At 57.8% G+C, this 55,998-nt stretch carries 62 protein-coding genes and 1 pseudogene (2 of these 63 running past the window's edge); 3 read left to right on the forward strand and 60 right to left on the reverse strand.

From position 1 onward, the window contains the following. The 50 genes from DOD19_RS25935 to DOD19_RS26205 form a co-directional block, all read right to left on the reverse strand. Positions 1–85, reverse strand: partial view of a hypothetical protein gene (locus DOD19_RS25935; RefSeq protein WP_024979567.1) — the 5' end (the start) only. Its footprint begins 143 nt before the window's first position; only the first 85 of its 228 coding nucleotides appear in the window; it begins with the start codon at positions 83–85; the stop codon falls past the left edge of the window. A gap of 89 nt (positions 86–174) precedes the next feature. Next, entirely contained in the window at positions 175–462 is a 288-nt protein-coding gene (locus tag DOD19_RS25940; RefSeq protein WP_024979566.1) for a hypothetical protein, read from the reverse strand. 18 nt (positions 463–480) lie between these two features. Beyond that, positions 481–786: a hypothetical protein gene (locus DOD19_RS25945; protein ID WP_024979565.1), complete on the reverse strand. Its 306-nt coding sequence runs from the start codon at positions 784–786 to the stop codon at positions 481–483. Positions 787–847: 61 nt separating this feature from the next. Next, positions 848–2,938, reverse strand: coding sequence for an SPFH domain-containing protein (locus tag DOD19_RS25950; protein WP_024979564.1), 2,091 nt, complete (start codon positions 2,936–2,938; stop codon positions 848–850). A 399-nt stretch (positions 2,939–3,337) separates the two neighbouring features. Next, positions 3,338–3,649, reverse strand: coding sequence for an H-NS histone family protein (locus tag DOD19_RS25955; RefSeq protein WP_024979563.1), 312 nt, complete (start codon positions 3,647–3,649; stop codon positions 3,338–3,340). Between the two features lie 89 nt (positions 3,650–3,738). Then, positions 3,739–4,608 (reverse strand): hypothetical protein, encoded by an 870-nt coding sequence (locus DOD19_RS25960; RefSeq protein WP_024979562.1) that lies wholly within the window; start codon positions 4,606–4,608, stop codon positions 3,739–3,741. A 230-nt stretch (positions 4,609–4,838) separates the two neighbouring features. Beyond that, positions 4,839–6,212: a DNA repair protein RadA gene (gene radA, locus DOD19_RS25965; protein WP_024979561.1), complete on the reverse strand. Its 1,374-nt coding sequence runs from the start codon at positions 6,210–6,212 to the stop codon at positions 4,839–4,841. 200 nt (positions 6,213–6,412) lie between these two features. Next, positions 6,413–6,913, reverse strand: coding sequence for a hypothetical protein (locus DOD19_RS25970; RefSeq protein ID WP_024979560.1), 501 nt, complete (start codon positions 6,911–6,913; stop codon positions 6,413–6,415). Positions 6,914–7,014: 101 nt separating this feature from the next. Beyond that, positions 7,015–7,317 carry a DUF4031 domain-containing protein gene (locus DOD19_RS25975; protein WP_024979559.1) on the reverse strand — a complete coding sequence of 101 codons (303 nt, stop codon included), beginning with the start codon at positions 7,315–7,317 and terminating at the stop codon, positions 7,015–7,017. A 926-nt stretch (positions 7,318–8,243) separates the two neighbouring features. After that, positions 8,244–8,711: a hypothetical protein gene (locus tag DOD19_RS25990; RefSeq protein WP_024979557.1), complete on the reverse strand. Its 468-nt coding sequence runs from the start codon at positions 8,709–8,711 to the stop codon at positions 8,244–8,246. A gap of 10 nt (positions 8,712–8,721) precedes the next feature. Next, complete coding sequence (locus DOD19_RS25995) at positions 8,722–9,186, reverse strand: hypothetical protein (RefSeq protein ID WP_024979556.1); 465 nt, start codon at positions 9,184–9,186, stop codon at positions 8,722–8,724. Positions 9,187–9,335: 149 nt separating this feature from the next. Next, positions 9,336–10,292, reverse strand: coding sequence for a head GIN domain-containing protein (locus DOD19_RS26000; protein WP_027692859.1), 957 nt, complete (start codon positions 10,290–10,292; stop codon positions 9,336–9,338). A gap of 112 nt (positions 10,293–10,404) precedes the next feature. Next, complete coding sequence (locus DOD19_RS26005) at positions 10,405–10,899, reverse strand: hypothetical protein (RefSeq protein ID WP_024979554.1); 495 nt, start codon at positions 10,897–10,899, stop codon at positions 10,405–10,407. A gap of 766 nt (positions 10,900–11,665) precedes the next feature. Then, entirely contained in the window at positions 11,666–12,319 is a 654-nt protein-coding gene (locus DOD19_RS28050) for a hypothetical protein (RefSeq protein WP_231973481.1), read from the reverse strand. Between the two features lie 360 nt (positions 12,320–12,679). Continuing rightward, the gene (locus tag DOD19_RS26015) at positions 12,680–13,096 is read right to left on the reverse strand and encodes a hypothetical protein (protein ID WP_024979552.1); all 417 of its coding nucleotides are present in this window, start codon (positions 13,094–13,096) and stop codon (positions 12,680–12,682) included. After that, a complete protein-coding gene (locus DOD19_RS26020) occupies positions 13,093–14,301 on the reverse strand; it encodes a hypothetical protein (protein ID WP_024979551.1) in 1,209 nt (402 codons plus the stop codon). Before DOD19_RS26020 ends, DOD19_RS26015 begins: the two co-directional genes overlap by 4 nt. A gap of 42 nt (positions 14,302–14,343) precedes the next feature. Next, entirely contained in the window at positions 14,344–14,913 is a 570-nt protein-coding gene (locus DOD19_RS26025) for a hypothetical protein (RefSeq protein ID WP_024979550.1), read from the reverse strand. A gap of 125 nt (positions 14,914–15,038) precedes the next feature. Then, positions 15,039–15,620, reverse strand: coding sequence for a hypothetical protein (locus DOD19_RS26030; RefSeq protein ID WP_231973483.1), 582 nt, complete (start codon positions 15,618–15,620; stop codon positions 15,039–15,041). 683 nt (positions 15,621–16,303) lie between these two features. Further along, positions 16,304–17,062 (reverse strand): ATP-grasp domain-containing protein, encoded by a 759-nt coding sequence (locus DOD19_RS26035; RefSeq protein ID WP_024979548.1) that lies wholly within the window; start codon positions 17,060–17,062, stop codon positions 16,304–16,306. A gap of 28 nt (positions 17,063–17,090) precedes the next feature. Continuing rightward, a complete protein-coding gene (locus DOD19_RS26040) occupies positions 17,091–17,681 on the reverse strand; it encodes a sugar O-acetyltransferase (protein ID WP_024979547.1) in 591 nt (196 codons plus the stop codon). Between the two features lie 125 nt (positions 17,682–17,806). Continuing rightward, a complete protein-coding gene (locus tag DOD19_RS27625; protein WP_156669043.1) occupies positions 17,807–17,977 on the reverse strand; it encodes a hypothetical protein in 171 nt (56 codons plus the stop codon). A gap of 89 nt (positions 17,978–18,066) precedes the next feature. Further along, on the reverse strand, positions 18,067–18,276 hold the full coding sequence (locus DOD19_RS26045; RefSeq protein WP_024979546.1) for a hypothetical protein: 210 nt from the start codon (positions 18,274–18,276) through the stop codon (positions 18,067–18,069). A gap of 440 nt (positions 18,277–18,716) precedes the next feature. Next, a complete protein-coding gene (locus DOD19_RS28055; RefSeq protein ID WP_231973491.1) occupies positions 18,717–19,118 on the reverse strand; it encodes a hypothetical protein in 402 nt (133 codons plus the stop codon). 801 nt (positions 19,119–19,919) lie between these two features. Beyond that, complete coding sequence (locus DOD19_RS26065) at positions 19,920–20,366, reverse strand: hypothetical protein (protein ID WP_024979543.1); 447 nt, start codon at positions 20,364–20,366, stop codon at positions 19,920–19,922. Between the two features lie 374 nt (positions 20,367–20,740). Then, complete coding sequence (locus tag DOD19_RS28225) at positions 20,741–20,869, reverse strand: hypothetical protein (RefSeq protein ID WP_257784479.1); 129 nt, start codon at positions 20,867–20,869, stop codon at positions 20,741–20,743. Positions 20,870–21,022: 153 nt separating this feature from the next. Further along, the gene (locus DOD19_RS26070; protein ID WP_024979542.1) at positions 21,023–21,244 is read right to left on the reverse strand and encodes a hypothetical protein; all 222 of its coding nucleotides are present in this window, start codon (positions 21,242–21,244) and stop codon (positions 21,023–21,025) included. Between the two features lie 722 nt (positions 21,245–21,966). Further along, entirely contained in the window at positions 21,967–22,488 is a 522-nt protein-coding gene (locus DOD19_RS26075) for a site-2 protease family protein (RefSeq protein ID WP_231973493.1), read from the reverse strand. Positions 22,489–22,830: 342 nt separating this feature from the next. Beyond that, positions 22,831–23,421, reverse strand: coding sequence for a transposase (locus DOD19_RS26080; protein ID WP_231973495.1), 591 nt, complete (start codon positions 23,419–23,421; stop codon positions 22,831–22,833). 335 nt (positions 23,422–23,756) lie between these two features. Further along, on the reverse strand, positions 23,757–23,987 hold the full coding sequence (locus DOD19_RS26085; protein WP_024979539.1) for a hypothetical protein: 231 nt from the start codon (positions 23,985–23,987) through the stop codon (positions 23,757–23,759). A 310-nt stretch (positions 23,988–24,297) separates the two neighbouring features. Further along, positions 24,298–25,194, reverse strand: a complete 897-nt coding sequence (locus tag DOD19_RS28060; RefSeq protein WP_024979538.1) for a hypothetical protein — start codon at positions 25,192–25,194, stop codon at positions 24,298–24,300. A 172-nt stretch (positions 25,195–25,366) separates the two neighbouring features. Beyond that, on the reverse strand, positions 25,367–26,524 hold the full coding sequence (locus DOD19_RS28065) for a hypothetical protein (protein ID WP_024979537.1): 1,158 nt from the start codon (positions 26,522–26,524) through the stop codon (positions 25,367–25,369). Between the two features lie 330 nt (positions 26,525–26,854). Beyond that, entirely contained in the window at positions 26,855–27,103 is a 249-nt protein-coding gene (locus DOD19_RS26100; RefSeq protein ID WP_182557884.1) for a hypothetical protein, read from the reverse strand. Positions 27,104–27,530: 427 nt separating this feature from the next. Continuing rightward, entirely contained in the window at positions 27,531–27,893 is a 363-nt protein-coding gene (locus DOD19_RS26110) for a hypothetical protein (RefSeq protein ID WP_024979536.1), read from the reverse strand. Positions 27,894–27,911: 18 nt separating this feature from the next. Then, positions 27,912–28,238 (reverse strand): hypothetical protein, encoded by a 327-nt coding sequence (locus tag DOD19_RS26115; RefSeq protein ID WP_024979535.1) that lies wholly within the window; start codon positions 28,236–28,238, stop codon positions 27,912–27,914. A 323-nt stretch (positions 28,239–28,561) separates the two neighbouring features. Continuing rightward, complete coding sequence (locus DOD19_RS26120) at positions 28,562–29,395, reverse strand: hypothetical protein (protein ID WP_112188991.1); 834 nt, start codon at positions 29,393–29,395, stop codon at positions 28,562–28,564. A 330-nt stretch (positions 29,396–29,725) separates the two neighbouring features. Continuing rightward, entirely contained in the window at positions 29,726–30,781 is a 1,056-nt protein-coding gene (locus DOD19_RS26125) for a hypothetical protein (protein ID WP_024979533.1), read from the reverse strand. Positions 30,782–30,961: 180 nt separating this feature from the next. Further along, entirely contained in the window at positions 30,962–31,201 is a 240-nt protein-coding gene (locus tag DOD19_RS26130; RefSeq protein WP_024979532.1) for a hypothetical protein, read from the reverse strand. Between the two features lie 547 nt (positions 31,202–31,748). Continuing rightward, complete coding sequence (locus DOD19_RS26135) at positions 31,749–32,864, reverse strand: hypothetical protein (protein ID WP_024979531.1); 1,116 nt, start codon at positions 32,862–32,864, stop codon at positions 31,749–31,751. A gap of 157 nt (positions 32,865–33,021) precedes the next feature. Then, positions 33,022–33,270, reverse strand: a complete 249-nt coding sequence (locus tag DOD19_RS26140) for a hypothetical protein (RefSeq protein WP_024979530.1) — start codon at positions 33,268–33,270, stop codon at positions 33,022–33,024. A gap of 330 nt (positions 33,271–33,600) precedes the next feature. Continuing rightward, positions 33,601–34,956, reverse strand: a complete 1,356-nt coding sequence (locus tag DOD19_RS26145; RefSeq protein ID WP_024979529.1) for a hypothetical protein — start codon at positions 34,954–34,956, stop codon at positions 33,601–33,603. Positions 34,957–35,098: 142 nt separating this feature from the next. Further along, positions 35,099–35,443, reverse strand: coding sequence for a hypothetical protein (locus DOD19_RS26150; RefSeq protein ID WP_024979528.1), 345 nt, complete (start codon positions 35,441–35,443; stop codon positions 35,099–35,101). A gap of 725 nt (positions 35,444–36,168) precedes the next feature. Continuing rightward, positions 36,169–36,561 (reverse strand): hypothetical protein, encoded by a 393-nt coding sequence (locus DOD19_RS26155; protein WP_024979527.1) that lies wholly within the window; start codon positions 36,559–36,561, stop codon positions 36,169–36,171. Positions 36,562–36,569: 8 nt separating this feature from the next. Beyond that, positions 36,570–36,806: a hypothetical protein gene (locus DOD19_RS26160; protein ID WP_024979526.1), complete on the reverse strand. Its 237-nt coding sequence runs from the start codon at positions 36,804–36,806 to the stop codon at positions 36,570–36,572. A gap of 379 nt (positions 36,807–37,185) precedes the next feature. Continuing rightward, complete coding sequence (locus DOD19_RS26165; protein ID WP_231973504.1) at positions 37,186–37,362, reverse strand: hypothetical protein; 177 nt, start codon at positions 37,360–37,362, stop codon at positions 37,186–37,188. Between the two features lie 810 nt (positions 37,363–38,172). Next, positions 38,173–38,649: a hypothetical protein gene (locus DOD19_RS26180; protein ID WP_037032544.1), complete on the reverse strand. Its 477-nt coding sequence runs from the start codon at positions 38,647–38,649 to the stop codon at positions 38,173–38,175. Positions 38,650–38,694: 45 nt separating this feature from the next. Further along, the gene (locus DOD19_RS26185; protein WP_024979520.1) at positions 38,695–40,143 is read right to left on the reverse strand and encodes an N-6 DNA methylase; all 1,449 of its coding nucleotides are present in this window, start codon (positions 40,141–40,143) and stop codon (positions 38,695–38,697) included. 228 nt (positions 40,144–40,371) lie between these two features. Next, positions 40,372–41,850, reverse strand: coding sequence for a hypothetical protein (locus tag DOD19_RS26190; protein ID WP_024979519.1), 1,479 nt, complete (start codon positions 41,848–41,850; stop codon positions 40,372–40,374). Positions 41,851–41,877: 27 nt separating this feature from the next. Further along, a complete protein-coding gene (locus DOD19_RS26195) occupies positions 41,878–43,374 on the reverse strand; it encodes a hypothetical protein (protein ID WP_024979518.1) in 1,497 nt (498 codons plus the stop codon). Continuing rightward, positions 43,368–44,213 (reverse strand): hypothetical protein, encoded by an 846-nt coding sequence (locus tag DOD19_RS26200; protein ID WP_024979517.1) that lies wholly within the window; start codon positions 44,211–44,213, stop codon positions 43,368–43,370. The genes DOD19_RS26195 and DOD19_RS26200 overlap by 7 nt, the downstream gene beginning before the upstream one ends. Continuing rightward, entirely contained in the window at positions 44,207–45,196 is a 990-nt protein-coding gene (locus DOD19_RS26205) for a hypothetical protein (RefSeq protein WP_024979516.1), read from the reverse strand. Before DOD19_RS26205 ends, DOD19_RS26200 begins: the two co-directional genes overlap by 7 nt. A 1,425-nt stretch (positions 45,197–46,621) precedes the next feature. Between DOD19_RS26205 and DOD19_RS26210 the strand changes: the two genes are divergently transcribed. Together DOD19_RS26210 and DOD19_RS26215 are read left to right on the forward strand one after the other, a co-directional pair. Next, complete coding sequence (locus tag DOD19_RS26210) at positions 46,622–47,734, forward strand: type IV toxin-antitoxin system AbiEi family antitoxin (RefSeq protein WP_024979515.1); 1,113 nt, start codon at positions 46,622–46,624, stop codon at positions 47,732–47,734. 3 nt (positions 47,735–47,737) lie between these two features. Further along, positions 47,738–48,655 (forward strand): hypothetical protein, encoded by a 918-nt coding sequence (locus DOD19_RS26215; RefSeq protein ID WP_024979514.1) that lies wholly within the window; start codon positions 47,738–47,740, stop codon positions 48,653–48,655. On the opposite strand, the gene DOD19_RS26220 is transcribed toward DOD19_RS26215, so the two are convergent. Together DOD19_RS26220 and DOD19_RS26225 are read right to left on the reverse strand one after the other, a co-directional pair. Beyond that, positions 48,644–49,195, reverse strand: coding sequence for a hypothetical protein (locus tag DOD19_RS26220; RefSeq protein ID WP_231973512.1), 552 nt, complete (start codon positions 49,193–49,195; stop codon positions 48,644–48,646). The genes DOD19_RS26215 and DOD19_RS26220 overlap by 12 nt on opposite strands. Before the next feature lie 153 nt (positions 49,196–49,348). After that, on the reverse strand, positions 49,349–49,714 hold the full coding sequence (locus DOD19_RS26225) for a hypothetical protein (RefSeq protein WP_024979512.1): 366 nt from the start codon (positions 49,712–49,714) through the stop codon (positions 49,349–49,351). A gap of 448 nt (positions 49,715–50,162) precedes the next feature. Between DOD19_RS26225 and DOD19_RS26235 the strand changes: the two are divergent. Then, positions 50,163–50,435, forward strand: a pseudogene (locus tag DOD19_RS26235) (transposase domain-containing protein); the annotation flags it as partial. Positions 50,436–51,546: 1,111 nt separating this feature from the next. Here DOD19_RS26235 and DOD19_RS26245 read toward each other — a convergent pair. From DOD19_RS26245 to DOD19_RS26290, 8 genes are all read right to left on the reverse strand, one after another. Next, positions 51,547–51,990, reverse strand: a complete 444-nt coding sequence (locus DOD19_RS26245; protein WP_024979504.1) for a hypothetical protein — start codon at positions 51,988–51,990, stop codon at positions 51,547–51,549. Beyond that, positions 51,987–52,298, reverse strand: a complete 312-nt coding sequence (locus tag DOD19_RS26250; protein ID WP_024979503.1) for a hypothetical protein — start codon at positions 52,296–52,298, stop codon at positions 51,987–51,989. The genes DOD19_RS26245 and DOD19_RS26250 overlap by 4 nt, the downstream gene beginning before the upstream one ends. A 536-nt stretch (positions 52,299–52,834) precedes the next feature. Continuing rightward, complete coding sequence (locus DOD19_RS26265) at positions 52,835–53,095, reverse strand: hypothetical protein (RefSeq protein ID WP_024979482.1); 261 nt, start codon at positions 53,093–53,095, stop codon at positions 52,835–52,837. 8 nt (positions 53,096–53,103) lie between these two features. Then, the gene (locus DOD19_RS26270) at positions 53,104–53,568 is read right to left on the reverse strand and encodes a hypothetical protein (RefSeq protein WP_064809138.1); all 465 of its coding nucleotides are present in this window, start codon (positions 53,566–53,568) and stop codon (positions 53,104–53,106) included. 275 nt (positions 53,569–53,843) lie between these two features. Continuing rightward, positions 53,844–54,029: a hypothetical protein gene (locus DOD19_RS26275; RefSeq protein ID WP_152543762.1), complete on the reverse strand. Its 186-nt coding sequence runs from the start codon at positions 54,027–54,029 to the stop codon at positions 53,844–53,846. A gap of 25 nt (positions 54,030–54,054) precedes the next feature. Continuing rightward, complete coding sequence (locus DOD19_RS27630; protein ID WP_162634494.1) at positions 54,055–54,738, reverse strand: hypothetical protein; 684 nt, start codon at positions 54,736–54,738, stop codon at positions 54,055–54,057. 249 nt (positions 54,739–54,987) lie between these two features. Then, the gene (locus tag DOD19_RS28070; RefSeq protein ID WP_024979470.1) at positions 54,988–55,569 is read right to left on the reverse strand and encodes a hypothetical protein; all 582 of its coding nucleotides are present in this window, start codon (positions 55,567–55,569) and stop codon (positions 54,988–54,990) included. 215 nt (positions 55,570–55,784) lie between these two features. After that, positions 55,785–55,998: the 3' portion of a hypothetical protein gene (locus DOD19_RS26290; protein ID WP_024979469.1), read on the reverse strand. The gene runs 137 nt beyond the window's last position; the window shows 214 of its 351 coding nt (coding positions 138–351); the start codon falls outside the window, past its right edge — the gene reads right to left on this strand; the stop codon is at positions 55,785–55,787.

Here is a 55,998-nt window from a genome sequence, read left to right on the forward strand (position 1 = left end):
CACCCAGAACCACGCCCACAAACACCACAACGGCTACCACAGCTGGCAGCAGGTGCGCCACAACGTCTTGGGACGAATTACTCATTGCATCTTGTCCTTCGGCTACCGGCCGGTTGCGGGGTGCGCGATCGCATCCAGTCAATTTCTCATCTCCCGGGAATCCTGATTCGCGAGTCATTGGACCCCCATTGGATCGGTGTGGCTGATGTAGGTGTGCCCTTGGTAGTAAGCAAACCCGCAACGCAGAACCCACACATCGTCCTTCTTGTAGATCTCAACCGACTCATCCTTGCACGAAGTGGCCCGCAGCCTGGCGAGCCCCACTTCATCGAGGTTGCCGGTGTCTTCCGCGAGAAAGCTCGGATAACTGCTGCCGTTGACCAGATACAACCGCTCCAAGGTAGCAACAAGACCGACGGCCATTGCGATGACGATCAGGATGTTTATGCCAACTTTGATCATTTCGGATCTAGTCTCTCATCAATGAAAGATGCCATCACACATGCCACCTCCAGGCACGGCGAAGCTACACACTTGTCGCCAGCGCGCCGGCGACTCAATGCGCCCGCACTTTGAACACCGCACGGTCGAAGCATCTGGCAGCATCTGTTCCATCCCCGAATGCAAGATGAATGCTTCCTTGCTTACCTCCTCACCGTTCAAGAGGTACACAGGCGTTTCGCCCCGGAGCTGCGCAAGGAAGAAGGCTGTCTGCTTCTGACTCTTCGCTTCTTCAATCAACTCTTGCCGTTGCTGTTGCAGGTAGGCGATGTCTTCCGATTCCATATTTCCCCCTCAACCCTGACGACTTGGCGATAGCTCACGTGGCGACCAATGCATTAGCGGCTCACGAAGCGCTTGCTCCATTTGGGGCTGGCAAGGCGCCTGCACTGGTATGGTCAACGGGCAGGGCTGTGGGAGTCCCCCGGTGCAGACCGTCGCGAATCACACCGGCAAGGAGGATATCGACCAGCGTTCCCCCGCTGGCCCCACCGCTGCCGTTTGCAACCACATCGGGAACCAGCTTGACGCCGGCACTCGCAAGTGCCTCGGCCACCTGGACCACGGCGTAGTTGTCGCTTTGCATCGAATCAATCTTCTGCTTGATCACAGCGGCCTCGGCCATCCCGATTGCTTCGACCTTTTTCGCCTCCGCTTCACCGACGGTCTGAACGACCTTCGCATCCGCTTCGGCATTGATCGTCTTGGCCTTGGCCTCGCCTTCTGCGCGCTTCACAGCAGCCTGTGCATTGAATTCTGAGATGGAAACCTGGCGCTCGGCATCGACGACATTTGCCTGCGTGTTCGCGAGAGCAGTCGCTTGCTCAAGTTCCTGCCGCACAGCCTGAGCACCCTTCTGTGTCTCGTATGTCACTCGCTCCTGCTCAGCGAGCTTTCGATCCGTCAAAGTTTTCATCAACTGCTCAGGGGGAACGATGTCCCCGATCAGCGTGTCAACGGCACCGACGTTGTACTCACTCAACGCTGCGCCGATCGCCCCGCGCGCTTCATTCTGCCGCTTTGAACGCTCCCGCAAGAAGTCGATGATGTCCGAGTCTTGTGCGCTGTTGCGGAAGTAGTTGCCGATAGTCGGCTCAAGGACCTGCGTCACGAGCGCTGCCATATCGCCAAAACGGGCAATCACCTTCGGCGCATCGTTTCGTGGGATGTGGATGATCTGGCTGACATCGAGATTGAACTTGAATCCGTCAGCAGACCGCACAGTGATCGTGGACAGATTGGCGTCCAGCTCGTGTGCTTCCGACTTGCCGTTGGCCCAGTTGAGGACCACATTGGCAGTTGGAACGTTCTTTATATTGTGGGTGTACGGGTTGATCGGATATTTGCCTGGATCGAGCGGTTCAATCCATACGCCCTTCTCACCTCTCGAGACCAAGTTCGCGTGCTTGAACTCCTCACCGGTGACGTCTTTGCCGTCCTTACCTACGTATGAAATCACGACACCGACATGCGCAATGGGGACCTCTGTCATGTCGACCGTCTCGACGGTTGCAAAGCGCGGGTTGATGAAATAACGGCCTGGAAGTAGGACCTGCTCTTGCATCCCCTTGCAGCCGCCATTCCTAATGAACGCTTCAGGGTTCTGGAACATGTTGTGGTCGGGCACTTCAGGGCCAGCGATCTCTGCTCGCTGCAGTGGCTGGCCCTCGCGAGTCGTTACGATGCCAACCTTGTTGTCCGGAATATCAACCACCGAAGTAACTTCAATGGAAAACAAGATGGGGTTCACCCGATAAGAGCCTGCCGTAATGATGCCGCTTTGGGCGCCACGTTCACCACCGTTCTCGAGAAACGCCGCACCGTCCTGGTACGAGTCGCAGGACACTTGCTTGGCAATAACACGACCCGCCTGTAGCGGAGAACCATCGTGAGCCTCAACTACGCCGATCTTCCCCTGCGGCACCGACGTCATCTGGGCAAGCGTGATCTTGAACAGAAGCGGGTTAATACGGTACGTCCCTGGTGGGATCACGTCGAGCTGAGGACCGCGTTGACCGCCGTTCTGCAGAAACATGCGAGCGTCTTGGTACATGTCGCAATCCACACGTTTTGCCAGGATGCGGCCACTCGGGAGCGGTTGACCATCACAGGCCTCTACGACCCCTATGCTACCCACCGGAACCTCAACGAACTTGACCAGTTCGACAGCGTATTGCCAGGGCCACAAGGCCAAATGCAGACCCGGCGCGAGCGTATCAGCCTGGTAGCCTGCCTCTCCGTTGAGTGCAAGAATCCGTCCATCCGGCAAACTTCGATGCGAGCCAAGCAGGACGAACTTCTTCGTGACGACACCGACGCTATCGTCGGGGACAATGATGACACCGACGAGCCACAACACCTGGCGATAGGCAGCCAAGATGCCGAGAATCGCGACGGCGCCGACGATTTGCCAGACATGATCGAGAATGAAGTCCAAGATGGAGAGCCCCTTGTAGTGAACGTGATTTGAGTGGAGTCGCGTTGCCGCACGAGGCACAAGCCTCAAGCGTCGGACGTGTCGGCGATGTCGATCAACGTCAGGGGTGCTGAGCACACCACCTTTGGCGGATTCGATCCTTCTTGTTTGGTGTGTGCCGCCCGGAAGCCATTTACGCTGCCGTTGAGCACGTCTACGACGACCCCAGCCCTTTCGAACATTTGCTTGTTATGTGTGTTGGCGAGGGCGTTCGGTTCTTACCCGAATGTCGATTGGCTAGATCGACGGCTCGCTAATCGCCACGCTGGTGAGCCGGCGGCCCGACTCCAGCAGTTCCTGCGCGTCACATCCGCGCTGCGCCCTCGAAAGCTGTTGCGTCGGCGGAGTTGGCCAGCCACCTCAAACAGCAATCAGGAAGTCCTCCAGCTTGCGGCCGCTTTTAATGGCCGCATTCAGCCACCCGGGCCGATGTCCGCGGCCGGACCAGGTATTGCCGCTGTCGTCCTTGTAGCGGATGGGCACCTTCTTGCCAGCGAGCGAAGCTTTGCCCTTCAAACCGAGCTCTCCAGCCGTGAACTCGAATACGGCGATCTGCTCTCGGACCTCCTTCAGTACTTTTGACCGTTCTTCGGCCTTGAGCATGTCTGCTTGCTTCTGCAGCTCCTCGATCTGTTTGATGATGTCCTTGTAGCGGGGCTGAGTGCTAGTCATAGCGTGTGATAGTTGTTTGTCGTTGCGCCGAAATCAGATAACCCCGTGTAGGCACGTTTCCACGGGTCAAATTGCAACAGGGTGGCCTGTCACCGCCCTTCAATGGGTTGCTGGGAAACTCTGGATAGCCACACTGGATCAAGAGCCTTGATCGGCCCCACCAAAGGGGCAAGGGCTCTGGCCATTTCGCCATCTGGCAAACGCCCCATAATCCCTGCAGAGAAGCTACCCCACCACCTATCGACATGGCTCTCGAGCTTTCCCAACTCTTCTGAGGCTTTTGACAGCTCGCCCAGTTTCTTTTGGAGCTTCGTAACAGCGTTGTTCAACTCAATCTTGCGATCCTGTAAGCGGATAAGACGATGCAGGTGACCGAGCTTCGCAACCATTTGGAACTGCTTGTCATACTCGCCCCCATCCACGAACCCCGTAAAAAGCGCTTGGTAGCTCTCAACCTCACGGCTCATGTCTTTGGACACGTATTTGATGGTCGACGGATCCCAGTCAAGAAAAGAAGTTGCGGCCGCTCGAAGCTTGGCAAGGTCGAACCTCGACGCAGCAGAATCGAGCGCAGCGATCGTCGGCTTGCCTAACCCCGCACGTGCGTCCCAGAAGCCGGGCTCGATCAATTCTTCTAGAGCGGACAGGGGTTCAAGAATTGCAACAGCTGCGCTTTGCACCTGTTCGCGAGCAGTCCGAACTGCAGAGACCCGATCGGACAGCTTTTCCGATTCAGCTTGCAAACGGCCAATCTCCTCTCGGACAGCCTCAGATGTGACAGTGCGAGCTACGCGGGCCAAGTGGTCAATTTGGAATAGCGCCTGGTCTGAAGCATTCGCCTTAACAACTTGATCTGCGACCGCCAAGATTTCCTTTGCAACCCGAATAGGACCCCGTTCTCGAATGAGATTCACGAGAACTTGTGCGTTCTCCACAGCATCGTTTGCAAACTCTGGCATCGCGTTTCTTTGTATTTTGACCCTTATGTGGCCGCCCAGCACCACGGTGTCAGAAAATTATTAAGTTCCCAGCAGGAAGTAAGCGGACTATACACCATGTCAACCCTGTTCCCTGCCCCTAGGACGCCCCTTTTTAGGGGGGTATTCGCAAACCAGAAGGCTTTCAATAATCAGAAGGCAGCCATCCCCTCCCAAGTAGGGTGGCAACCGATAATCCTCCCGCTGGACAGTTAGTCCAGTGCTCGGACCCTCTCGATAGCCTCTTCAATCCGATCCACGGTAATGACATCCAGTCCATCAATGGGCTGCTTTGGTGCATTCGCGCGGCAGATCATTGCGGTTGAGAATCCTAGTTTCGCTGCCTCCCTAAGACGATCCTGTCCGCGTGGAGACGGACGAATCTCGCCAGCCAGACCCACCTCACCGAATGCAATAAGCCCCTTTGGAAGTGGTTTGTTTCGCATCGACGAGTGGATTGACAGCAAAACCGCCAGATCTGACGCGGGTTCCGTGATCTTCACGCCCCCTACAGCGTTCAGGAACACATCCTGGTCGAAACAGGCGACACCGGCATGGCGATGCAGGACGGCCAGCAGCATGGCGAGCCGATTCTGCTCGAGCCCCACTGCGAGGCGACGGGGGTTAGGGGCATGGGTGGCATCCACGAGCGCCTGAACTTCAACAAGCAGCGGTCGGCTACCTTCTTGCGTGACCATGACGCATGAGCCTGGCACCTGCTGATCATGCTGTGAAAGGAACAAGGCCGAAGGATTGGAAACGCTGCGAAGCCCTCGCTCGGTCATGGCAAACACGCCCAGCTCGTTCACTGCACCAAAGCGGTTCTTGAACGCACGCACGAGTCTGTACGACGAATGTGTGTCGCCCTCGAAGTACAGCACCGTATCCACGATGTGTTCGAGTACCCGCGGTCCGGCCAGACTTCCTTCTTTTGTCACATGGCCCACCATGATGATGGTGGTGCCGGAAGACTTGGCGATTCGAGTGAGTTGAGCTGCGCACTCCCTTACTTGGGCTACCGATCCCGGTGCGGACGTAAGGGCCTGTGAATAGATCGTCTGTATGGAATCGATCACGGCAACTTCTGGCTTTCCTGCCTCTATCGTCGCCTGAATGCGTTCAAGTTCGATTTCTGCAAGAAGCTCCAGGTCGCGCGCACGCGAGTCCGATTCGAGCAGCGAAAGACGCTGCGCTCGCAAGGCAATCTGTGAGTCCGATTCTTCTCCGCTGACGTAGAGAACCTTGCGCTGACTGGCCATCTGGCCAAGCGATTGCAGCAGTAAAGTTGACTTGCCGATCCCTGGATCACCGCCGATTAGTACGACGCCGCCGGCGACGAGCCCGCCACCTAGCACTCGATCGAACTCGCCAATTCCACTCGAGAAGCGAGGTACATCTGCCGCGTCGATATCAGCTAACTTGCGGACCGGCGCGCTTTTGGCAAGTGACTTGAAGCGATGCGCTCCGGTCTCCGCGACAGACTCTACAAGGGTATTCCAGGCGTTGCATCCAGGGCACTGCCCCTGCCACTTCGGCGCCGACGCGCCACACTCGGTGCAACTGAAGATTGTTTTCGCCTTGGCCACGGCTGCCTCCCGCCAGAGCGTGACCCACTGTCAAGTCGATGGATCACCTGGTTCATAGAACGAGAAGCAATGGTTGCAGATAGCAACCCGGATTCAAGCCTCGTCGATGTTTCCAGAGATGGCTTGCAAGACGGACTGAGATTTGAAGCGCCCACGTTCCAGTAGGGAGCGCAGGGCATCCGCGACCTGAATGGCGGCGCTTAAGCTGCGTCGGACGACGCGCCCTTGAACTCGGCAAGTTGGAAGTCTTCAAACCCCTTGCTTCTGGAGTGAATAGGCGCCGCGGTAGACGATGCTTTGCGCCGATCCAGAATGCGGTCAAGATGGCGAATAGACGCTGCCCTTCCGACTTCGTCGATAGTGGCGCGGGACCGACCCGCTTCCAGCAAGCCTGCGATTGCTCGCCCAATTCGAATGGAATTTAGCTTCTTCATGGGAAGTAATATAGCAAAAGTCCCTGCGAAAGGTTGTCCGCTCTCGCCGGCCGGCCCCAGCCGCATCTTGAATGGAGTCTGCTCACCCGAGCCGATGAAGCCTGCGGGGCGGCGCTGTCCGACACCGAATTGCAAATCTCGATCCCTCGAAATGCAAGACACCGGGTGCTCTTGCATCGAAAGGAGCAATGCCTGAGGTGCGTCGGTATAGTGATTGGGCCAGACGACGACAGCCGTTTCTAGAGGGAAAGAGAGTGCATCGGCCATAGCTTTCGTCTGGCCACTCGATCGTTTGCAATCGAGCGAGATATCCAGACGAATCGAGTGACGCAACTTTCTCGGTACCGGAGCCTATGGTGCTTCCAGCGTCACGTCTGTTCACTCTTGACGCTTACGAGCATGGCGCGCCGAGCTTGCCAAATTAGCCCGGCCTCGCGGCGCCCAACTTCTACTGCTCCCAACGATACAGCGTGGAGCCGTCGGCGCTCGGTCAGATCGTAGTGAGGTGCTACGGGCGGATGTTGAAACCAGGCACGCTTCATTCCAAGCAGTGCCGCAAAAGCGTGCAACTCAGAAAGATCCAGGCTTTCGGTAAACAAGTGGCATGATTTGACCTGGTGGCCCCTTAGAATCCATCCCCAGTGCCTAAGCGGGTCCACGTAGATAGTCACCTTCTCATCCCTACAGATATCGTATTCGAACGGCTGACCGCACGATATTCATCGCCAGCCTTTGGAACTCCTTCGCTTAGATCTCCAACGGCAGCTCAGAACACGCCCCGTATCGATCGGATGCCTCGCGCCTCTCTGCTGTGAACCGCCTCTGTAAATCATCGAGAAATGCTTCTCTCTGCTTGTCGGTCTGCTTGTGCGGGTCGATGAGGTACGCGAATCGCCCCGCCCAGTAGACCGCCCAATGCCCGCTTGGCCCTGATACAACTACGGTATAGGCCGGCGTCATAGCCTGTCCACCGAGGCCCCCAAAGCCGAGAGCAGTAGAACTCCACGTTTGCGCAAACATTGCGTATATCTCGCATTGCCGAACATCAGGCCTTCGAACCGCTGCTTTCTCGGGCGCTACGTTTGCCTTCACGGCATCGTAGCTCTCCTGAGACGTCCAGTTCTTCATTGCCTCATAGTCGCGGGTTCGATAGTGGATGTCGGGGAAGGCAGCAAGAGCCGCGTGATGCACCGCACTGGCCACGGCGTCAATTGGTGATGACAGTTGCATAGCTGGTCTTAGGCGTCATTGTGTGAGGGTACAAGCTGAATGCGTCTATTCAGGTGAGGTTTCGTTACATGCCTTCGCAGATTCTGGCCCCGACCCGGACCGCGCAGGTCCACCGGCCAACGCTGGCGCGATCCGGTTTAGATCAGGCGGAATAAACTTGCTCCATCGCCGTGCATTCTCATCACTTGCCCATACGGAATTCCACCCCAACGCATAAGAGCGCTCTGGCTCACAGAGGGCGGACTCATCTCGGGGCAAGATCGGTAGCGTGCCCGCATCCAATGCGGCCTTGGCAGCAATGCGACCAGCCTCATATGCTTCCGTTCGGGCCGGTTCAATCTGTTCCATCACGGGAATCTCTGCCAGCTCAGGGAGCGGTGGGGTCAAGAAGCGCCGATGGCACGTCGAAGAAACCTTGCATTCCTCTGAACGGAGCTGGGGTCGGCAACAGGACCGGGTCAGAGGCTCGCCATGCGAATCGGCCCGGGCTGAAGTCCCCGAAGTTCTTGTGGTTCTCGGCGGCCTGGGTCGGCACGCACTCAGACAAAACCACTGTGCCGAGGATGCACCCCCTCGGTAGATCGGCCAGTGTCGCGAATCCGCAGCCGGAAACTGCGCGCACGTAAGCCTCAATGCTCTCGTCCGCTTCCGATCCTGCTTGCCGTCCCAACAAGTACTTCTCGATCTCTCTCAGGTCGCCATCCGCTTTAGCCGCGTGGATGGCAACGCGAGTCCCAAGGATGGATCGCGGAATCGGCCACCCGCGCGTTTCGAAGGGCTTAAGACCAAGCATCAAGAGCGACGCGTGTGGCTGCCAGATGGAGATGGCTTTCATCGTGTCCTCGTTACCCGTTCTTTGCGGCCTGGCGCAGCCACGTCGCACCTAGCGCGGTCAGTTCAACCTCCCCGACGTGGCGCACAACCAAACCCTTCTTTGCCAGGCCGGATACCGCTCGCCCTTCCATGTGGTCGTACGATACGCTCGATCCGGCAGAAGCCGGCCCAGCTTCCTTAAGCACTGATTGCATGAATGCTTCTTCTCCGACCGACAGTTTGACCGTGCGCGAAGTCGAAGCGGAGTCTGAACCGGCCGGGACCGCCTTAACCCAGCAGTCGGGCTTCTGATCGTCCAAGCGCTTGATCACCCCCTGCCTCTCCAACCCCAAGAGCAGAGTTCGAACTGCAGCGCTATGTACGCGCCTGTTGTGGCCAAACTGGTAGTCGATTCGTTCGGCGACCTGCCCAGTCGTATAGCCACCAGGGCCGTCGAGCACTTTGAGAATTGCTGTTTCAAACTCTGCAAGCGGCATGGTGCTGGGACCTCCTAGGGGGCTATCGGAACGGGTGGCTGCGCGCAATGCGCAGATGTCCACCACATCATTCCGGAGCCGATTGCTATTTCTAGCCCCTTTTTGCTCCTACACCATCACCTCTCGTAGCAGGCACCCAAACTCAACAATCAGTCGAATTCCACCTGCCCGGAGCCAGATCGCTCCACTGACCTCCGCATGGGATTGCCCGCAACGCGGATATCACCTGAACCGGACATCGTCACCCGGGCGGCATCCGAAGCGTATGCCCGCACATTGCCACTACCCGAAATGACGCCGCTGAAGTCCTTGGCCTGCAATGCCCGTACATCCACATCGCCCGATCCCGAAACGGTGACACTCACCGAGTTCGCCTTGCCGGCGGCGACAACTGTCCCTGAACCCAAGATATTCAGATCGAGTGATTTACCTTGGAAGTCGTCCAATTTCATCGCGCCGCTGCCTACGATTCGCACGGCACGCAGGTCTGGTGCGACCACTTGGACTTTGAGCGGTTTTCGCATCGATACAGCACCTTCAATCCCAATCGTCAGCTTCCCGCCTCGAACCTTCGTTTCGATGAGTGGCAAGATGTTCTGCGGCCCTGAAATCGTGATGCTCGGGACTGCCCCTGGTGAATATGTCGCGTCCGCCGGGACAGCCAGCTCCAAAGAATCGAACAATTCAACCTTTCGGACATCGGTGCCGTCCGGGCCGGCCGCTTTAAGCACTTTCCCATCTGTGAGGGCCTGGCCATTCACAATGACGACGTTCGATGAGTTGCGACCACTCGACGACTGGACAACGGCATTTCCGTTTCCGGAAACGATCATGCTTGTGGTTCCTCCAGTGACGACAACATTTGCAGAGCCCGCCCCAGTAGATGACTGAACGATCTCGTCGGCATCGGTTGTCGCGACTGCTGTAGTCGGGCCGCTTGTCGATGAACCAGTTCCGGTCACGATAGTTCCATTGTTGACGGCAATTGCGGTACCGCCATTGGAAGCGGACACAGTCACATTGTCTGGCTCGCCGCTCTTGCTGCAGCCAAACAACGCGACCACCATCGCAACGGCGAAGTATGTTTTCAGGCTTCGTTGCTTCATATTGGATGCTTGTCCCATTTTAAGTTCTACCTGCGAAGGCGGCGAGTCTGCATTCCGCCCTGGAACCCCAAATCTCTGCACTTGAGGGGAGAGGTACCTTACGGCCGAGTTCCTACTTGCTATCTGCCTGCTTTCGTTTCTCGAAAGCAAGCCGGACAAAACGTTCGTACCACTCCTGTACCAGCGGAAGAGCGAGTTGGTTCAGCGGAAGGTCGCGAGCAAAGTACTCAGTGCCTGCTCTGCTGCAGAAGCGGCAGTCCACATCGCCTCCGGCGAACGCCTGGATGATCAGGGTGTACTCGTTCAATGGGCCAAACACCGGATCGTCGTTCAATTTCTCACCCGCACACGGGACGAAAGTGATCGACGCGCTCGCGCGTCCAGCGACGCCCTCAGCAGAGGATCGGCACCAGAAGCTCTCCGCGCGCATTGCTTCGGCTTCCTGGCTCAAGAAACTGTGGATGCCGATGTTCTGGAAATGTGCCTGCGCAGCTAGTACGCGTGATTCCAGTTCAGACGATGTGAGCGCGGCCTGAATGGTCTTTCTGGTTTGCTCGTGAGCATCAGCTTCGCGAACTTCTTGAAGGATTCTGTTGAATGAAGACATGGTTGGTCGTTCGGGTTCTTGATTGGAGTTCGTCGAGCGTCTGACGGCACCCCGTGCGGCGCGATTATTCCCGCGAGGCGATTTCTTCGGTGCCAGTGAATCATGATGTCACCAAGAGCTCATGCTAGAGCGATTTCGAGCCAAATCTAGCCTGTACCGTCTTCGCATGGGAGTGTCGCCCCCTTCGATTGGAGGGGGGGCAGACAAGGCTCACCTTCAACTCCTCTGTAACGGCAGGGCAGCCGAAAAATACAGCATTGTTTGTTCTTGATAGGAATCGAATGTGTGGCCAGCCGGCGGTGGGCAAACATTCGCCCCGGGGTAGCGGACTTGACGCACTTCAGACTGACGCTGGATCGACTACGAGGCCAGACCGTACCCGTTTCTGCGGATCCAGCGCTGTCCCCTGCACCAACGTGTGCAGACATACTGGACACGGATCTGGGCGCGCTTTCCTATGCTTGGCGTAGCAAATGACCCTGGTGGCAGTCCTTGCTGACAACACAGTCCATCTCCCACCCTGCATCCCGTCATCCAGTAGACAGGAAAGCGAACCCATTTCTGCGTAGGTCGCGCGATATTGACGGTTGGTTGGGCAAGACGCTGGGGCACGTTTTCGTGAGTGTCGTCGCCTCAAAAAGCGTAGAGACCGTCGCGCCAGCGTCGCGCGATCTGATACTGAGCCTGAGGCTGCGCTCACGATTGTCTCAATGCCATCCGTGTGGAGGTCATACTCGCGGCGCATTGAGAGGCCGGTGTGCCTCGGCTAGCGAACGGCTTGGGATGGCGCCATTTCAGCAACCAGTCTGTAATACTCGTCGTACGAGTGAGAGGCGGTCGGAGCGGCGTCGATCAGCGATCGGCAAACCCGAATCAGTGCCGCGTAGAGAGACGCTTCATCGCTCGGCACGCCACCTGCATCACGAAGCTTCTGGTACTTGCCAGTTTGTTGAAACCAGTCGAGTTCTGCTGCGTGCCACAAACTTCGCACAAACACGTCAATTGGTTCTGGATGCGAAGACTCGGTCTGCGCCAAAACTGCCGCTTGAGCAAAGGCCTCGAACTCCTTCGTCGGCCGGAGCATGATCATTTGGTCCATGTTTTTTCGTTCTGCAGTGTTGCCTTGGGTCGGGAACCTCATGCGAACGATACCCGCCAAGTGATGCCACGATTCCGACACTCCCGCCTGGTTACACCCTGGCGGGGCCGCAGTCCCAACCGCGACGAAGTCCGTAATACCTGCTTGCCTAATCCGGCGCTCCGCCTTTTTTCCGAGCGCCGCGACAATGGCCCCTGTAAAGAGACTGATCTGCGGAACCAGGAATCGATTCGCACACGCGCGCTCAACCTTTACTGGAATTCGTCCGCCCTCCTTCTTCGCAGAACACAGCACCGAATCGGTAATCCAGGTCCAGCGCATCTGCGTCTCGAAGTCGGCGCCCGGCCAGCACAGGTCGAGAATCGTTCGCAGATTCCGGTGAAATCGGTCGTTGCCATTTCGGACGCATTCCCATGCATAGCGAACGACAGAATCCAGTCTTCCCGCCGGCGTACCATCACTTGCATGGTTCTCCGATGGATGGGGGTCGCCTGGCTCAGCGCAGACCAGAACCAGCCGGATCTCGTTGGCTCCGGCGGTTGCCCCGCAGAATCCTCGAGGTACGTGCCCGGCATGTGGATCCCAGCTGTTTTGAGCGCAGGCTCCCTCCCGGAAGCCGACACAGGGCTCGAATGCGGGCTGTAGGAGGCGAAGAACGTCGCTAGTCGGAATCATAGCGAATCAGGGGCCTACAACTCGCCCGGCGGGCCTGCACGTGTAATTCCCATCGAACCGCTTCCCCATGTCGAACCTTCTAAGCTTCAGGTCGCCCGTGACCTTTTGCAGCGCGCCGATGCGCGATGGCTTTCCAGACCCGCAGATCTTCTCAACACCGTATTCGAATTCGATTTCGTCTCGGCTTTCCGAGCACACCCCGTACGCAACGCCATCAAAGGTGTAGGTGCTTCCGGGGCGTCCCTTGATCTCAATGGACCCATCCTCGATTCTCAGGAAAAACCGATCAGCAAAGGACACTTCCCCGTATTCGACATGGCCGGAACAGATCAACTCCCGTGCTTCTTTGCCGTGAGCACTAGCGAATGAGACTAGCAATCCGATCACCACAGCAGTCAATCTCCCAAGCCTTTGACGTTTCATTGCTCTCCCGCTTGCAGTTCGATGCCCCCAAGTTCGACTGGCCATACTGCTGTTGGCAAGCCTGCTGTCCGCTTCACTCCCTTTAGTAGGTGCGCGAGCTGCTCGAAATCAAGATATTCCGCCTCTTCCAGCCTGTCGGCTATCCTCATTACGGCGGCCCAGTTGACGCGCAGGAAGCGGGTGACCGCGACCAGCATTTGCTTTTTCAGGGTAACGAGCTCGCGCTTGTTGGATTCCATCTCAAGGTCGCTCTTGGGTTCCTCGAAGAAAGTGATGTCCGTACGCAAGAGCAAGTAAGGAATTGCCAAGTCCTGCCATACGCGCATATCGCCGCCGGCGCCGAACCCGTGCGTTCCTGAGTCGATCTTCTCTGCCACTAAACCCGCTAGGCAGGTAAACAACTTCCACTCGAGCAAGTCATAGGAGAAGTCACCGTTCCTTCCTCCCGGGAATGAGACTTGGCCGACCGAGGGAGAAAGCGTGTCGGTATCGATGAACGCCGAGGCGTCCTCCGGGATTCTCGCTCCGAGGGCGTACATCAGCGCATGGCCGGCCTCGTGGACAGCGGTCTGACGGAAACCGCCAGTTCGTGGCCGAACGGCAAGTATCTGGTGGTACGGCGTCTCGAAAGCATAGTGGTTTGCTGTCGCCCGCATAACCAGGAAACGAGCAAAAAGCGAGAGGGGATGTCCAAACGCCACCATCACCACGACCGACAAAAGAATGAAGGTTGTGAGCGATCGTGGATCGCGCGCAGCGAGGTCCACGGCATGCCGCCACCCAAACCAGCACAGCGCGACGCAAAGGAACCCGTAGCAGACCGATGCAACGACCTCGCCCAGCAGGACAGATCGTTGAAACGCGGGCATGAGGAACCATGTTGCGGCCACAAAGAGGAGCGCAAACCCGGTGATCGCTCCCCCAAGCCGGGCGGCGATTGACGTCGCCGTGGTACCTCCATCCATTCCGAATACGAGTGCCAAAAGGGCCACCCCTGCTACACCGAGCATGCCGTGGAAGGCAATGACCAGCGTCCGTGTGTTGTCGTCGTAAGTGGATCGTAGACGGTACCGCAACATCACGTAGATGAGCCGGAAAAGTTCAACCGGGCCGCGGTGCCTCAGGGTGTCCCACAAGGTCTTGGCGACAATAAAGCGGCCGTAAGGCTTCGAATTTGTGACGCGTTCGGGTTGGGTCTCGCTCATCCTGCATACTTAGGCGCCTTGGGCGCCGCACCAGCAATCAACTTATCGATCGTCGTGTGCACCGACTGCCGACGTTCCAAAGGGCGGCAGCAGCTCACCGAAGAGGCGCTGGAGAACGGCGTCGAGGGACGCAAGCCGCTCAAAATCTCCGCGGCGCAAGATTCTATGTCCTGAGCGGTCCGCCTTCACTCCGTCCTTGTTTGCTCTGGTCTGCCGAGCCTGCCTTTTGCCACCAATGTCAGGCAGAGCCTGTCCAGGCTGCCCACCAAACCATCGGTACCCGCGAAAGTCCAGTTGATCGTCCACAATGATCCAAAGGACGCATCCCGAGGGCTTCTCTGCAAGCTTCAGACTGACGCTAACCTCATTTGTCTTGCCGCCCTCGATCGCGGACTTCAACTGAACGTGGCGAACAACGTCTTTGTAGCTGAACACCACGTCATATCCGCCGGCGTCGAACTCGGAACGGAGCACTTCGACCTCAGCGACACCGAGCTGCCAAAGTCTCCGAAGGGCCTCGCCCACGAAGACATGCTCAATGATTCTTTCACGGAGCACCGATTGAAAGGAGTGCTGCTCTTTCGATCCGGTCCCGTTTCCTGTTTCGCGCATATCAGCTTCCCTACCTTGCCAGATCCCCCATTTCGCGGGAACGTCGCTGACAATCCTAATCGAATGCGGGAATGGCGGGCAGCTTCCGATCGTTGCGTCACTACGTGCCTTTGCGGCACCGTCCCCTACTTGCTCGTCCACGTCGCCCGAATTGAATCTGGCGCAGCGGCCCGAGCTTCTTTGAGTTGCCTCGAAAGTTCGCTCGACACGACAGGAAGCACGGCGACGATAAAATCCTGGGCAGCATCGAAAGAGACTCGATCCTGGTTGGCGGCCACTTCGATCGCCAGACCTTGAGGATTATTCTTGGCCTTGAAGAGGAATCCGGTACCGGCCAACAATGGAAGATCGAACTGATAGGAGTACAGGTTGCGAGGTTCCTGCTCGCCCAGCCGGTCAAAAGGATTGGAGGCAGGGCCGCCGATGGGGATATTCCAGCCAATGACTTTTCGCCCAACGTCTTTGGGCGCCTGCCCCCTCAAACTGGCGTTGCAGAGGACGCGATCCTGGAGGACTAGCGGCTTTTCAGCCCAGCATTGAAGTTGCTCAACATCGGCCGACAGACTCGAAAGTGGGCGGACTGCGTCTGTCAGTTTCTGGTTGAACTCAGTTGCCGGTGGCCAGTTTTCCTGCTTGCCGACGCACGCAGCAAGTGCCGCGCTGAACGTGACCACAGACAAAACCCGAATGGCTTGGTGGCTGATCATGGGCATCTTTCCCTTGAATTTCGAATGGGGGGCGCCGGCCATTGTTCAGCCGGCGGCAGGCCCGAACGCGCGGCCCAAGTAGGTGCCGCTCTAACCTCTACTTTGCGGGTGGCTTTTCACCTGCGGCGGCCGAGCGAAGGATGTAGCACTCACCCTCGACAGTTGTGATCTGACCTGAATCACTCAACGTCCAGCACGAAGGCCCCGCGCTCTTTACGCCACCGTCGACAATCTGAATCGGAGGCCGCCGTGGTTCGCGGTCTTGGGCAAGGGAGCCCGGAGCGGGAGTCGACTCACTGTAGAGAGTGACGACGGTCACATTCCGGCTGTCTTTGGAAGGAGCCTCTTGTCCTTCGGCTCCCCCCGCATACGCGAGACCGGAACAGAGATACAGGGCGGCAAGTGCTGGCAGATGAACTCGTTTCATGGCGTCGATAGAATTGTCGGGCGGTCCAGCCCACCATCCATATCGGCATGAGGGGAACGAACCTGTAGACACACTATCAACGTGGAGCCGTATTTCTACCCGCTGTATCCAACGCGCAAACTCACCATGGGTGTGGTGCGAGACCGAGTCCGGAAGATTTCTCACCAGGAAATCCACTTGGGAAACAGCCACGGTTACACCAAGAAGTAACCGCCCTGCACCGCCCTGTTCGGTGAGAAGTGAACATAGCCCATAGTCAGGTCGTAAGTTCCTGCCAGCGGCGGACAACAACTTTCCAATAAGTTTCTGGTGACACGCCGTCGTAGGCTCCAAACGAGAATCCGTCATTCATCTCGATGAGGGCCGTTTTGCCCGTGTCCAGGACGCCAAAATCGATCACGTACCCGGCCGGCGCGTGCCCGCCCTCCGTCAGGATGTTGATGGCTTCGCCGACCACGACCACTTCCGGATTGACCCCTCTGTCCCCACCACGATCCGCAAACCTCATCTCCAACAGCTCACCGTCGGCGACATAAACGCGCCATTCGCTGACGAAGTGGACCGGGTCGGAAATCCAGACCGGTCTGGCTTTCGACTGGCCATTGAACCGAGGGTCGTCGACAAATTCAGCGACGAATCCAGTAAAACGCTTCCATCCGTCTGCGGGCTTGATGAATAGGCTTCTGCCCGACGCCACAATATTCAAGGCGTCGCGAAGCGTGGAAAGTCGCCTCACTTGGCGATGCAGCATGTGCTCCAGGCATGATGGGTAAGGCGTATGGTTGGGTAAGTCCACACCGAGCTGCCGCAGCGCATACTTGACAAAGCGTACCGATCCTACAGCGACATACCCTTCGCCTAATCTAACTCGGCAGCGCTCAACCTGCCCGGTAGAGGCCCGCTCCACCGGAAGCCCATGCTTCATAGCTAGATCGGCCATCAGCTGTTCTTCCCGGTCTAGGGTTCCATCACCCTTTACTTGAACCAGCAGCCCTTTTGGTTCACTCACCTGCATTGCTCACCACCTTTGATTTGCTCTCCGGCTAAGCCCCTGCGGCACTTTTCATCTTCGATTCCGATACGGAACCGGCGGGGATTGGCTCCGCCTTTTTGAAAGACTTCTTGACTACCGCCGGGCAGCCAGCGACGACGGTTCTCGATTCGACGTCGCGCGTGACGACGCTTCCTGCCGCGATTACGGCATCGTCCTCGATACGGACGCCTGGCATAAGGATGGCGCCCGCACCGATCCAGACGTTCCTACCCACAACGATAGGCTTGGCCATTGCGGAGGGGTCGCGTGCGCGATCGTCGGGATCGACGTGGTGGTATGTCGTGCAGAACTTGACGCCAGGGCCGACAAACGTGCGCTCTCCGATGGACACCATGGCCCCGTTCGCAATGGTGACAGCAACGTTTAAGAACGCTTCCGGTCCAATGGATAGCAGATCTGGTCGTTCAACGTGCAGCGGTGCCCAGACCGTGCATTTCTTGTGCAAACCCGGGAAGGCTCTCTTGAGCACGCGGCCCTTCTTGTTCTTGGATGCAGCTGAGTGGTTGAAGAAGTGCAACGCCGCGCCTGGCGCGCTAGTGCCGCGTGCCAGCAGCCAAAGGTAACGCATGAAGGTAAACATCGTTCGGCGCCTTTCTATGGAGTTGTGGTGCCCTGTCTAGGGGTGGCCGATTGTAGCCGCGGCGGCAGAAATCGCTCAGGAGGCAACGGCTTGGAGTTGTCTTGTGGCGCCGCCCGCCTAGCGGCTTAGAAGCGCACGTGATCGGGCTTCACACCGTCGGCCAACATGTTCGCCTCAACATGGTTGATCAGCTTGTTTCCCCGCCACTCTTTGGGGAAGCGATAGCCAGTCTTCCGCATGATTGGAGCCGCAATGCGAGCCATTGCATGCATGAACAGGTAGTGAATTCTGATCATCGAGGTATGTCGTTGGTTGGATTCGCTTAAACGTAGAGCGAGCCTCATTCATAACGGCGGTCCGTCGTGGACGCCCGCCTCATGTGGGGTTATGCCCGTCGCATCTTCGCGATCAACACGATCAGCGCCACAACCAGTACCCCAACAAAAGCAAACTTGTGCTCACAGGCGAACAGAAAAGGCTCCGTCCCGAATCCGGTCCAATCCGAGGGGCCGCTGCCTCGGGTCGGCAGTGAGAGTGCCTGGGCAATGCCGAAGAAAACCCAGGAGATCAGCAATGGCAGTAATACGCTCTTCATTTCAATTCACTCCAAGCAAACCCCATGTCGAACAGGGACTGGACAAGAGGCCTGATGTCGTCCGCATCCCACCACGCCAGTCCCCCCTGCCACGCGCGGACCCATCTCATGTCTTGGATGACGGCAACTGCCTGACAGCCCCCGCAAGATGCGGCTTGTCAGGTCCGCAGATCCTGCTTGAGAATGGCCCATGCAGTTGCGCTCACTATTCTTCCCTATCGATGGTGGTCGTGCCGATTATTCTGAGCTGCATGCTCGGCGTCCGCAGCATCGTTGCGCCGCCGTTCCGCTTCGTCCGATTGCCTGCGAGCGCGATCAGCACGACTCTCTTTCGAACCAGGCCTGCTAAAAGTTAGCAGCCAAAACGCCAGAGCGATCCCGCCGAAGATGAGGCATTTTTGAAGGAAATCTCGCATGCTGTAGTTCTAGAACCTTGCCTGTCAGCCTTTGGAGCAGGCCGTACTTGTAATTTCCCAACCGAATTCGTTGAGAGCCGGCTTTTTGACGAGCGAGTAGCGACAGGATTGAGCATACTTGTTGGCCGAAGCAGCCCTTACGATAACGATGGCCTTATCGGCTTCGGCGGATTGAAGGGTCGACGTGAGCTTGTCGCTTGGCACACCCGTCGTAAGGCTCATGAATGTCCTTGCTGCGTCTTGCGCTGCTTCCAGCGATCCGGACGGCCCCGAACCGGGTTGCATTTGTGCGGCCACTGCTCGAGCCTGCGACACGTTCGCTGGGACTGCGTTGTCGATTACTGCTTGGCCTTGTGCGAAAGCATGCGATGCGCCGATTGCGCAAAAGAGAACTGCGGTCAGATGAAGTGCGCTTTTCTTAATCATGGTTCGTGAATTAGATTGGTATCCATGGCTGCGCGCCAACTGGCTGGCTCAGAAGTGGACGCGCACGATTTGTCGGCGATCGGAAGCGCCGGTACTCCTGACTTATTGCAGGTCGGTTCGCTCGTGCTGCAAGCACCTCGTGCACTGGTATCGCACTACTGTTACGTCGTATCGACTCTCAACCCTGGAGACTTCTTCGAATTTGTGCCCCAGAAGCAAGCAAAGGATGCGTTTCATCTCCAATTTCCATTAGGGTTCTCAGCCTTCCGCCACGCGCGCCACTCCATGTGCCTCCTGTACCTTTTGCAGATGTAGTGCCCTTTCGGGGACATCAGTAAGATCGAGAGTATCGAATACTCGCAATGCTCGGCGGGATGGCCCACCGGAAACGCTGTGTGTACGCTTATGCTGAGAGAACGCACAACACTCAGGGTAGTCATTACCGTTCTGCAGGGAGGCACCAGTGCCACAAAAGCGTGATTAGAAAAGGCACCCCGGACCCAAAGCAACAGAAATTACCCCAACCCGGCGACAACGTGATCGCGGTTCCGTACTTCAACGCTTCAATCTGCATCGAGAAGCCCCATAGGGCCCACGCAAGGAGCGCAACAACAGAGGATACGACTGCGATCGTCTTCAGCACCTGAACAGAATCTGGCTTTCTATAGCCGCGTCGATAAGCCAACTGCTCGCTCACGCATTGCAAGTCACGAGCGCGGCTCGGCATACCGAAACGTGCATCTTCCCTACCTTGGCGCATCAGGTATGTGTCACGCTCGAGAGATATCATGTCGCTTCTCGTTACAGAGGCACAGTGACTGCATTGCTCAACTTTGAGCAAGTGGCTTCGACTAATTCCGGACTCGTAACATTCGTGCCGTTAACTTGCACAGGTCTGTGAGTCTCAAGCATCCGAGTTGCGACTTTCGTGCAGTCTTTCTTACCGAGTGGCCACGTCGTAACGCCATCCTTTGTAGTCCGCACGACAGCCTCTTTCCTGACGAATGCGAGCTTGATTCCGTCATGGCAAATACTTGCGTCCGGCACCAGGATGCGGCCGTCGAAAGCGAACTGCTGGGAAGCACTAACGGGCGACTCCAGAACAGCCTTGCACTCCTTCGCTGTCAACGTCCCCAGATGGATATATGACGTGCCGCCATCGATGGAGGTGGTGATTGCCGCGTGTGCTGCCTGGCAAAAAGCCAGCATTGTGAGTAAAAGAAGCGAGGCCTTAATGGTGGAAGTCATGGGTCAACCTTCTCAATGTTGATGACATAGTCGAATGAGACGGGGCCCGCCACCTTCCGTGCTTCCGAAAGGGCACTCCCCACAGCCTGCTCAAGATCGCCGTCCTTGGAAACCGTGTAAACGTGCGAAAAAAGCTGAGCACCGCCACGCGTCACTGTCACTCTGATTTGCATAGTTACCCCCTTTCTCCCTCGAACCTACAGTGAACCAGCCGAGCTAGCTATTCCCTCGAAGCGGGGGTCTTCCGACAATCGCCGGCAGCCCACCTTGCAAATTTGTGGCGCGAATTGACTGTGCTTAGCGCTCCCGACCTTTCCGCTTGCCGCAGCTACTGGAGCGTGCCCCCCATGTCGCATGGCCGGCTCACCTTCGGTTCACTTGAAGGAGCGCGTCAGATTGATCACAAACGCCAGAATCTCGACGACCAAGAGTGCGACAGCGAACCAATCGGCCACACGATTGCCAACCTGATTCGCTACGTTATTTGCACCGACACTGCTCATTTCCATCACTCCATCGCTGGTTGCGGCCCTTTTTGGGGTAGTCCACGACAGCTGTTTCCAACCTACCTGGACAGGGCGTCTCGCCAGTTTAACGGTCAGGTTGATTCAGCTGCGGAATTGCAGACGCGACGCAGTCCACAGGCGCAAACGGGGCTACTCAACGGCGCTGCACCTAACCAGCGCTTTACCGGCATCTGTGACCGTCCAATCGTTGAGGCCGTTGCACTCTTGCTTCGCAAGCCACCCCTTTTTCGTCATGCTGGCCAGGGTGGTGCCGTTCGCCCCCAACTCGCTGGCCTGGTAAAAGTCAATCGTGCCGTGTTGGCTAGCGAACGCCAAAACCGCCTCCTGCTTGTCCGTCAGCTTTGTAGTCATTGCATTCTTCCTTAAGTCGGGCGCTAACACGCCGGCACCGCTCTCTGCGGAGTTCTGGAGCGCCCTACCTGAAATTGTCCCAGCCCGGTAGGCATTTTCTAGCCTTCGTGACGCAAATCGTGCGAATTCCTGGTTGTATGGCGTCGCACTCGTGAATGCTTTCGCCCCGTCTCTTAACGGCGCAATCGCCAGAAACTCCAATCGCTACCCTGGCGGTGCCCGGAGGGTTTCCGGTCGCGTCGTGCGATTTTTTTCGGGATTTGAGGTGACCTGCGCTTTCAGTCGACCAGCGGCAGCCTCAAACCTCCACGACGAACCCGAATCGGGGGCCACGTCCTGCAATGTCGCCGGGCCTTGGAGGCTGGACAGTAGCTTGAAGCATATTGCGGGGAGTAGCATTGAGATGAACGACCCCCGCCCTATACTGCCTTGCCAGAAGGCTATGCTCCGAACCACGCGTTCCAGGCATTGCGCAACAGGTCCCCTGCTGCACCGGCACAGAGGTCGAGGAACCAAACCCATGCCATAACGGTGCCAACCCACAAGAATAGGTTGTGGCGGCGGAGGTAGGTGAAGGCCGTCAAGGCGACGACCAGGAACAAGACAATGAACAACATGAGGCATTACTCCAGTTCGGCCCCTGCGAATGCAGGGCGCTCCATTCGTATAGGAAAGCCGAGTGGAGATAATTGGAGTACGTGCGACGCCTACTGCCCCGCCACTTACCGATAGGCTAACAACCCCCGGATGGCATCTCCGTCGGAGTACTTGTCCTTTGGCGCCGTACCAAACAAATTTGTGGCTATGAAGAGCGCAAACGCCATAACAGTTTCGGTACGAAGCAAATCGAGGTGATGGGGAATGAAGTTCCACGCAACGATTGCGGCGACGCTGGAGGCCGCGACACCACCCGCATACATCACAATCCGCTGCCGCCGTGAGATCGGCAAATACCGAAACTCCACGTAACCGCCGCATGGCAACAACCCCAATGAAACCGGAACGTGACCGTCTTGCCAGAGATGGATCGACGGGCCATAGCCCACTTGGATTCTGGAGGGCGGCACACCGTACAGCAGGCCGCAAATAACGTGGCCACTCTCATGGATGAAACTCTCGGCTACGAAGAGCACGCCGAGAGCGACGATGAAAGAGAAGATTTCGCTTACGTCCATCTCTTGCATCAGGGCTCGATACAAGAACCATCCGACGAACACCAGCGCGAAGGGAACCTCGACCAGCATGGTGCGGAGGATTCGTGCCCTTTTTTGTGAGTCCATTTTTGCGCGTACAAATTAGGTTCGATTCCGGAAGGAGTGAACCAGTGTCAGGTTTTCCACCCGTGTCTCAAACGTTGCCGACCAACATTGGCTCAAAAAGGAAATCACCCGGATCGCTTGCCTTCCAAATCAGCGTCCTGAGCACCAATTTCCGCTGCCACGAGCTCATCGCGCGTCCCCACGTCGCTTCGCCTCGCCTATACCTGAACTGTCACTGATCGAGAATTACACACTGATGCCAGCGCACGATGCCCCATATTGAGCCAATGTCGGAAATCGACCATGACCTGAAGCGAGCACTGATAGTCAATGGTCCGCACGCACACGGAGATGCCCCCCATACTTAACGCGAAGTGCCTCGGCATTCAGTGGAAAGCCAACCTCGTTTCCGATTTCGACGACGATTTCCCACAACGAAAGGGCGCCTTCTTGAGCAATGTAGTCGGCATAGTCGCTCAGCGTCCAACGCGCGACGCGTTGAGCATCGTCGTCCAACTCGAGAGCCGCCAACTGCGTGTAGCGGCCGTGGACAAATTGACCGGTAAGCAGGTCGTGCGACGCGAAGACTGGGCCGCCGGTCTGGCCTCCTATAGCGCTCGGAAGGCAGACGGCCGCGTCATATATGCCTGGTCCGTACTGCACCCACGAATGGTCAAATTTTTCTCCGTCCGGAGAAAGCACGACTCCGATCCGCAAAGACACCTCGTCCGCGTCCCCAGGCAGCTGAGCCTCCAGTTCCGAAAGCAGGACGTACAAAATTGCAGAGTACTTGTGGCAGGCGCCGGACGCTTCATGCCGAACCAGGTGGCGCAGTACTTCGACATAGACGATGACACTAGGCTGATGGTCGCCCATTTTTTCCGCTACGATCGCGACATCGCGTTCGAATTTCGGCAAGTGCAATCGCACTTTTTCTAGGTCCATAGACGATTTGAAGATCCGGTAGAAGCGCGGCCGGCATCCGACTGTAGAGTCTGCGGGTGTGAACTAGTACGTGACGTAAGCACAGATAGCAATGAGAGAATCAAATCGGTCATCTGCTTCCGGAGGTCCGCGTGTGCTTCGGTTCTCCGGCTCCCGAGGAACGCTAGCTCCCAACGCCTTGAATTGCGCTGATGGCCTGGTAGGGTCTTAAGTCTGGCGGCTGCGCCCATTGGGCATCATTCACCTGGACAGCGTTTGTGCTCGCGCTGCCGCCAGACCCGGCCTTGGCGCCAACGCTGTACGCCCCCTCAGTCGCTCACTTCACCCATCGACTTTGCAGAGTCGATATCGGCCGGTTCGAAGCACGGGACCAAGATTGCGTGGCGCGCTTTTGCGTCCGCCAGTGAATCGAACGGACCGTGAATGGCGCCATTGCGCGACAGCATGTACGCTGGCTGCCCTCGCACGTTCATGAGGGCGATCGCCCATCCACTTGGGTGTTCCCAACCATAGCCCGAAACTTGATCCCAGTTGTCCATTTCGGCCTCCGATACGTGCCGCCTGCAATCGAATTCGCATCGAGTTCACCACGGGAACCTCTAAGGAGGCCGAGGGAATACGCCGTATACTACTGTGTTTTTATACAGGGTCAACTATGCCGGCTGACGCACAAGCGGCGGTATGTGGAAGGCAGCGTACCGGCTACGCCCGGGAGCATCACGAAGCTTCCGAGCAAAAAAAAACCGCCGGCCCCCATGAACGGGAGCGCGGCGGCGCACTGATGCGTGGCGAAATGATGTCGCTTGCCTATCAATGAAGTTCTTGATGGTGTCCAGGCACTGAAGCGCCTCAAGATCCAAACTGCCGATCCGCCTTCGAAATCGCCTGTCGCACCAAGAGGTACGAATAGTCCGGATACTCGAACTCGGGGCCCGCGAGCGCGCGCAGCGCACTCGCAAACTCGGGGTTTTGGTCGTACAGGTCAGCGACTCGCTGGTAGCCATAGCCTGAGAGGATCGCACGCGCCTTGTCGCGGTCCGAGCCCCTCTGTTCACTATCAGCAAGCTCCCAGCACCAGCCAGTGCCCACACAGAACACGTCGAGGGTCCGTCCATCGACTTCAATTTGCTCCATTGAGGACTCGAAGACAGCGGCGGGCTCCTCGTGCACGTCCGTGACCCGCACTACACCGGCCGACTCATCGAAGGCCACTTCTGCTGGCATCAGCTGTGCGAGCATTCGGACCGACGCCGTCGGAAATAGCGGCTGCTGCCATCCGTTCCAGCGAACCCCGTTGGTGTACGCAGGGATGTCTTGGCCAGCGGCAAGCCATTCTCCGGTTACAGCGGTCAGCCGAAACGGTGGTACGTCCGACAGGTGCGGTTCACTGGATCCAACGGGCACGACCGTTACGGAAGTTGCACCGTCGTAGGTAGCGCGGTACATCTTGTTCGCGGGATCCTGTTCGCAAACAATGCTGGTAGCGCCACCGATCTCCTGCAGCAAATCGTCAAGATACTGGTCGCAATTAAAGTTGGTCCAGCACGTTGCTGACTCGCGCAGCACCTGCAACACCCGGTCGAACTGCTCCGGTATGCCGGCCGCCTCTGCAACAGCCTTGATCGCGTGGAACGGATTTTCAAACCAATCCGTCCACACACGCTCCTGTGGACCTTCCCCGCCATTGCCTTGCGAACTCATGAGTGCGCCATCCGGCTGACGATTCTGGGCCTGATTGTTGGTCATATGCTTGCTCCAAAGAAATTGCGAAGCAGGCACTCCCATTCGGAGTTGCGTGCCCCGCTTGGGTTACCAAAATCACCGGCAGGCCGGTGAACAGAGAAAGGCGTTCAACCCTACCCCATGGGGCTTTGCCCAAAAGTAGAGTTGCGCTTCATTGTTGAGGATGCGGAATCCGTCAGCCGTAGAACCAGACATGGCACTGATCCACGCCTATTGCCTTCAGTTCCTCGACGTTGTAGGTCTCCATCTTCGCTTTCGCTTTGATGATGGCCTCGAATTGCTTGAGCAAATCAACGACCGCTCGTCCCACGACGGTGTCCTCTTCAAGATCCGCGACCGCCGGCGCCAGCTGACACCAGATCTCCATATCGACGTGATCCCGAACGAATGGCCCCTTCCCACCGGCGATCGAGTGCTCGATTGCCTCCGTGTTGGCTCCGCTTCCAGTGGGAATCACAGCGCCTGCCGCCGTCGCATCCAATGGAACGTCGCTGATCTTCTCAACGGTTCCCGCATCAGAGCACGAGTAGTCGACGTGTTCGGCATCCGGCGCGACGAGGTTTCCTTCCTCATCCAAGACAGAGATCTCGAAATCGTCCAGGACAGCGATGCCCTGCTTGGAGTGAAAGATGTCCAGTGCAATGGCCGCCTTTTTCGCGTCAGTCAGTTCGCCTGCATCTACGGTAAAGAGCACACCGTACACACCCGCGACATCCTCGTCCTCGACAGACGAAAGGTCCGACGTAACCTGCCGCACATTGATGCGCAGCGGGTTTCCCTCGCCCAAGGAGAGGCCTTCGGGTTGCAGATTCGGAACGAGTCCGAGGATCCGCGCGTCGGCAGCCAGTCTCGCCAGGCGCGCGGACGGCGACATATACAAGCCAAGCAGACCAAGGAGCTCGCTGTACTCGTCGCCACCTGGACTGATCTCCCGGTCAGAAATCCGCTTCTCGAGAAGCAGGATATGCCGACGTGCTTCGACAAGCGACGACAGCGCCTCTTTGTAGACCCGATAGTTTGGGTCGCCTGGATTCTGGCAGGCCAGCTGGAGAGCATCGATGGCCTTTCCAATTGGCGAGTCAAACGGGACGGTACCCAGCCGTTCGTCGATGAACCGTGACAGCTCACCTAGATTGCTCGAGATCTGCAGTTCCGCCTCGAAGTGAGACGGCAGCACTTCTACGGCCGTGACCTTCGTCGGATAGAGCCCAGCTGATGACAGCTGCTGAACGAATTCCGCTTGGCTCGCTTGAACCGCTACCCAAACGATCAGGTGATCCGTTTTGCTCGAAGAGCCGTTGAAACCGGCAAGGGTCAATTCGAAAACATGCATTTGCCTACTCCTGAATGGAAACGCGGAGCAGGCAACCCCGTCTGGGGCTGCAAGCCCCGCAAGGGTTGGTGACTCACCGATGCCGGTGAAAATGAGAATCGGCGCTAACGCCGTTTTGGCTGAATTTAAGGCCCAGCTACCGTGCGAAATACCGATGAAGGGTACCACGATTTCCCAACAGGAAACTGCCGCCAGCGCTGTGTCACGGTGCCTACGCCAGGGCTTGTGCCGATTAGTTTCAGGGTGCGAGCACAACGCACAAATGAAAAACGCCCGCACCATCCTTTCTGGACAGTACGGGCGCCAGGCCGATATCGGCCTTCGCCGTTATCAACCTTCCTTCTCAACCTCGGCCAGCAAATCCTCAACCGAGTACTCCCCTCGCGCTCCGAGGTCGACAACATCCTCGACCTCCGGACTCGCGGCAAAGGCTTCCTTCTGCGCCGGCGTCATGAGGCGCCAGCACAATTGGAGGAGCCCCTGCAGGTCGCCGACCGTATGGTCGGCATCACCAGCATCGTCTCCGTGATTGTCTGCTGCTTTGCAGAGCTTATCGATGACCGAATCGTTCGCGGGCATTTCCTTGCTTCCTTGACAGAGAAAGCAGAGCAGACAACCCCGACGGAGTTGAAAGCCCCGCTGGGTAAAAAGTTCACCGCCTGGCAGTGAACGCAATTGGCGGCCGAGACCGTATCAGCTCTCGCGTGAAAACTTATCGCATTGCTGCACATAGCCGTCGCGATCTTCCCGTCCTGGCCAGTCCAACTTACAGCCACTCATCGAGCCTGGAAGGTAGTCGCAATTGGCGCATCCAGCACACATATCGTCGTCACTGATCGACTTCTTTCCGCCAGACACGGTGATCGGGCGCAGTTCTGCGTCCTCGTTTGGCATTTGCCTGCTCCTGAATTGAACTGCGGAGCCGACAACCCACACGGAGTCGAAAGCCCCGCTAGGGTTAAAAAGTCACCGCGGTGCGGCGTACAAAATTGAGGGCGGCACGACCTTAGTCTGCCTTCTTCTCAATGCTGAAGAAGCCGTCAAACTGGTACTTTGGAAACATCTGGCGCCACGCCCACAACTCTTGCTCCAGTTCCGCGCGCGACGGAACATACTCAAGCTTCCGGCCAGTTTGCGCATCCATCATCGCCCTGTAAGCCTCGGCAATTGCTACGCCGAGACCAGGACAAGCTGAAGCTGCGCCGCCAGAGGTACAAATTCGGACGCCTTCTAAGGTGCGCCCGTGCTCCGGTGCTACTTGGACGTACCAGTCGCCGTTGCCACCGGGGAAAATAACCAGCGCCCGCAGCTCGTCCTTCGGAAGATCGCGATCGTCGGTCAGGTACATTGCACGTTGGATATCAGTCACGATGCAGCTCCTATGTGATCAGATGTCCAGGCGACAAGTACCGGTTACCGGAACCGGAGAGGCCAGAGCTGTAACCAAGTGGTAGCCAGGGTTCTCATCACGCATTTTCGCGGCGAAGAAATCGATGGCCTCCGTTTGCGATCTCGCGACATAGATGCCGTGAGTTGGACGGATTTCCGTGGTGCTGCCATCCTTCAGCAGGACGCCCGACACCACAAATTGCATCGGCTGGCTCACGTACCAACCTAGGTCCGCACCCCGGCCACCGACACTTTGGGCGTGCACAGCAAACGCCGCCATGGCGCATGTCGCCGCGACCAACAACGTCTTGCAAAAGTTCTGCATGATTTTCTGCTCCGAAAAGGAATTGGCGGAGCAGGCGACCCCTACAGGAGCACGCGTGCCCCGCAAGGGTTTAGTGGCTCACCACGAATGGTGAAATTGAGTCGCGCCCAGTAGTAGAACGCGTTGGCTGGAGTTTCGGTCCAGCTGCCGAGTAAAAGCACCGTAAGGGTACCACGCCCAATTCCTGGTGGGAATCAGACGCGCCCAGCATGTTGGTCGACACAACTGCCCTGCTTGCCGCGGTGCCAGAGCGCCCGGCGCCCAAAAAAATCGCCCGCTCTGTCCAAACTGGACAGGCGGGCGTTGATTCCACTGAAATGGGACTACTTGCGCAGCGCGAGAAGCGTGCTGCGATGCTCGCCCTTCCCTTCGGATTCGAGCGATTCAAGCATCGCATTGCAGCGATCCGCCCATCGGTCCGCCTTCTCGGCCCCCATGCTGCACCGATCGGCACTGCACGGATCGGCCAACAGCGCGGCCAAATTGCCAAGCGCCAACTGTAGGATTTTTGCATCCTCGCCAGTCCACAGCACGTCTTTGCCGTGCAACTGGTTGACCAGCGCGCAGACCAGGTCATGCTGTGCACTCAAACCTACTCCCTCGATGCCCAGGCGTCGCTCGTCAACCGAGCTCGTCGAGTGCATGTATCGGACGCCGGATCCGTGCCGACTGCAGGACACGAAAAACAGGCCCTGTTTCGGGTTCGTTACGGCAAACGCGAAAGGCTCCTTGTCGTTGCCGAAAAACAGAATCCCATTGGGCTTCTCACGGTAGAACCCGCTTTGCTCTTGTCTGGCTCGGCCTTCAAAATGCACGAATCGGCGCCCATTGACGTCCAGAACAGGGGCCTCGGTCGGCCGGCGGTCGGGCATTAGGAGAGCCACTTCCTTCATGGCTTCCACCTCGGTCAGATAGAAGAGGTCGGCATTACCCCAGCCTTGTCTGCCATCCGAACCAACGAATGTCACCGACGGTGCGGTTGCGCCGACTTCCGTTCGGATGCCATGCCAGGTGATGGTTACGGGCTTGACTTCAGCGCTGACGAATACGTCGTCCCGCATGGTCTGCACAACCTCGTACAGGGTGAACGGCACTTCCTTTCCGACGAGATCTGCCGCCGTTGCACGCGTAGGAGGCGAAACTTTGATTGATTGCATATCCTGCTCCTGAATGTAGTCAGCGAAGCAGGAAGCCCTCTGCGGGACAACTTGCCCCGCGTGGGTAATGGACACACCGACTGGCGGTGTATAGGAATCGCGATCCGCGTCGGGTTCGCGTTGGCTGGAGATGGACCAGCGGCCATGGAAAACAGCGCAAGCATAACACGCGAATTTCCTGATGAGAAATTGAGGCGCAGCAGTGACGGAAACGCCTTAATCACCTGCGTTCCTTCTTCTCTCAGCTGCGTGTCGTGCTGCCAGACAAAGAAAAACCCGCCGCCTCCTATAAGGAGGCCGGCGGGCTTGTGCTGCTGGGCCGGACTTGCGTCAGCAACCAGCGTTCATGGCTTGGTCATGGCCGTCATTCGGCATCCATTCGGGAATATCCTGCACGGCGCCGAGTACAGATTGCAGCTGCGCAATCGCGATCTCGATCCGCGCACTGGCCTGCTCGCCTGACGAGCAGTCTTCCGCGCTCGAAAGTTCGGTCATCAGGAACTTCAAGACACCATCGCCACAGCGGGCCACTGAGCTCCGGAATTCCTCCTCCGATTTGCTGCAAGCCAGATATGAAAATTGACCCCTCGCATACTTCTCAAGTATCGCCCGCTGGCCTGGATTCAACCAACCCAGCGTCTCGTCAACGACGGCGGGTGGCGAAATCGCACCATAGTCGCCCTCCACCTGCGCATTCGCGTAGGTCATCAGAGCCCTGGCGGTGCCTGGATCAACGCTTGCGTCGAACGTGAGGTCGAACAGACCGGCGATATCAAGTTCGGTCGGTTTTGTTGTGGCCGCATACCGCGCGAAAATCTCAGCGTCCACAGGCTCTTCTCTCTGGAAGAACACGGCCAGCCTTGCACCAGGGCACTCCACGTGCTCGACCATCGCAACCCACAGGCGCGGCTCTTCAGCCGCTTTCGCCGGCGAACCGAGCGAAGGGTCGTCGCGAAGCGCGCGCACTACATCCGCCCATGCTTCTGCTTTGGTCGCAAAGTTGCCGGCGCTTGACTCCACACTCTGCCAGCCGGGCTGGCTCAATGTCCACCACCACCGACCAATCAGGTCTAGGCGATGTTCAGCCGTTCCTAACTGGACCTGGAACCCCGCGTCCCGCGCGGCCACAACATCGGCAGCGGTGATGCGCACTGGCGCGTCGAATGGGGGCTCAACCCAGCTAATCTGATCTGGTGTCAGGCCGTGCTTGCTGGCTGCTTCCGTCTTTCGCTGGATGGCGTGAGCTGAGGATTGATACGCCCGGGCGACCGCAACATGCTGGGCGTGAAGCACGGCGTTCGCGTCGGCTGCGATCATTTCTTCCACGCTTGCGTGGCCGAGGGCCTGTGCCTCTTCCAGTTCAGTTACTGCGTTGCTTGCTTGCATCTTCTTGCTCCATATTGGATCTGCGAAGCAAGCAACCCCATTCGGGGCTGGTTGCCCCGCGAGGGTTGGTAATGGTCACCGGTGCCGGTGAATATGAATGCCGTTAGGTCGATCGAAATCAACGTTCCGAGCTTAGGGATCAACTAGCGGCTGTTCGTCTAGGACGGCGCGGCCTGTACATCACCGCTCCCGGCCGCACTCCGTCTGGCGGGCGATCGGCTGGCCACGGAAGTTACGCCAATCGGTGCTGTTGCTGCTGCCGGCCGGAAGGATCTCCGGTGCATCCAGTGGGCCGCCGGCGTCGAGGTCGTCGGACATCTGACCGACTGGCCCATACAAATGCGACCGACCTGGCATGTTGAGACAACGCACACCTTGTCGCTGACGGTGCCCGCCGGTACAGATGGAGTTCACTGACATGTCCTGCTCCTCGCATTAGATTGCGAAGCAGGCAACCCCTTGCGGGACTGCGTGCCCCGCGTGGGTTATGTAGATCACCACATAGTGATGAATTTGAATAGCGGTGGCCCTAGGTCGAACCACCTGGCTGGATATCGGACCAGCTGCCGGTAGAGGTACCTCGCAAGGGTATCACGGATTCCTGCTGGGAAGCAGGGAGTGTTTTTAGGCAAAGAAAAAAGCCCGCCATTCCCCATTTTCAGGAGAACGACGGGCTTTGGGGCTACTGCACCAAGAGTGGTCGGGGCCTTTTCCAACTAGGAACGGCAGGCACAGGCCGGGGCAGTCGGCGTAGTTCGACGTCCCAGTACCGGCTGGTACTGCGTACCATCCCAAACTTCCAGATCCTGCTCCAGGACATCCGCCCTGGACCTCCGGGCCTCGCGCAGTGCGTCGCGGTCGTCAGACGCACCAATCATGATCCAGCCATAGCCAGACCGGCAGCGATAGGACGTGAGCCCAGGCGCGGCCAAGGCCCGACCGCACTGATTGAACTGACCGTACTTGCTCATGTCGTTCCACCTGCGCGATCGGCCAACTGAGTGTACGCCGCCGTAATGGCCGGGTGCACTTTGCTTGGCGCTGCACGTACGAATCGGACCGCCGCAACATCGTGGTCTCCGATAAACGCCGTCATCGTCCGCACGATATCCGTACAGAACGGGCTCGTGTGTTGTCCGAGCCAAAAGCAGAACACGGAACCATTGATGTTACCCGGGCCCTCACTGACCGGCAGACCGTCGGCCATCTGGGACGGCCACGAGTCGGTCCAATCAGCTGCCGATGCCTCTTTGACGCTGAAACTGGCGCCCGTGCGCGGGTGCGTGATCTGCAGCTTTCGCGTGACATCGGGCAACGGCAATGCTTCACCGCGGAGTTCGTCTGCCAGCATCCAAGCTTTCGCGCCGTCGAAAGTAGGGAAATTCACATCCAGGCGGCTGCCAGGCTCCTTTCGTTCCCAGCAAACACCCAATCGACCAGACGGATAGAACGGGCACTGCGTCAGCACTCCCTTGCCTTCGGCCTCCGGAACATGAAACGGGTTACCGGGACGCCAGCGGGGGTCATGCTCAGTGGGGATTTCGCACCAGTGCGTTGCCTCGAAGCCAGACTCCACATAGGCGGTACGCGGTGCGTCAACGCGACCCTCAGCGCACCAGGTGGAAACCCGACTGTCGTTGGCGTTGAAGAACACATAGCGCTTGCCCGGCACCGGCTGGCGCGCTGTGACCGTGTTGACGTGCTGCAGCCATACGCCCTCTGGTACACCGACGCGCGGAGCCTCATGTTCGCGCAGATTGTGGATGCCATACTGTTCGAGCTTCTCGCCGGTATTTTCGGAAATTCGCGTCTGCGTATTCCACTGCAACACGCAGCCATCGCGATCGAGACCGACAACCTCTTCGTCCTCAAGGGTATCGATGGGGATCAGTTCGTCCTCGAACGCATCCTGCTCAGCGCCGTCCTCGAGACGAATTTTGAACATTGGGCCGACTTCTTCGATATCCGCTTCCTGCTCGGTTAGCGGACGAATGACAGTAGCGGTGACGTTCCGCTTTCCTTCTTGTGCTGTCGAGAAAAACAGCACTTCCTGGTGCTCGCCCGGTAGACGATTTTGTGACATACCTGCTCCTATGGGATACGCGAAGCAGGCATCCCCAGTCGGGACACTCGCCCCGCATGGGTTCAAATTCAATTTGATGGTTAGCTGTCCGCCAAGACGTTCAGCTACCGTCCAGCAAATGCCTCACGCTTAACGTGGCATGTCGACAGTCGCCAGTTCAGGCGCTCGTTCGACGCCCGGCCAGCACCGCACTGTAAAGTGCGACGACATCCAGCTCTCCGCTTGCGATTTCCTTGAGGGCGTCATCTGAGAGTGCTGTGAGAATGCCGATCGAGCGAGATTGCCGCCCGATTTCAGCAGCTTGCCTCCACTGCTCCCGGCTCATTTGGGCCGCTGCAGCGTTGGGATTCGCGGACACAAAGCCCACCAGAGTGTGCTTCACTTGCCAAAAAACACTCTTCTTCATGGATCATGCTCCAAGATGGATGCGGAGCTGACATCCCCAAGCGGAGGTATGCTCCCCGCTTGGGTTGATTGAATATCACCGCATTACGGTGACGCGGCCAACTTCGGCCAGTATCGGCTAGTTGCGGTCTAGCTACCGTTGGAATACTGCGCAAGATTACCACGGAAGAATTCCTATCAGGAAGCTAGCCAAGGCGAAGCTCAGTACAGTTTCCGCCACGGCACTTCCCTCCCCGGCCCCTCGGAGCCGCAGCACGTTTCTCAGATCGAAATGAAAAAGCGCCCACCGCCTCCCCGTGAAGGGAGCGCGGCAGGCGCCAATTGGTACTGATCAGCTCTGCTGCGTACTCGCTGTTGCAAGCTTGCGAGCGCGTAGCTCAAGGTGCGGATAAAGCGGCAATTCCTTTAGCATCTCAACTGCCTTGTCAGCGACAGCAAGGCGGTCACCCCAACGCAGGAGGTCCTCTTGCGAGTAGTCGTTGTTGATCTCGACCTTCATGTCTCTCAACTCGAGCGCATCCGTCAAGAGCGACTCGAGCACACCTGAAGGTTCAACTGCGACATGTGCGGAAGTCTCATCTTCGTAGTGACGAACAGCGCGCCCCATCTCCGACAAGAAATCCACACCCGTTCTGTCGCAGTGGTGCATCAGATCGCACAGAAGATCTCCGACCACGCTCTCTTGCTCGCAGTTGGTTGCGCGCTGAAATGCGTCCAAAGCTTGGCGGGCCCACATTGCGCGTTCATCGTTCAAGCCGTCCAGGTCAGGAACGCCTTGCACTACGTCCGCCGGCTCACCTTCAACCGCGGCATGCGGCGCGATGTCGATGAGGAAAACGCTGCCGGGATAGCGCTTCACCAATTCTTCTTGGACCGCGCTCGCGTCGGAAAGACAGACAAATCTCACCGCCTCTTCTATGTTCGACGTCTGCGGCGGCGTTGCCGCTGGCTCGCCGCCGACGTCTTCAGGACTATGCGCTACATAGGAATTCGGAGGAGTCTGACTGGATAGAATGACATAGTCTTCCCCGCCCTTCGGCTTACGGTAACGTCCCAAAGTTTCGGGGAAGTCGTCGAACTTCACGATCTCGATGCCCGGACCTGTGTACGAACCGATTTCACAGTACACATGTACGTTGTCCACAGCGACGCCGGCCCCTTGCATTTCAGAGATCAGGGCCTTGTAGGCGTCACGATTGAACAATCCATCCACGACCGCAATTACCCGCTTGGCTTTTGCATGACTGGCAACAAGAAACCGGTACCCGTCGTGCAGTGTCAGACCAACCATACTGCCCCAGTCGCTCAGGACCTTGCGCTTCAGCAGCGCCGACGGAATGCGATCTTGCAAGGCCGACCACATCGCCGCAGTCCTGGCGGCATCCAGTTGATCCTGATCGATCTCGCCCAGGCTTCGCACACCGAAGAATTCCAAGACGCTGCTGACGACCGCGACCGTGTACGGGCCGTTGTGCCCCAACTTGACAGCGTCAACCAGTGCATCCGTGGAATCCCGGCAGTCTTGCAGCTCATGGATCTGAGTCAGCTGCAATGACAGCACCTTTTGCGTGACGTCGATGCCGTAGCCTTCGTCAATGTCCGTGGCGTAGTCGTTGATCCACGCCTGAGGCTGAAAGAATGCCTCGATTAGCTTGGTGTGCACCGTGCCAGTGTGATGTTTTTCCATGAACCTGCTCCTGAATTGGTATCGCGAAGCAGGCAGACCCTTTCGGGGCTGCGTGCCCCGCTTGGGTTTAGAGACTCGCCTTGGCGGCGAGGTACTGATCACCGATTAATCGACGACGGTGTGGTTGAGTCGATATCGGTGGTTAGGATTCCAGGCGGTTAGTCAGCCGCACCAGGATCTGGTCATCAGGGCTCGTCCCCGGCCCGTAAATGTCGAAATTCTCGACGCAGAGCCGGAAGATGAACTCCCACGCATGGTCGGGCATCTCATGAGCTTCGGTGCCGTCAAAGTCCGACGCAGGGTTGACCAGCACAACGACGTCGGAATGCTCGGTCGGCTCCCCGCCTTCGTGCCAGGTGAATTTCGTCTGGCCGTTGTTCAACCACGCGATGAACGCTGGGTCTTTGAACAACGCGGGCGCGTTCACAACCAAAGACTGGGCGCGTTTGACCTTCAGCTTTGGATCACGCAGCAAATCAAGAACCATTTTGATGCTCCTGTTGAAACGTGCGGAGCAAGTCCCGCGCAGGGCTGCTTGCCCCGCTTGGGTTGATAGAGTCACCGGAGAACGGTGAAATTGAACGAGGCCTGATCAGGCTTCGCTTTGGCTGGTTCTGGCCCAGCTACCATGCAAAATCCGTATCAGGATAGCACGAAATTCCCAACAAGAAGCTGTGGCACCTTTTGCCAGTATCGTCTAGCCGCATCCTGCGCGACTGCGCTGTCACGCTCAAATTTCACAGCTCTGTGTGACGGGATCATGCTTCTCATTCGGCCTGTACCCTGTTTGGTGCGGTAGTGGATCTGCAGGGAAAGGGAATACCCCTCTACAATGCTGGCAGTCCGTCCCCGGTCCGTGTTCGCAGAACGGAGATAGCGGCTCTCCCCAGTGAGGTGGGCGTCTGCTTGACATCGCGTGCCCCTGCCTTAACGGGGACGCATCCAACCGTCTGGACCATTCTCGAAGCCGCGCTTATCAGTACGACTGAGCGGAATGCTCTTAAGGCCCGGAAGCCGCTGCCGAATCATTGCAAGGGCTTTTCGACGCACTCTGTATTCCTCAAAGGCGTGCCAAGCGCAACGAAGAAGCGCGCCTGAGGTAGCGACAGCGACGATTGAAGCGATAGTCATGAGACCCATTGGAAGCCTTGCGGTTGTACTCCAGATGCAGAGACCATCAGCGATTGCACGTTGATGAGCTTGGATTCCAGCTCACGGTCGGCCATCCTGCTTCGGGGGCAAAAACGACTTTCCCGCACGGACCGCACCGTACACAACGGTATGCCCGACATCGCCAGTATGGAAGTTGAACTCATACGGCACAGCGGGACTCGGCTGCCAGGCGGGAACGCCAGCAGCTACGCATTCTGCGATAGATGCGCTGGACGCTGAGGTAGCAACTTCGGGGAATGACAGATCTTCCGGAAAGCACTCGACAAAGTTCGAAGTGCTGTTCTTGATAGCCTCAACGTACGCTCGGGCAGTTGCCTCGTCCGCAAACGTCATCGCATGGTCGATTGGCTGATGCATGGTCGAAAACAATGCCGTATCGAACGCGTGATAGAGCAATGTTCCAAGTGAGGCCGAATGAATGAGGACCCGCATACAATTTCCTATTGTTCAGTCGGCTTATCGTACTGCCGACAGTTGTCGCAGTATCCATCCACAACACCATTGTCGTCCAACAGTTGATGGCTATCCGTGTACCAGTGGCAGCATGGACATTTCTCGACGTTGTGATCCAACAGCAAGGCGGTCAACTCTTTCTGTGTCATACCGTTCGCTTCAATGACCCTTTCAAACCCATTTCCGAAGCCGGTCACCGTATCAAGAAGCTCAGCGATTTCCACGTCGTATCCTATGCAGTCCGGCGGGGTATCGCCGATTCTTGCCGCCCCTGTCGGCTATTCGTCGCTATCAATCGTTCCATTGCCAGTCGGTGATTTCGCTCTGAAAGGGCGACGTTCATCAGTGCTCGCCGCTCCTTCACCGCTGGCGAGGCGAACCTTTCAATGTGCGCGTCAATCTCGGAAGTGGTCATCTTCTGCGTCTGCCTGACAGTCAGGGCAAATGACAAGCGCGACCAGCGCGTAGGCATCAGTGGGACGTCACTATCGATGTCCCAAGCCGCAATGCCATCTGGTCCAAGTACTACAAAGCCCTTCGGCAGACTCTTGCGCCCTGCAAGTCGATCCCACAATTGCATCAACATATGAAAGTCCTCTGAGCCTACTTCCAGGTGCCTGAAACGATGTTCGGATGAGTACGCATCGAAATTTGCCGTGCGCCGTCCTGAAACCTCGACGCATCCTCTTTGGCCAAGCGCACGGCCTCGGAATCTGGAAACGTAACGGCGACCGTATCGGCCGCTGCCTCGTACCATCTGGCCATCGCCTCGTAGTACATCTTCCATATCCTCGCTTGCTTGCAATCCCGCCGTGGCGGCTTCGGTTGCCCCGACGAATCTGACTTCTTCATATGCGCTCGCCACTTATAGGTTCGCTTTGGCTGAATCGACGCGGAAACAAAGTCCATCCACCGCAAAGCTTCCAGATGCACTCAAGGCTGTCGGTTTGTGTGCTGGTGAGCCGCAGCCCTCAAGATGCCCGAGACCACCTCAAAGACACATGCAGCAAGTGCAGTAGCAAATATCACTGCATGAAGAGGATGTTCCACGTACCAGTCTGGTTGGAACACGCGGACAAGCAAGCACAGGACCACCTGAATATAGGTGAAGCGCAAGAGTTTTTCGAAGAGCTCATCCATTCGTGTCTTCCCTCTAGTGTTGACCTCGTTTGACGTCGGCGACCCGGCGCCATATCAGCCCGGCCTGACAGCACCCTGCCAGGACAACGAGAAGTCCCCAAATGCCAACAGAAAAGTCCCGCTGTTGAATCAGTAGCGCCGCAACAGCGAGCGCGGCAGCAAGGGTCAAGCGCAAAGCCCAATCGCACTTGGATTCCCGACTGAAAAGCAGCAAGGCGACGTCACCAATCGCCAAGACAACCAGCCCTACAGCGGCAACATCAAAAACACTCATCACCCGTTTCTCACAAGTTCGGCCTGCCAGAGTTGTGTTACCCCGACAGATACCGAGTGGTCGCGTATAGCGCAATGGACACTATCGACGAAAATGCCCCTTCACTTGAGCATCAAGCCCATCTTCTGCTGCCTTTGAACGCTGAAACGGCTAACCGCGGCGCATCCCGGTCCCGTTCAGCACACTCCGTAATCATAGGCAACAAGGCGTCCAGCACGATTGACTCCGACTTGGCCTCCATCCACGCTCATCACCCAGTCAGGCTCATGGCCAAATCGACTCACAATTTCCTGGCTGGAAAGCGGGTTCACGAACTCCATGAAGACGACCGGCACCTCATCGAACACGGCCAAGCGTGTCCGGGGATACTGAATATGCCATTCGCAGCCTAGACTTTCCGGAGCGTTCGACACGGACCCTTCCCAGTCATTGTCCCGGATTCCAAGAAAGTTCTTGGGCAATTTGACGACATAGCCGCCCCGCATCTGGAACACGTTGCGGGTGCGGCCCGCCCATGCAGCAAAGGATCGGCGGGCAAAACGTTCATGGAGCCCCATTAGGACACCGTCTACGTCTTCGTCAACGTAAACGAAGATGCCATTAGGGTGAGAGAGCTCCTGCTCATCGGTTGGGTTGATGATGATCGATTGCATCGTCACAGTCTGTCACGTGGCACTGGCAATATCCCGATGATTTTCTCAAGCGGAAGACACGTCGATCGGCATCTTCCTAAGCAATGTGGTGCACAGTGAGAAATAGCCGTTCTCCAAGCGCGGCGCAAAGTCACGTACCCACTGCGCCGCGAGCGGCGAGCGCAGCGCCGCCTCCACACGGTTGAGCACTCCCGGCTCAGCAGAAACGATGCTCAGGTTGTGGTTGATGGGCAAGATTCCCGGCGGCACGCGCACAGCCTTTGGCGATGTCGCGATCCTCGGCACCAATAGCGACTCACAGGACAAATCCATGCGGTGAAACGTCTCCGGTGGCATCCAAAAGACCCCACGCCTGCCGCGAGCTGCCATTTTGTGCATATTGCGCTGCAAATGCTCCATCACGACCTGACAAGGCTGTTCGCCCGGCTCAGTCTTTATCGCAAATCGCTTAGGCACTCCAAGACTGCCACCGTCGATATCGTCGGTATCAACGGCCGGCACCAAATACTCACCAGGTAGTTGTGCGGCAACGTCTTCGTCCACGACGAAAATTCCTGGAGTCCCAAGCCACGGCGCAATTCGTACCTCGGCGATTTGTTCAAGCGTAGGCATGCCCTCGTAGCGGCTTTCATCAACGCCTGGATAGATGGGCCTCTCGGTTAGGACACGGACGTCCTGGAGAACTTCGGAGCCCTCGTCCGACTTTGCTGTTGCATTCAACACGACAGAAACTGGGTGGATTCGTGGCGGCGTTCCAGCGCGACGATTCTTGGGGCGGTAGAACACAGAGCCGGCATCCAAGCGCTCAAGATGGGAAATCGCCAGTCGGGCCCCCAATTCTGCTCGCAGCTGCGACGCACCGGAATTGAAGAGCCATCGATCCGAAGTCACCAGACCGATCTGGCCATTGGGATGGATGGATCGACTGCAGCGCTCCAAGAAGCTATGCAGAAGATCATAGGCAGCGAACGCCGGAACGTGTCTGGAGTATTCGTCCTGCAGAACACGCGGGACATTCACCCAGCGCAAATATGGAGGATTGCCGGCCACCGCATGGTAAGTAGGTGTTCGAGGCCCTTCTGTGAGGAAATCGCGGTTGTGAACCATCGACTCAGCCGCCTCGGTGGCAAGGGTATGGTCATAGCCATGTCGGCTTAACGTAGCCGCTACTCGCGCACGTGCTTCGATGCACGCGCCTGCGTGAACCTCCCAACCTTCGACTTGGGCCCGCAGACTGTCAACACTCGGACGAGCCTGGCCGCTGGCGGCAAGCAATTTTCCAAGAGCACGCTCAAGGAACATTCCGTCACCGCAACTTGGATCGACCAACTTGCGCCCATCACGTGGCCAGTCAAGCCGACCAAGGAGGTCATCGACGACCGGGGCTGCCGTGTAGATAGCCGTCGCGTGATGCAACCGCTCTACCGCTTCTGTTCGCGCCAGATCTACTTGTGCGATGTGCGAATGTTGATGATCAATCGTTTGTTCGGGCATTGCGAGTTCCTCTAGGCACCTGGCACTCTGCATCTACCTCTGGGTTGACGTGGGGGTGCGGCGCGGCGTTTGCGATTGAAGCCATCATGCCGCGGCTTGATGTGAATACAAGCCCGCACGGATCCGCGAAATGCGGGAAGCAATCAGGAAGCGGTGCCGAGCGCCTAGTCGCTCCAGCACTCGTACCACCGCCTCATGCCGGAAAACTCCCGAGATAATGAGGGACTACTACGCTTCGGACCCACTTCGAACGGTAGCCCAATCGGCGTCGCCTTTGTCGACGGCTTCCAATCTGTCGAGCACCTTCCCAATCCAATCGCGCATGTTGGGTGTGAACATTCGGATCGCACTTCGCAGGCCTGGAATGTCGAGTGCCTCAAGTGACGCTGCGTTGTTGCGCCGCGTCGCCAACGTCTTTGCGATCAAGTGCTGCAATTCCGAACGGAACTGCTCGATATAGGCCTCCGGCTCCGCCCCCCAATTGAGTTGGCACTCCTCACCAGGCTCGTCGGTCCCTTCGTCTGATTCCGACTCAACAGTGAAAAACGCCCGCTCTACCGCCGCCAAGCACAAAGATCGGCGTTGCGCATTGGCTGCATTCGCGAGAAGGATCGGCAGCGTTCTCGCCGCCGGTCCTACGCCGAAGATTTCGAATAGCTTTTGCAGCGCTTCTGCATTCGCCCGCTGGGCCGGAATCGATTCCGACGTAGCGGCCGCGTTGGCTTCATGCCCCTTGCAGCAAGAGATGGGTGCAGTCTGCTGCAACTCGTGCAGGACGCTTTCCTCGATCACGCGCAGATTGATTGACTCGTCGTCCACCCATTCGCCACGATCGTGGTCATACCGGTGGACAAACAGGCTACGCTCATGGAGCTCTTCGGTGGGCTCGCCCTCCATCTCTGGGATGGTGTAGCTATCGAGTGGCCCGCCATAGGTCGGGAGCAAGCCCAGCTCGGGATGTTCCAACACCATGAAGAAATCCCGGCGCGTAATGGGGCACTTTGATGGGAATGCAGCATGCTTCGCTGCCCCGTGGATGAGCTCGCTCGCCGATGCCCCCTCTGAAGCTAGAAGCGCCCGGGCAACAGCGGCCCAAGTTAATGAATCAACCGGAGTCTCCGCGGATGGCGACCGCTCGATGATGCTTTTGGCCACCTTGAGTAGGTAGTCGCTCGCAGTGGTGCCCCTGGTGTTTGCGAAAATCGTCAGGACGTCGTCGTTAGTGAGCTCCATCGGCTCGGCCTGCGGGCCGGGGCCGGAATCGACCGGGTCACCCACTTCCTCGGCCGATGGCTCGGTACTGCCCCCCCACAGAGCCTTCAATATTTCCGGACCGGACGGTAAGACCTGCGCCGATGCATGGGACAGGTAGGCCGCGATCACAGCTTGGCTTTCCCGCGCCGTCGCCTGCTCACCAAGCATTTCCGTGAGTTGGAGTTCCGACGTACCGAGGCGCGCGCGCACCTCCTCAAGCGCCATTTCGAAACCTGCCAACTCAGGGGCATTCCGGGCGCATGCGAGAGCTTCTACATCCGCCAGGACCTTGAATACGGCGGCAGCTACGGCGTCGGCGCGCAAGTACTCGATATCGCCCCCTCCGGCACTGTGCGCACACCACGTGACGTGCTTAAGAGCCTCGAAATCTGCATCACGCGGGCAATCATCTCCAATTTGAAGAAAGACCCGTTCCGGACAGTTCGTCAGCATTTCGTTCCCTCGCGTTTTGTCCAGTACTTAGTTGAGCACGACCTGATGTGCCGCTTCCCGCTCGCGACGGTGCAGCGCATGTTCAGCGTCGACTGCAGTGGGTCCAAGAAATGAGCCGCCTTTTTCCGGGGAGTGCACGTCCCAGGCAATGAGACCATCCTTGTAACGGGCGATCGCGACTTCCAAGTCGAACCCGCCGAAGAACTTTAGCAAGGCCTCCGTTTGGCGCAGCGTGATAGTGGTTTGCGTGGACATCAACTTGATGACGTCGGCGCTCAAGTGCTCAAGGCGGGAGGTCTCGTGCAAACCCTCTTGCAACTTCATGACCCCTTCGACGCAGTTCTCCATGTTTTCGAGAGCCTGAGCTGGCTGCGACACGTTATCCTTGATGTTGCGCAACCACTGCAGGCCATTGGTGGCCACATCCGCCCACTCGTTGGCCAGAAAGCGCCAATCAATTGCAGGACTTTGGTCACAAGGTTGCGGCTTAAGGGCCGCGACTCGCTTTGCGATTCTCTTGCAAAGGTCGAAGTCTTCGCGCGACAAAGTGCGGCCGGCCTCTTCGTTAATGATCTGAAGCACTTCAGCATTTCCGCTTCGCCCGGGCTGGTGCGATTTAGCATCGCTCGCCACGGGCCACGGCTCATACATCCAGTGCGTTACGTTGCGTGCCAACCCGGTGCCCGGCTCCCCGTCGTCAGGGTTGCACTCGTAGAAATCGGACACCTTCATATGGTGAAACCGGACGCCGCCGTAGTCGTGATCTTGGGTAAAGCCAATCACTTTCGCCTTCTCGTCGTACGCGGGGAAGCGGTCGGTAACCGGGATCATGCGAAATTCTGGCGATCGTTCCACCACGTGCGCAGGTAAATGCACTACAAAACGCGGTGCGTCCGCCCCTGACGACTCCAGCTCAAGCTTGATCGCGTCCCTGTGCGGCATGCACACGAGGATTTCCTCCCCGGATTTGGCGTCGCCCTCATCGTCGGCCAGTTTTCCGATGGCGTCAGCGCACTCGCCGGCAGCTTCCAGGCTTACCCACCTCGTTCCAGAGAGCGCCTCGATTGCCCGCTTAGCTTCGCCAAGCGCGTGCTGGCGGATGTACCGTGCCGAAGGCGTGCGCCACAGTGCCGCCTTGGCAATTGACCGAAACGCCGCTTCTACCTGCTCAGGCGCAACCCCGCCCGTATCGTGGACCAGCCGTTCGACAGTCGCTACTTCCGGGACCATCATTAGAAGGGTATCCACTGCGTTTTCGTCAGCCCTCACCAGATCAGCGATGGGCTGGATGTACAGATGGGTTCCGACTGGCACCTTTGCAGCCTCAAAGCACGCCATGGTGAACCCGCTAGTTCCAGGCATGCCGCCGGCGATACCGACCATGCTTGCTTCGACGTGCCGACGGTAATCTTCAAGGTGATTTGGGCACAGCGCCTTGATGACAACGTCCGGGCCGAGGGCTTCGGCCGCCTTCAAGACAGCATCGTAGAGTTCGGCCTTAAGTTTCTCGGTGACAGTCAGCATGAGCGCTTCTCCATGGTTGTCGATTTGGCGACTTGTTCTGGTGCTTGTCCGTTGGAAGCGGCCATCGGTCCATTGATGGCCAGCTCAGGTGCTTGAACAACCGGCTTCAACAAGCTGATCGTCGTCGGAAGGACGTCGAGTACTGCCTCGGCGATCAAGGCAACTTCTTCCCGACCCGTCTTAGTCGAGCAGTCGCCGGGCGCGGAGAGCTTGTCGACAAGGGGATACTTCTCGTCGATGTCATCGCACGTGTACGAGAGACTGTGCTCGCTCAGTACACCGTGGATCAGGTCATACAGTGCTTTGCGTGTATCCGTAGGTGTTGGTTGCGCTTCCGAACACGGGCTGTATGCAATCACCTCATAGCCATTTGCCTTCCACTGTTCGGCGACATCCCTGTCCTCAGTGATGGGGACGCACACGGCCTTGTGGGTCGTTTTCCAGATCGAGGTCGACACAGAAGCCGCGGGACGATCAGCGCATTCAACGATTGGGGAATCGTTCTTGCCTTTCGTTTTCACCGCCTTGACGCCATTTGTCTCGACATCGCAAGGCCGCCACTGATGGCCGCAGTTATGGCAACGATGGGACCGGTGCGGAGGATTGGTCCAGCGCGGTACGCCAGCCATAGCCGTGCCGGGCTCGTCCGCCGCATCGATATGCTGGGTGTTGCACTTCGGACATAACAGCACCATGTCGATCGGTACCGTCACAGCCTCAGAACCCACGCGCGACAGCATCGCATGCACGACTTCGCTTGGCATCCAGACTGTGATGCCGTCGCTTTCATCCAGGTACGCTTCGAGTGCGGCCTTCAGTTTCTGATCGTCGGTTAGCATGCACGGCTCTCCTTTTGTCCGGAAGTGATAGCCGCTTCGATGGCGGCTTTGGCGCTGTCGTACCGGCATCGTGACAAGTAGGCATTGCCGCGATTGCTGGGAAGCATCTCCGGCTCCCATTCCCCCTGTTTGTTGAGGCACTCGTCCATGCGCTGCACCTTCCATTTGTCAGCGCCGCCGGCTTGCGGGCAACGCTGAATCAGGGTGGGGTTCGTCGGATCACTTCCTATGAGCACGTAACGATCGACCGTTACGCAGGCGGCCTCGACGGCGCCGACGAACTGATTTGCACTGAAAGCCCGCAGGGTCGGTGAGAACAACCAACAGTTCCAGCCATTCCCTTCGGAGATCGCGAACATCCGACGCGCTTCATGTTCGCTGTCGTAGTTGCATGCTCCTCGCTCGGCGTCATCGAACATCAAGAGCCAACGAGGATCTCGCTGATCGCCTGGCTGACAGTACACGCCAACACCAGTCCTAGCGGGCTCGGGTTGAGGCATGCCTTTTTGGTCCGCTAGCCAGTTCTCGACCAGTTGATTGAGTCGGTCCACCATGGCATCGTCATTGTCGGCACAGCAATGGTCGCAGTTGCTCGAGAACTTCCCACCCTCGAATGTCAGCTCCGTATGTCCGTCGATGCAGTGTTCGCAAGCACGTCCGTCCAACCCGTGGGAAGGCATGTCGGCGGCTGCGCGCTCGCGAACAAGCATTTCGAGGCAGGCCTCCCGATTCCTGCAGGCGTTGAAGGGGCTCTCAACGTCGGCAGCCTGCTGTGGCGTCACCGTACCGGGCAGGAACAATTCAGCGTGCCTGCGTCCGTCTCCTGCAGCCTGACCCATTGCAGCCGCAACTAGGTCACGTAAGACAGCGATCGCGTTGACCCCTCCTCCGAGAATCCCCGCGATGTTTGTTGGCGCACCCTCTACGCCGGCGAGAAGATCGCTAAGTTGATTGACGGTCAGGCCGCCGTATTTCGTTTCCATGAATCGGTCCCTTGTGTCGCGCCATGCCTTCGCCAGCACATACCTACGTGGACTCAATATACGGAGACGCATCGCAGGTTCTAGGGCCGGTGACTCAATGGGACGACGCCAATTTCGGTATTCGTACCCTTGCCGGGTTCGGGCTCCAATCGGGAATCGATCATTGGCGTCACACCAATCCGATGCTTCGGCTGCAGCCCCTTTGACTTTGATGGAGCCACCTCACGCGGGGCCGCTGCACTCCAAGTTGGAATCTTGGACTTTCTAGCAACGCCACCTATCTAGTTCCTTACGCCCCAGACCCAAGAAGTAACCGCCCTCATTGACCAACCATTTTACTTCCCATCACGAATTTATGAACACCAAGCACGAGGGGAATCTTGGTTTCTCGCGTAGACGATTCGTGCGCGACCGACTTAACGCCAGAGAGTGCGCGAAGGTCGGAAACGAGGCTACCTATCGGATCTACCGGCCCAGCAAACCCTGAGCTCGATGGCGTGCGTGGAATCAGGTCTAGTGCCCTTTGACACACAAATTGAGGCCCAAAAGCTCAAAAAAAAACGTCGCGCTTCTCAGCACGACGCGGGGGAATGATTCTCGACGACAGATGGGGATCGCCGTAGAACCTGCGGGTTGCACAAATCGAGGCCTATTCGCCCATCAGGTGAGAGGGTCCATGGACGAACGGGTCAATGGCTCCGACTTGCACAGGGCAGAGTATGCCACATTAGTTCTTGTCAGGAACTTGTTTTGTTTCATCTCAACCACACCACATTTCTTAAGCACCTGCGTGCGCTTTACATCTGCTCGTTGCAGGTGTTGTCTGCACGCTACTCCAGAGCGAGGATCGAGAGACCCGTGGGCAGCGCTATTGGGAATTGCGTTTGGGTTTTTGCCTCATCGGCGGCTTAGTGCGACCGCCTACGAGGGCCCGAACGGAACTCACTGGTGCCGCATGAGGAACGCAGCCCCTGATAGCCGCGACTACAGCTCGTGAATTCCCGCGTCAAAATTCGGAATGCTCGAAGGGCTTGGCCAGTGTTGGCCCCGAATCCGTAACGATCAGTTCTCTACCGGACTTCGGATTTGGAGAAGGTTTGTCCAAGCCCCTTCGAATCCGGGGACCGGTGACCGAACAACTGCGCCGCTAGGTGCGAACGCGTTATTGGTCACATCGGGCCTGAAGTGAACTTAGCGCCACATGACCCACGTTAGGCGACTGCTTACCGGGATGCGGCGCAATCCCAGTACAGCACGATCACGTAAGTGCCTCACGAACCACTTTTAGCAGCAAAAGCAGCGCTTCCCGCTAAACTAAAGCGTCACCTTTTAGTTTTGCTGTACAGCAAAACTAGCGATTTTTGCTAAACTAACGCCATCCTAGGTACTTTTGCTGTACAGCAAAACTAACGAATCCGTCTTCACATGATCGAAGATCCTCAATCCGCAGCAGAGAGCACTCGTCTCGCACACCAGTACGAGATGGGTGACCTCCTTTGCATCGCATTGACCGAAAGGACCAACGGCAGGATCGTCAGTCGCGCAGACGAAGTGGAGACGGGCCAAGGCATCCGGCTCGATCTTCTTCTAAGGCTGGAGGCGGCCGGCGAAACTCTCAATATTGCGGTCGAAACGCTCCGCCACGCCTACCCACGCGACATCCAAGGCGCGGTGTGGCGGCTCGAAGAATACAAGCTGGCTGCTGGTCCCGATATGGAAATCATTCCCATGGTGGCAGCCGAGGCGCTTAGTCCAGGCGCCCGCGAGCAACTTCGGAATCGAGGGATTGCCTACTTTGAGCGAAATGGCAATCTGCACCTGCGCCGGCACCACTGGTGGCTCGACATAGAGCGTCCGCCGCTCACTGTTGCAAAGAGAGAGGCAACTACACTCTTCACGGATGCGAGGGAGATGGTCGTCCACGCTTTGCTCATGCATCGTGGCGAATGGCTCACGGGCAGCGAACTCGCTCGGGTTTCCCAAGCGTCTCAGTACACGTGCTCATTGGTTTTGCAGGACCTCGAACGTCGTGAGTGGTGCGAGTCGAGCGGAGCCGGCCGCACCCTCCGCCGCATGCTCACGCAACCGCGACGACTGCTCGATGCATGGGCGGAGCAATGGACAAAGCGCAAGGAGCAGCGGCACCGCTACTACGTGTTCACCCAGAACCCAAAAAACCTGATCTTTGAGCTATCTGCGCAGGCCGACAAGTCGGGGACCAACTTCCCATGGGCGTTCACTGGTACCGCAGCGGCCAATGATTTCGCACCGCTTCTTACCAGCGTCGATACCGCTGAAATCATCGTGCCGCCCAATCGCGTTCAAGAGCTAGCTGACGCCTTGAGGCTGAAGCCCGTCAGCAAGGGACACAACGTCACCCTGATAGAGCGCACCGGCGCGAGCCTCATGTTCAGCGAAGTCCATCCGCTGTATGAGGCCCACTCAGCGAGTCCGTTCATCCTCTATTTGGATCTGCTCGACGGCCGAGGTCGCAACAAAGAACTGGCCGCACACCTACTAGAGAAACTGGGGATCTAATCCATGTCTGCAATCAAACCGACAAGTGCCGCCGGCTATCAACCCGAGGTGACCATTGCCTGCGAACGCGCATTGCTCACGCTTATGGGGGCATTCGGCAGCCTCAAAAAATCACTGCGACTTGTTGGTGGCCTGGTGCCCCGCTACCTCACTCCTGCTGCGCCGCCGGATGTGCCAGCTCACGCCGGTACGTCCGACGTCGATGTAGTCCTCAACATTCGGGTGCTCGCTGACGGTGAGGGCTACGCATCGTTAGCCGATCAGTTGAAGAAGCGAGGCTTCGAGCGGCACGTGAATGCCGAAGGCAAGTCCACTGCGTGGCGTTGGAAGCGGAAAGTGGACGAACACCTGCACGTGGTGATCGAATTCCTACAAGATGCCGGGGAAGCGAATCCTGGTAGGCCTGTAAGCATCGACGGCGAGCGCGTTTCGGCATTGACCGTCCAGTACGTCGGGATCGTTCACGACTGGTACCAGGAACGTGTAGTCACCGCCGAGCTACTTGACGGCGCTGGGACGTCGACTGAAACGGTGCGGTTCGCAGACGTTCCGGCCTTCATCATTCTGAAGGCGCTGGCACTGGACGATCGCCACGAGAACAAGGATGCGGCGGACCTTATCCACGTTCTGCGTTACGCCGGCACGCCAGAAGAGGTAGCCAAGATGTTCGTGGACCGGGAGCAGTCCGGGCTCCACCCTGGTGCGATCCAAGCTGGCCTAGAAGCCCTGCGCCTTCGCTTTTGTGATGATGAGCACGGCGAGGGTTACCTTAAGTTGGGGCCGATTTCGTTCGCGCACTTCTACGGCGATAGCGGAGATGACGATGATCTCGTCCGTGAACAGCGCTTTGCTTCAGGCCTCGTCCAAGCGTTGCTTGACAGCATCCAGGCCACCCGCAGAAGCGTTGTTTCAGCCGATTAGTCGGTCCGACTGGCCTTCCTCAAGCGGCCATGCGTTAGACGGATGAAGGACTCGCAATCCCTCAACCGTCAAGGACTGCTCTGGAGTGAACAGCATCATTGCAAGAGCCAACATTGCTTTGACTGCCTCCTCCGGATCACTGGGCAGGACAAAGCCGTGCGCTTCAGCCAGCTTCTGCGCCTCGCCCCGAGCGGATGCCGCCGATTCCGGAAAGGCCGGATCGCTCCAGTGGCGCTTTCCACTGAGAAGGTAAGGCAGAACGTGACCCAAGGTCCTTAGTGCATCGCTCGTCTGCTCATCCTCCCTGGCCAGGACGGAAGCGCCAGACTCGAGCACGTAGCGCATCTCTTCCACGAAATCGTGACGTGTGCGCTCCAGCATCGCTATCCGTGCCGCCAGCCCATCTATCACCTGGTCTTGTTCCCGCAGTTGGGAGGTCAGCTTGTCAGTTTCAAGCCGATGGCGCCGTGAGCTTACAAACATGAAGCAGATCTCCTTGTCACTCCGAATCCCCTTTTTCAGTTCGGTTTGCGTGGTCACGAAGGCCGATGCAATAAAGGCTAACGCTCGACAGCGTTTTGCTGGGCTTTTGAGGACTTGGACGTGCCCCGCGGCAATTCCAAGGCCCAGGATAGGAGAGGCTATGCCCTCTATTCCGAGCTGCTTTAGGCCCAGCCGATACGGCTAGGCCAATTACAGTCTGACCCAGACATTTGGAGACCAGTACGCGCCAGGCAACTCCGAACCGTCTTCAATCATCACACCGTGCCCATCTCGCACCTCGACCACTCGCCCGCCAACGAACCGGCACACCAACTCGAGTTGCGAGAATTCAAACTCACTGCCGAGATGAATCCAGCCGTTCAGTTCCGGATTCCAGAAACGCCCGCGATCGTCGATGCGGACGAAGCGTCCAGTAGCGTCAATCTCCCCGTCGACGCAGCATGAGTACTCTTCGTCGTCTGGCATATCCTTTGACTGGAAGGACCAGCCCGTACGGGCTGCCACGGGAAACAGATCGCAGTCTTGCGCGATCTTGATAGTCGAAAAATCGCTCATACCTGCGTCACCTTCAATTTGTCGATGGAGCCGCTTCGGCTCGCCAGGCTCACTGCCTGAGTTCTGGCGTACGGCTATGAGGATTAGCCACTCTTATGCTCTTTCAGAACGGCATCGAATGCCGCCGTACCGGAAGTGCGCGTGCAACCGAGCACGGAGCGATGATTTCCAAGGGGGGGGCATGAACCGGCTTGGGAGTACGAAACATAGCCCCCTTGATGGCCGACATTCACCGCCTGCAGAAACTCTATCTCGGTCACTTGCAGCGCCATAAATTCGGCGCGCGTGGACTGGCTCAATTCCGCCGGCGGGAGGCACATTCGACTGACCATAATTTCTGTCATACCGGGCTTCCGGCCCTTACGCGGGGCGCCACGCGCCAATCGTTGATAGAGTTCAGCGAATGCCCTCTACGTAGTGAGCCTCTAAGTGCTCGGGTGTGTCGCGCCAATACCTCGACGACCCGACGGTGCCCATCGACAACAACCACGTCGAGCGACAGATCCGGCCGGTTGCCCTGGGTCGCTCCAATTGGTTGTTTGCAGGCTCACTGCGCGCCGGTCAACGCGCGGCTGCCGTCATGAGCCTGATCCAATCGGCCAAGCTCAACGGGCACGATCCCTACGCCTATCTGAAAGACGTCCTCACGCGACTGCCGACCCACAAGGCGGCCGACATCGCCGAACTGCTCCCGCATCGCTGGACGCCCAGCGCCACCTAGCTGGCAAGACGGGTTCACCGGGTGCTTACGGTGTTCGCGCTGTGCTGGCGTCAGAGGAATTCCAATTTGAACTTGCCTGGCCAGCTGCAGCAGATCGGCGTGTATCCGCCGAATTGTCGAGAGCATGCCCCGGATATAGTGTTCCTTGAACATGCCCTCGCCGGCCAAGGCATTGGGTAGCATGCGCAGCGCCCAAAACTGTTCAAGCGCCTCAGATCGAAAGATCGTCTGCTCGACGGTTTGACAATCTTCCGCAGCGCGCTTTGTCTTTCGCTTGCCGAGATACGCACTGCATGCGGACCATGCACTGACAGCAGCCATCACGCCTACGGCGACGTACGGGATGAGGGCGTACGAATTCCTTAGATTCAGTTCTTCCACGAGGATCCCACCGCTAGTTGTCGCTGGCTGGTCGAAATTAATCAGCGAACCAAGCTACAGCGTCGGCCATTTTATGCCGCCGAACTTCTTGCTAGGAAATGGTATCACTGTTGAACGTGGGGGCCACTTTGATGTTGCTCATCTGGGCGTCCGTCAAGGACGCTTTCAGCCGTGGCTATCTGGCTTCGGCCGGCACGGTCTTTGGTGCGGCACCCGTCACCGCGCATCCCCCGTTATGGGTTGCCATCGGCACCCATAAGGTCCGCGAATGGTGGCATTGCGCCTAGCTCATGCATCGCCCGCGCATACTCAGCTCGCATGCGGGCGCCGAGACTCTCCAGCTGGTCCGCCGTCATATATCCCAACCGGACGTCGTCGGCTTCCTGACTCAAGTCTGGAACGAACGTGCCGTCCTCAATGCGCTGCCAGTTGCCGGTCAGGCGGGCGCGAGGGTCATCGTGCAGTTTCGTCCATCCCGAATTTCTCAGGTGCTCCACTCCACTTTGCCGCAGTGCGTCTCGATGTAACCATGGCCCTTTGCCATGCTGCTTGTCGCCACAAGCGAGATGCAAGACCCAGGTCTTGTTTTGGCCGACTACGAAACCCGTAGGCACGCGCGCCATCAAGACTTGTTCCCCAGCTTCCACGATCCGCAAACAGCATCGACACCGGTGTCGGTGCTTGCGCCGGTTGTGTTGGTACGTCAACTCGAAAAGTGGTGCCGGCGGCTTCATTGCGCAGCGGCCTTTTCAAGCGCACCACCGGCGCCAAGCATTTGAGCAAGCTCAAACTCTACCGCGCGACCGCAAGTCGCGTCATCGCCAGGTTGGTATCTTCCGCGCCCCTCTCCCAACGGGAGGACGACGACGGGCGGCCAGCCAAACTGATCCGCTGTGATATCGGCCAAGAACGGTTTCCCATCTTGAGTCCGCCCTTCGACCCAATAGTGGCCGTGCCAGGCCCCGGTCTTGTCCTGCGCGCCGCCGTCACCGGCCCCATCCCCACCGCGGACCACCGTTTCACAGTTTCCAAATCGGTCGAGCGCCTGCTGGAGCAGGATCGACCCGTACAAGCACGTCCCCGCTGTGCCGGCGATTTTTTCGATGGCAAGCAAATGCTCAAAGATGCCTCGAATGCTCGAACAAAGTTCTTCGACAGGCTGCAACTGGCTCATTGATGGTCCTTCTCGTCCGTACCGACGATAGCGCGCTTGTTCGCTTGCATCTGGGCAAGAGCGTCGAGCGCCTCCTCGCCAGCCAAAGAGGGAAGCAGCGCTATCTCCTGCCGCCACAAGTTGCCGCTTTCTCGGATGAAGAGGAAGCCGGCGTCGGAAAGTCTGAGCGCCGTTTGGGAGACCTTCGTGCGTTTCAACTCTTGCGCTCCGACGCATTGCTCGAGCAACCGACATGCCGTTCCCCCCAGTCGCTCCAACTGGAATGCCGCAGCCTGGGCGTCCGCAACCGTCTCGTAGTGCAGCAGCATCGCTCTGTTAGCCGCGGGTGGGCGTCATGGCTTCAGCAACGCCGATTGCCCATTTTGACGCGTAGTCCGTATGCCCCGTCGCCAATCGTTCTGCACGCTCGACATCCTGCATCGACGGCCTCTTCAGCCCCAACTTGTCGGCCTGAAAGCTCGCCTCGCGATGGACCGCAACTGGCTCCGCCGCTAGCCATTCTTCTACCGTACGCTCGCTGCGCTTGGACGCTTTCTTCCCTGTTCAAATAGTCAGGAGTTTGACCACACCGACTCCACCCAAGAAGATGGCTGCAACGCCCCAAGCGGGTAAGCCGAGGGCAAGCCCAACCGCACCGCACGCCGCCGCAAAGCACACACCGGCCACAATCTTCCCGCGTTGAATTTCGCGATACTGCCTTTCCGCCTCCTTGTACGCAGCGTCGGCAGCTGCAAGCCGCACATCGTTCTGAATGCCGCCTGCTTTGCAGGCGGCTCTAACGGCGTCTCGTTGCTGCTGCACGCGAAGTAAGTTTTCTCTTGATGCGCTCATTACTGTTTACCCATTAATGAATGTCAGGCGCGCGAACCACCACTTCTACTTGATCGTTCTCGGCGTTCCCATACGGAGGACCAGCATCAGCAGCGTTCACTTCGTCATCGCCGCATTGCACGACAACGCACGGGTTGCCGGTCTCGCCGGCCTGAAGCGATGCGGACTCAATTTGGCCGCTCCACAACTGCATCTCATCCGTCTCGATGCACAGCTCGATGTCCTGATCGTCGGCAATGCCCTCAATGAGCGCTCGCAGTTCTTTCGCTTTCATTTTTCCAGTTAGCGGGCGCGAGGCACCGGGCTGATGAACTCGTTGGGAAGTTCGGAGGCCTTGTCAGCGCCTCTCAAGCGCCGATAGATCCAGGCGACGAGGTAGACGACTCCAGCACCGGCCAGCGGCAAATAGGCCAGTAAGGCGAGGCCGGACAGAGCGCATAGACCTAGTGGCGGATTATCTGCCATGGGCGAGAGGCTGAGATTCCCGCAAACGCCATTCCATGCACGGTGGACGATAAAGAAGAGCCCAATGGCGATCATTGAGTAGATCAGTACGCAGCCCATACTCAGAGCGAATCGGTGCGCAATTTTCATCTGACTTTTCCTTTCATTGATCACCATCTTTGTGTCGTTGCTCGACACCATTCGCGTCAACGTGACGGACCGACTCCCAAACTTCTTGAACGGCTGAACGGACACGGTCCACAGCGGGATCATCAGCCGCGCGGCGTTGGGCAGCGACGGCAATGGTGAGAGCCACGAGTGCGACAAGTCCGAGTGCTAACCAGATGGCCATGTTGTTTCCTTTCCCGTTACGGTTTATATCCGGGCTGATGTATAGGATCGGTCGGGTGCCCTCCACAAATTCGACACCAGAACACCCCATCCGACGGACGATCCATCGGGACAACGGTATGACCAATCAGCTCCCTTTCCTCGTTGTAGTAACGAGGATCGAGACGAGGCAGTCCGGCCCAATCGAGCGGCTTCTTACCGTTTCGGCTCACGGGCATTTTTCCTTGTCAGACCACACGGTCGGGCGTCTTGCGCCGTGCGGCCTCGATCGCGCGGTCAGCCCACACGACTGCGAGAGCTTGGCTGCTGGTACGGAATCGATCGGCACTTCCGTCGTCTCGGATGAACTTGCCAGAGTGGGCCTGTGTGTCGATTTGTGCCTGCGCACGCTGATCTGTGGTTGGTGCGAACATCGCCATTCCCTCAGTTTTTCCGTTGCTACGCTGCTCGACTACTTGCCTGTCGTTGTCTGTCATCCTCGGTAACGGGGACGTCGCGGAGGGCATCCCAAAGCCCGTATAACTCGCTGAGCGTGCGCAGCGGCAATGAGCCATAGCCGTTTGCTGTACGCCAGGCATTGTGGGAAGACGATTCTGTGTCGGTCCACGCTTTCATCTGCGCGTATGGTCCATACGTGATGTCAGCAATATCACCGTTGCGCCACTCTTCCGCTTTGAAGAGGCCATTCCCTTCATTTCGAATGATGAAGCCCGAATCGGTCCCGTCATCGTACAGATAGGTCTGGCACTCTCCGGGGCCTGGGATTTCGTTTTCCGGATTTTCTCCATCTGCCCGCCCGGCACGATGTCCCTGGAATGTTGACCACGCTTCATCGCTTGTTTCAGGTCGGTATCCCAGATTCTTCCAGGCCAGTACGCCACGGACATAGCCCGCGGCATAGACACGATCAGGATGTTGATCCATTTCACGTACCTTTGCCCGCTCTGCCTCGGCAGTTCCATCGTGGAATCCCCAGTTAAATCGCACACGGTCTGGAAAGGAAGAGTCGTTCGTCGGCTTTTGCGAGACTTCCGGCGTGCCCTCCTCGAGCACGCGATTGACGTTGAGGCCGGAAGGCTCGATTACGACTTGGGTACTCGACTCGGGCTTGATGTTCAGCATATTCCTGCTCCTACAAAGAAAATTGCGAAGCAGGTGCCCCCACGGGGTCACAAGCCCCGCATGGGTTAAAGACGTCCACCAGGTGGTGAACAGAACCGCGGCTCAGAGGCCGCGTTGGTTGGCTTCAATCCGGCGGCTACTGCGCCGGCGAGCTCCCTGCAAAACGGACGACCTCCGCGATTCGTCGGTAAACCTGGTTACCTATGTCGACGTCTCTGGAGGTTGGCCGCTGAAACCTGGCCCGGCGGGTTACTTCCCAAGCTCAGCCAGCACATCATCGTCACTGATTTCGGCAACCTCAGTACCGCCATCCATGCCGAGGAACTTCAGTTCGCCCTCGAGCTCGCGCTCAGCCTGAGCGACCCATACCTGCCGCACAGCCCTTTCCTCTTCGGATCCGGCTGTTGCGAGCCGGGCGCGCTCACGCAATAAGCGCTCATGGAGTGCCACTAAATGCGACGTGTCTGCACTCTGATTTCGGTTGGCCACGCCAGGTGATTGATGCTGGTCACCGACACTGGGTGGAAACACTGCATCGGGCGGCAATTCCGTCCAACCGAATTGCACACGCCGAGCATCGGGCTTGATTGCAAGAACTTCCTTGTACCGCGCGAGGCGCGGAGCGTTGTTCCGGTGGTTAGCCTGGAGCAACTCTCGCATTTCGCTGACTGGCAGACCCTTGTCTACCGCGTACTCGGCCAGCCTGGCAGGATCTCCAAGCAGCTGCTCACGCTTGGCTTGTTCCTGCTCCATCGTCAGCACCCGCGCCGTCAACTGCCGCTTGTTCAACCCGACGATCTCGGTGTCAAACTCTGCCGTGTCCGATTTCATGTTCATTTCCGTACCCCTCCTGAAAGGAGCACGAGCAAACCCCATCAGGGCAACTCGTGCCCCAAGGCGTTGATGCTACTGCTCAGACCGTCACAATTTCTTTCCAGGAATTTCTGGAAAGAGCCTGCTCATTCTCGGCAGATCCTCTGTTGAATCGAAGGTGACACGATGCCCACAGCCGACAAATGTCGATTGTGGGCACGGTGCGGCTTGCATTAGAGCTTGCGCCACGTCTCGCGGCGGATTGGATTGAACACCCAGTTCGCTTCCAAATCACCGAACTTCGCATCCACCACCTCTGCCGGCAGCCGTCCGAGAACGATTGCCTGGAAAGTAGCGTCATCCAGAGAGAGCCCGACCTTCGTCACTTGCTCTGCATAGGTCTTGTAGAACAAGTCCTTACAACGCATCAAGTAATCGCTTGGTTTG

The organism is Ralstonia sp. GX3-BWBA, from assembly GCF_003290055.1.
Classification (GTDB): Bacteria; Pseudomonadota; Gammaproteobacteria; order Burkholderiales; family Burkholderiaceae; genus Ralstonia; species Ralstonia holmesii.

What these genes read in the sequence shown, in the direction of transcription:
- DOD19_RS25940 (WP_024979566.1), bottom strand. Translation starts at nt 462, where the DNA reads ATGATCAAAGTTGGCATAAACATCCTGATCGTCATCGCAATGGCCGTC.
- DOD19_RS25945 (WP_024979565.1), bottom strand. Translation starts at nt 786, where the DNA reads ATGGAATCGGAAGACATCGCCTACCTGCAACAGCAACGGCAAGAGTTG.
- DOD19_RS25955 (WP_024979563.1), bottom strand. Translation starts at nt 3,649, where the DNA reads ATGACTAGCACTCAGCCCCGCTACAAGGACATCATCAAACAGATCGAG.
- DOD19_RS25960 (WP_024979562.1), bottom strand. Translation starts at nt 4,608, where the DNA reads ATGCCAGAGTTTGCAAACGATGCTGTGGAGAACGCACAAGTTCTCGTG.
- DOD19_RS25970 (WP_024979560.1), bottom strand. Translation starts at nt 6,913, where the DNA reads ATGGCCGATGCACTCTCTTTCCCTCTAGAAACGGCTGTCGTCGTCTGG.
- DOD19_RS25990 (WP_024979557.1), bottom strand. Translation starts at nt 8,711, where the DNA reads ATGAAAGCCATCTCCATCTGGCAGCCACACGCGTCGCTCTTGATGCTT.
- DOD19_RS25995 (WP_024979556.1), bottom strand. Translation starts at nt 9,186, where the DNA reads ATGCCGCTTGCAGAGTTTGAAACAGCAATTCTCAAAGTGCTCGACGGC.
- DOD19_RS26000 (WP_027692859.1), bottom strand. Translation starts at nt 10,292, where the DNA reads ATGAAGCAACGAAGCCTGAAAACATACTTCGCCGTTGCGATGGTGGTC.
- DOD19_RS26005 (WP_024979554.1), bottom strand. Translation starts at nt 10,899, where the DNA reads ATGTCTTCATTCAACAGAATCCTTCAAGAAGTTCGCGAAGCTGATGCT.
- DOD19_RS28050 (WP_231973481.1), bottom strand. Translation starts at nt 12,319, where the DNA reads ATGCGCTGGACCTGGATTACCGATTCGGTGCTGTGTTCTGCGAAGAAG.
- DOD19_RS26015 (WP_024979552.1), bottom strand. Translation starts at nt 13,096, where the DNA reads ATGAAACGTCAAAGGCTTGGGAGATTGACTGCTGTGGTGATCGGATTG.
- DOD19_RS26020 (WP_024979551.1), bottom strand. Translation starts at nt 14,301, where the DNA reads ATGAGCGAGACCCAACCCGAACGCGTCACAAATTCGAAGCCTTACGGC.
- DOD19_RS26025 (WP_024979550.1), bottom strand. Translation starts at nt 14,913, where the DNA reads ATGCGCGAAACAGGAAACGGGACCGGATCGAAAGAGCAGCACTCCTTT.
- DOD19_RS26030 (WP_231973483.1), bottom strand. Translation starts at nt 15,620, where the DNA reads ATGATCAGCCACCAAGCCATTCGGGTTTTGTCTGTGGTCACGTTCAGC.
- DOD19_RS26035 (WP_024979548.1), bottom strand. Translation starts at nt 17,062, where the DNA reads ATGCAGGTGAGTGAACCAAAAGGGCTGCTGGTTCAAGTAAAGGGTGAT.
- DOD19_RS26040 (WP_024979547.1), bottom strand. Translation starts at nt 17,681, where the DNA reads ATGTTTACCTTCATGCGTTACCTTTGGCTGCTGGCACGCGGCACTAGC.
- DOD19_RS27625 (WP_156669043.1), bottom strand. Translation starts at nt 17,977, where the DNA reads ATGATCAGAATTCACTACCTGTTCATGCATGCAATGGCTCGCATTGCG.
- DOD19_RS26045 (WP_024979546.1), bottom strand. Translation starts at nt 18,276, where the DNA reads ATGAAGAGCGTATTACTGCCATTGCTGATCTCCTGGGTTTTCTTCGGC.
- DOD19_RS28055 (WP_231973491.1), bottom strand. Translation starts at nt 19,118, where the DNA reads ATGATTAAGAAAAGCGCACTTCATCTGACCGCAGTTCTCTTTTGCGCA.
- DOD19_RS26065 (WP_024979543.1), bottom strand. Translation starts at nt 20,366, where the DNA reads ATGACTTCCACCATTAAGGCCTCGCTTCTTTTACTCACAATGCTGGCT.
- DOD19_RS28225 (WP_257784479.1), bottom strand. Translation starts at nt 20,869, where the DNA reads ATGAGCAGTGTCGGTGCAAATAACGTAGCGAATCAGGTTGGCAATCGT.
- DOD19_RS26070 (WP_024979542.1), bottom strand. Translation starts at nt 21,244, where the DNA reads ATGACTACAAAGCTGACGGACAAGCAGGAGGCGGTTTTGGCGTTCGCT.
- DOD19_RS26075 (WP_231973493.1), bottom strand. Translation starts at nt 22,488, where the DNA reads ATGCTGGTCGAGGTTCCCTTCGCGCTGGTGTTCGTCGGATGGTTCTTG.
- DOD19_RS26085 (WP_024979539.1), bottom strand. Translation starts at nt 23,987, where the DNA reads ATGGACAACTGGGATCAAGTTTCGGGCTATGGTTGGGAACACCCAAGT.
- DOD19_RS28060 (WP_024979538.1), bottom strand. Translation starts at nt 25,194, where the DNA reads ATGACCAACAATCAGGCCCAGAATCGTCAGCCGGATGGCGCACTCATG.
- DOD19_RS28065 (WP_024979537.1), bottom strand. Translation starts at nt 26,524, where the DNA reads ATGCATGTTTTCGAATTGACCCTTGCCGGTTTCAACGGCTCTTCGAGC.
- DOD19_RS26100 (WP_182557884.1), bottom strand. Translation starts at nt 27,103, where the DNA reads ATGCCCGCGAACGATTCGGTCATCGATAAGCTCTGCAAAGCAGCAGAC.
- DOD19_RS26115 (WP_024979535.1), bottom strand. Translation starts at nt 28,238, where the DNA reads ATGCAGAACTTTTGCAAGACGTTGTTGGTCGCGGCGACATGCGCCATG.
- DOD19_RS26120 (WP_112188991.1), bottom strand. Translation starts at nt 29,395, where the DNA reads ATGCAATCAATCAAAGTTTCGCCTCCTACGCGTGCAACGGCGGCAGAT.
- DOD19_RS26125 (WP_024979533.1), bottom strand. Translation starts at nt 30,781, where the DNA reads ATGCAAGCAAGCAACGCAGTAACTGAACTGGAAGAGGCACAGGCCCTC.
- DOD19_RS26130 (WP_024979532.1), bottom strand. Translation starts at nt 31,201, where the DNA reads ATGTCAGTGAACTCCATCTGTACCGGCGGGCACCGTCAGCGACAAGGT.
- DOD19_RS26135 (WP_024979531.1), bottom strand. Translation starts at nt 32,864, where the DNA reads ATGTCACAAAATCGTCTACCGGGCGAGCACCAGGAAGTGCTGTTTTTC.
- DOD19_RS26140 (WP_024979530.1), bottom strand. Translation starts at nt 33,270, where the DNA reads ATGAAGAAGAGTGTTTTTTGGCAAGTGAAGCACACTCTGGTGGGCTTT.
- DOD19_RS26145 (WP_024979529.1), bottom strand. Translation starts at nt 34,956, where the DNA reads ATGGAAAAACATCACACTGGCACGGTGCACACCAAGCTAATCGAGGCA.
- DOD19_RS26150 (WP_024979528.1), bottom strand. Translation starts at nt 35,443, where the DNA reads ATGGTTCTTGATTTGCTGCGTGATCCAAAGCTGAAGGTCAAACGCGCC.
- DOD19_RS26155 (WP_024979527.1), bottom strand. Translation starts at nt 36,561, where the DNA reads ATGCGGGTCCTCATTCATTCGGCCTCACTTGGAACATTGCTCTATCAC.
- DOD19_RS26165 (WP_231973504.1), bottom strand. Translation starts at nt 37,362, where the DNA reads ATGTACTACGAGGCGATGGCCAGATGGTACGAGGCAGCGGCCGATACG.
- DOD19_RS26180 (WP_037032544.1), bottom strand. Translation starts at nt 38,649, where the DNA reads ATGCAATCGATCATCATCAACCCAACCGATGAGCAGGAGCTCTCTCAC.
- DOD19_RS26185 (WP_024979520.1), bottom strand. Translation starts at nt 40,143, where the DNA reads ATGCCCGAACAAACGATTGATCATCAACATTCGCACATCGCACAAGTA.
- DOD19_RS26190 (WP_024979519.1), bottom strand. Translation starts at nt 41,850, where the DNA reads ATGCTGACGAACTGTCCGGAACGGGTCTTTCTTCAAATTGGAGATGAT.
- DOD19_RS26195 (WP_024979518.1), bottom strand. Translation starts at nt 43,374, where the DNA reads ATGCTGACTGTCACCGAGAAACTTAAGGCCGAACTCTACGATGCTGTC.
- DOD19_RS26200 (WP_024979517.1), bottom strand. Translation starts at nt 44,213, where the DNA reads ATGCTAACCGACGATCAGAAACTGAAGGCCGCACTCGAAGCGTACCTG.
- DOD19_RS26205 (WP_024979516.1), bottom strand. Translation starts at nt 45,196, where the DNA reads ATGGAAACGAAATACGGCGGCCTGACCGTCAATCAACTTAGCGATCTT.
- DOD19_RS26210 (WP_024979515.1), top strand. Translation starts at nt 46,622, where the DNA reads ATGATCGAAGATCCTCAATCCGCAGCAGAGAGCACTCGTCTCGCACAC.
- DOD19_RS26215 (WP_024979514.1), top strand. Translation starts at nt 47,738, where the DNA reads ATGTCTGCAATCAAACCGACAAGTGCCGCCGGCTATCAACCCGAGGTG.
- DOD19_RS26225 (WP_024979512.1), bottom strand. Translation starts at nt 49,714, where the DNA reads ATGAGCGATTTTTCGACTATCAAGATCGCGCAAGACTGCGATCTGTTT.
- DOD19_RS26245 (WP_024979504.1), bottom strand. Translation starts at nt 51,990, where the DNA reads ATGAGCCAGTTGCAGCCTGTCGAAGAACTTTGTTCGAGCATTCGAGGC.
- DOD19_RS26250 (WP_024979503.1), bottom strand. Translation starts at nt 52,298, where the DNA reads ATGCTGCTGCACTACGAGACGGTTGCGGACGCCCAGGCTGCGGCATTC.
- DOD19_RS26265 (WP_024979482.1), bottom strand. Translation starts at nt 53,095, where the DNA reads ATGAAAGCGAAAGAACTGCGAGCGCTCATTGAGGGCATTGCCGACGAT.
- DOD19_RS26275 (WP_152543762.1), bottom strand. Translation starts at nt 54,029, where the DNA reads ATGTTCGCACCAACCACAGATCAGCGTGCGCAGGCACAAATCGACACA.
- DOD19_RS27630 (WP_162634494.1), bottom strand. Translation starts at nt 54,738, where the DNA reads ATGCTGAACATCAAGCCCGAGTCGAGTACCCAAGTCGTAATCGAGCCT.
- DOD19_RS28070 (WP_024979470.1), bottom strand. Translation starts at nt 55,569, where the DNA reads ATGAAATCGGACACGGCAGAGTTTGACACCGAGATCGTCGGGTTGAAC.